Raw genomic sequence first — 44,040 nt, forward strand, 5'->3', positions numbered from 1 at the left:
CGATCAGGCGACAACGTCGGGGCATTATTACGTGGTGTTGACCGGACTCAAATCGAACGTGGTCAGGTACTGGCTAAGCCAGGTTCCATCAAACCACATACCCACTACTCATCAGAAGTATATGTCTTAACCAAAGAAGAAGGCGGACGTCATACGCCATTCTTCGACGGATATAGACCACAGTTCTACTTCAGAACAACTGACGTAACTGGTATCATCAAATTACCAGAAGGCGTAGAAATGGTAATGCCTGGCGATAACGTGCAAATGGAAATCACTCTGATCACGCCAATTGCGATCGAAGAAGGTTTGCGTTTCGCGATTCGTGAAGGCGGACGTACCGTTGGTTCTGGTGTCGTAGCCAAAATGTTAGCTGACTGAAGCTGAGTCCAATTTTTGATAAAAAATTGGTAGTGAGCTGGAGCGTTAGCGGGCGAATGGTAACGAAGCAAAGGCAGATTTTGAAAGAAATGTCCGTATGGATATTGAATTTCTGAAAAATCTGTAATCTTGCTTGAATAAATTTAAGACCGTCTCTCATTGAGAGGCGGTTTTTTCGCATTCTCATTTATAAAATAATAATTAATGGAAAAAAGGCTAACTTTTGTGGTATTATTTATTAAAATAACAATTAGACAAAAGAGTGAAAATAAGATGTTTCAAAAAGACTTCTTAGTGCGAGAAATTGAAAACTTTTCCAGATTTGCAATCGGAATGTTTCGAAAAGAAAAATTGAAGTATAAAATTCCAAGGCGAACAAGTGCAATCGATTGAAGATGATTATTTATTGAAATGCGGTTATTCCAGGGAAGAAATATTTGAGAGTTTAGATCGAACACAAGAAATTTACGAAAAAAAATATAGTGATTCGAATAATGAGAATTGGAGAGAAGTGGGAAATGATTAGACTCTTAGTAGATAGTATGTGTGATTTGCCAAAAGAATATATCAATCATCCCAATTTAGATATGGTTTCTTTAAATGTTATTATTGAAGGTGTGTCGTATCGGGATAAACGGGAAATTGATTTAGATCGCATGAATGAATTTATGAAACAGGGGATTGTCCCGACCACGTCGCAGGTAAACCCTGGGGATTTTATAGAATATTTTGAAGAAAGTGCAAAGAATAATGTAGAATGCCTCTACCTTGCGTTTACATCAAAACTATCTGGCAGTTATGAAACGGCAAGTCTTGTGTTAAAAGAAGTTATCGGAAGGTATCCTGATTTTAAGTGTAAGGTTGTCGACAGTCTTCAAAGTGGTGGGGGAGTTGCCCTAATAGCAGTGGAATTGTTGAAGTTGATCGACCAGGGTAAAGATCTGGATTATTTAGCTCAAGCGGCGATAAAAACGATTCCCCACAGCCATTTTTATTTTAGCATCGAGGATTTGAATTGGCTTTATATGGGTGGTCGGGTGTCTAAGGGAACTGCAGTTGTAGGAGGGTTTTTAAAAATCCATCCGATTGTTTCAGTTGAAGACGGGGAATTAAAAATAATTGGAAAAACTAGGGGAAAAAAGAAGGCTCAGAAGACGATCGTTGAAAAGGTGGCAAGAAATATAACTGGCTATCTTGGTCAGAATGTTGGGATTGCGTTTACGGGATCTTTGGAACCGGTTGAGGAATATGAAAGTGAATTGCGGCTCATGGGTGTAAATAACATTGAAGCGGTACCAATTGGCTGCGTGTTAGCAGCGCATTTAGGACTTCAGGGAACTGGTATATATTTTCTGGACATGCCTCCGGAAGAGATATTTAAAGAAATAATATGAAATCAATATAGAGAATTGCAAGATGCAATTGGAAAGAAGTGAAAATATGATCAGACTCCTAATTGATAGTATGTGTGATTTGCCAAAAGAGTATGTGAATCATCCTAATTTAGATATGGTTTCTTTAAATGTCATCGCTGAAGGTAAAGTCTACCGCGATAAACGAGAGATTGATCTGGATGGTATAAATAAACTTATCGAACAGGGTATTGTTCCAACAACCTCCCAGGTAAATCCTGGTGACTTTATGGATTATTTTGAAAAATGTGCTCAAAATGATATAACGTGTATTTATCTTGCGTTTACATCGAAACTATCAGGAAGTTATGAAACGGCTCGACTTATTCTGAAAGAAGTAACTGAAAAATATCCCGAGTTTAGATGCGAGGTTGTGGATAGTCTTCAAAGTGGGGGTGGTATAGCGCTGATTGCGGTGGAATTATTAAAACTCATTGACCAGGGGAGGGATTTGGATTATTTGGTTCAAGCTGCAGTTAAAATAATTCCCCACACCCATTTTTATTTTAGTATCGAGGATTTGAATTGGCTCTATATGGGTGGACGGGTGTCTAAGGGAGCCGCTGTTGTTGGGGGATTTTTAAAAATCCATCCGATTGTCTCGGTTGAAGAAGGCGAATTGAAAATTATTGGGAAGTCTCGAGGAAATAAAAAAGCTCAAAATACAATTATCGAGAAAGTTACGGCAAATATAACCGGCAACCTTGATCAGAACGTTGGAATCGCTTATAATGGTTCCATGAAAGCGGTTGAAGAATATGAACATGCCTTGCGTTTGATGGGAGTTGCGAAAATGGAGCCGGTGCCAATAGGGTGCGTATTGGCAGCGCATTTAGGACTTCAGGCAACAGGGATCTATTTTTTGGACATGCGTCCAGAAGACATATTGAAATTAATTTGAAAAATATTGTAAAAACTAAAAAAACGCTTGCCAAAGGCGTTTTTTTCTTGTATAATGTGAAAGGTTGACACTCTGCGATGAAGTGAGAGGTTGCTGTCGCCTTAGACAGGTTTTTCCCATGGAGTATGTCACGATCTTTGAATCGGACGACAACCACTTAATATCATGTGAGTTTTGCAAAATGATTCGTCATTTTGTGAAAAAAAATAATGATGAAACACCCGGATGGGTTGACGAGTGGTTGGAGTACCTAAATGACGAGTAAAAATTGATAAGGAGGTAAAATTTAGGTATGGCAAAACAAAAAATCAGAATCAGATTAAAAGCGTTTGATCACAAACTTTTGGATCAATCGGCTGAACGAATTGTTGAAACAGCAAAGAGAACAGGTGCGAGCGTATCTGGTCCGGTGCCACTGCCAACAGACAAAGAAATCATCACGATTCTTCGAGCAGTGCACAAGTATAAGGATTCCAGAGAGCAATTTGAAATGCGCACACACAAACGGTTAATTGACATTTTAAACCCAACACCAAAAACCGTAGACGCATTAATGCGATTGAACTTACCAGCAGGCGTTGATATAGAAATCAAACTATAGACCCCATTGGTATTATGATTGCACAGCAATCCAATGATATTTAGGAGGAAATAATGAAAAAAGCGATTATCGGACGAAAAATTGGAATGACCCAGATTTTCACAGACAACGGAACTGTCATTCCAGTTACCGTGGTTGAAGCAGGACCTTGTGTTGTGCTTCAAAAGAAAACCATCGAAACTGATGGATACGAAGCACTGCAATTGGCTTTTGGTGAAGTTAAAGAACGTCGAATGACTAAACCACTAAAAGGCCATTATGACAAAAACAGTGTTGAGTATAAAAAAGTAATCCGGGAATTCAAACTTGATGATTATGCAAGTTATGAAACCGGTCAATTAATTCAGGCTGATATGTTTGAAGCTGGTGAACGAGTTGATATTTCAGGAACATCAAAAGGTAAGGGATTCCAGGGGGTTATTAAACGACATAACCAATCCAGAGGACCGATGGCTCATGGTTCCAAATACCACCGTAGACCAGGTTCCATGGGAGCGTCTTCTTCGCCTTCAAGAGTATTCAAAGGCAAGAAACTTCCTGGCCAAATGGGGAACAAAAATGTAACTGCAGTTAATTTGGAAGTTGTTAAAGTCGATGCTGAAAACAATGTACTCTTAATCAAGGGTGCGGTACCAGGCATTAGAGGAGCACTTGTTACAATTAAAAGCAGTGTTAAAGCATAAAAAAATCAAGCCTGAAAGGAGGAAATCAAATGCCTAAAATTGACGTTTTAGATGTAAAAGGAAATGTTGTTGGTGATGTCGAATTAAGCGAAGGAATCTTCGGAATCGAACCCAACGAACACGTAGTACATGAAGTAGTGGTAGCACTACTTGCAAATAGACGACAGGGAACACGTTCCGCCTTGACTCGATCAGAAGTCCGTGGCGGTGGTCGTAAACCCTGGAGACAAAAAGGAACAGGCCGGGCTCGTGCCGGTACCATCCGATCTCCATTATGGAAGGGCGGCGGTGTGATCTTTGCACCAAAATCAAGAGACTATAGCAAAAAGGTTAACAAAAAAGTTAAAGCTTTAGCTATGAAATCTGTATTTTCAGCAAAGGCTCAGGATAACGAACTGCGGGTCTTAAATCAATTGGTGATGGATGCTCCAAAAACCAAAGAAATGATTGCTGTGCTGAACAATATCAATGCTCAAAAAGCCTTGATTGTACTGCCAGAAAATAATGAAGCAATTATCCGTTCCGCAAACAATATTCCAAAAGTTGCAACAACTACAGTCAACGAATTAAACGTATATGATATGTTAAAATATGACGTGTTGATCATGACTCAGGAAGCACTACAAAAAATTGAGGAGGTATACGCATAATGAAAAATCCTCGCGATATTATTATCAAGCCAATTATTACCGAACGTAGTATGGCCGATGCCGAAGAAAAAAAATTCACCTTTAAAGTGGATAAAAGAGCGAATAAAATTGAAATCAAGAATGCTGTAGAAGTAATCTTTGGTGTGCAAGTTGAAAAAGTGAGCACCATGAATATGAAGGGCAAACTGAAAAGAACCGGTCGTTTCGTTGGTCGAAGATCAGATTGGAAAAAAGCAATCGTGAAATTAACACCCGGAAGTAAGGGTATCCAATTCTTCGAAGGCGTATAAGCAGACAAACGAGACTACAACCCGAGAAGCATACAAAAAAAGGAGGTAGCGATTAATGGGTATTAGAAAGTATAAACCAACGTCCCCAGGACGTCGAAATATGAGTGTTAATACATTCGAGGAAATCACTAAAAAAGAACCGGAAAAGTCTTTATTAAAGCCACTTAAAAAACATGCTGGTCGTAATAACTATGGCCGTATCACCGTTAGACACCAAGGCGGGGGAGCAAAAAGAAAATACAGAATTATTGACTTTAAAAGAAATAAAGACAACATTCCCGGAAAAATTGCGGGAATCGAATATGATCCAAACCGAAGCTCAAATATAGCACTTGTTCACTATGCAGATGGTGAAAAACGATATATTATTGCACCACTCAAGTTAAAGGTTGGAGATGTTATTTTCTCTGGACCAGAATCAGATATTACCATTGGCAACTGTTTGCCACTACAAAACATTCCCGTTGGTACAACTGTTCACTGTGTTGAACTGAAAAACGGCAAAGGTGCTCAAATGGTTCGTTCCGCTGGAGCCAGCGCTCAGCTGATGGCTAAAGAAGGAAATTACGCAACCCTGCGATTGCCTTCAGGCGAAATGAGACTCGTTCGAATTGAATGTCGAGCAACCATTGGACAGGTCGGAAACTTAGATCATCAAAATGTCCGAATTGGTAAAGCCGGTCGTAAACGTCATATGGGTATTCGCCCAACAGTACGTGGTTCGGTAATGAATCCATGTGATCATCCGCACGGTGGTGGTGAAGGACGTGCTCCAATCGGACGTTCTGGCCCAGTTACACCATGGGGTAAACCGACACTTGGTTATAAAACACGTAAGAAAAACAAACCTTCCGATAAATATATCGTAAGAGCACGAAATAAAAAATAAGCATACAACCATAAGATAACGAACCGAGAGGAGGTTGAATAATGGGTAGATCATTAAAAAAAGGACCTTTTTGTGACGAAAAGTTACTTAAACGCATCGAAGCAATGAACGATAAAGGTGAAAAGAATGTGCTGAAGACCTGGTCGAGAAGCTCTACACTTTTCCCACAAATGGTAGGACACACCATCGCAGTTCATGATGGCAGAAAACATGTTCCAGTTTATGTTACCGAAGATATGGTAGGACACAAACTTGGAGAGTTTGCACCAACCAGAACCTTTAGAGGTCATGCTGGAGAAAAGAAATCTAAATTAAGATAGCCAGAAGGAGGTATACGAATGGAAGCAAGAGCGACAGCTAAATATGTACGTGTTTCATCCAGAAAGGCTAAGTTAGTGGCTGATTTAATTCGAGGCAAAAGTCTTGGAGAAGCATTAAGTATTCTAGCATTAACACCAAATAAAGCAGCGAAAATAATTGATAAAGTTGTAAAATCTGCTTTAGCAAATGCTGAAAATAATTTTAACATGAATCCTGAAACCTTATATATCGATCAGATTTATGCAAATCAGGGTCCAACACTAAAACGATTCAGAGCGGGTGCACAGGGACGTGCAACAATTATTCGAAAAAGATCGTCTCATATTACAGCCGTATTAAAAGAAAAAGAGTAAGGAGGGCATAGATGGGTCAAAAAGTCAATCCTCACGGATTAAGAGTTGGCGTTATTAAGGACTGGAATGCAAAATGGTTTGCTAACAACAAGGATTTTGCAGATTGTTTAATTGAAGATTATGATATTCGTAAATATATAAAAGTAAATCAATACCAGGCGGGCATTTCTAAAATTGTCATCGAACGTTTTGGTAACAAGGTTAAGATTCATATCTATACAGCAAAACCGGGCATGATTATTGGTCGTGGTGGTGCAGGTATCGATGCGTTACGTCTTGAACTTGAAAAAATGACCAAGAAAACCGTTTTTATCAACATCGTTGAAGTTAAAAACGTTGATATGGATGCTCAATTAGTGGCTGAAAACATTGCTGCTCAGCTGGAACGACGAATTTCCTTCCGACGAGCAATGAAACAAACCATGCAGAGAACCATGAGAGCTGGCGCTAAGGGAATCAAAACTGCTGTGGCAGGCCGTTTAAACGGAGCTGAAATGGCACGTAACGAACATTATGCCCAAGGCCAGGTTCCCCTTCAAACCCTCCGAGCTGATATTAGCTATGGCTTTGCCGAAGCTGATACCACCTATGGTAAATTAGGTGTAAAAGTTTGGGTCAATAAAGGCGAGATTTTAACTGGACGTGAAGATGTTTTAGCAGTTACTGCTGAAGATGACGCTAAAGCTAAAAAAAGCGCACCACGCCGAAAAGCTCCTACTAACAGGACAGAAAACTAAGAGAGGAGGCCAACGCATATGTTAATGCCTAAACGTGTAAAACGTAGAAAACAACATAGAGGTCGTATGAAAGGAAAAGCTCTTCGTGGTAACAAAATCACTTACGGAGATTTCGCTATTCAAGCATTGGAGCCAGCATGGATTACTGCTAATCAGATCGAAGCTGCCCGTATTGCTATGACCAGATATATTAAAAGAGGTGGCCAGGTTTGGATTAAAATATTCCCAGATAAACCTGTGACACAAAAACCAGCAGAAACTCGAATGGGTTCCGGTAAAGGTTCTCCAGAGTATTGGGTTGCAGTGGTAAAACCAGGTAGAGTAATGTTTGAGATTGCCGGAATTTCTGAGGAAGTAGCTCGGGAAGCCATGCGTCTTGCTCAACATAAATTACCGATCAAAACTAAATTTATCACTCGTAAAGATCAGGAAGCACAAGAAGTGGGTGATGAAGCATGAAACCAAGTGAATTAAGAGAATTAACAACAATTGAACTTGAAGCAAAACTGGGTGATTTGAAGGAAGAATTATTCAACCTCAGATTTCAACATGCGACAGGTCAGTTGGAAAACCCAATGCGGATTAAAGAAGTTAAGAAGACTTATGCACGGATCAAAACAATTATCCAGGAACGTGCCATGAAGTCTGATGAAGCATAATAAACCAATAGATAAGGAGGTTTAGCTTATGGAAGAAAGAGGTTACAGAAAAACTCGAATCGGTAAAGTGACCAGTGATAAAATGGAAAAAACCATTGTTGTCGCTGTCGAAAGTTTTGTAAAACATCCACTTTACTCAAAACGAGTGAAACACACTGTAAAGTTCAAAGCCCATGACGAACAAAACGAATGTAATATCGGTGATACCGTTAAAATAATGGAAACAAGACCACTCAGCAAAGACAAACGCTGGAGATTAATAGAAATCGTAGAAAAAGCACTATAAGTCAATGTGCGGAAGGAGGTATTTCGGATGATTCAACAAGAAACGAGACTGAAAGTAGCAGATAATACCGGTGCAAAGGAATTACTGTGCATCCGAGTTCTTGGTGGTTCCGGTCGTCGATATGCAAATATCGGAGACATTATCGTGTGTGCTGTTAAAAGTGCTGCACCCGGTGGCGATGTTAAAAAGGGCGACGTTGTTAAAGCCGTTGTCGTTAGAACAAAGAGTGGAATTAGAAGAGACGATGGCAGTTACATCAAATTCGACCAGAATGCAGCGGTTCTTATAAAAGATGATAAAAACCCAAAAGGTACCCGTATTTTTGGACCTGTCGCAAGAGAGTTAAGGGACAAGAAATACATGAAAATCGTATCTTTGGCTCCTGAAGTACTTTAAGGAGGAAATGAAAGATGCATATTAAAAAAGATGATATCGTAATGGTAATTTCCGGTAAGGACAAAGGAAAAAAAGGAAAAGTGATTCAGTCTTATCCTAAAGATCGAAAAGTCCTTGTGGAAAATGTAAACATGGTTACTAAACACCAAAAACCAACACAGCAAGTGCAACAAGGTGGAATAATCCGACAAGAAGGCGCACTAGAAGCGTCTAACGTATTACTCTACTGTGCTAAATGTGATCAGGGTGTAAGAACCGGACATAAAGTTTTAAGTGACGGAAAAAAAGTCAGATTTTGTAAAAAATGTAATGAAACATTTAATAATTAATTTCGGGAAGGAGGACCAATATGCCCAGATTAAAAGATAAATATCTTACTGAAGTAATTCCAGCAATGATGGAAAAGTTTCAATATAAAAATGTTATGGAAGTTCCTAAACTAGAAAAAGTAGTGCTCAACATGGGTTTAGGAGATTGCAAAGACAACTCTAAAGCTTTAGAAGCCGCAGTGATCGACCTTGGAATTATTGCCGGTCAACGACCAGTAATAACAAAGGCGAAAAAGTCTGTTGCTAACTTTAAAGTCCGAGAAGGCATGAACATTGGAGCGAAAGTAACTTTGAGAAATGTTCGTATGTACGAATTTACCGACAAGTTATTCAACGTTGCCCTTCCTCGAGTACGTGACTTCAGAGGTTTGTCCAACAAATCCTTTGACGGACGTGGTAATTATGCTTTTGGTATAAAAGAACAGCTCATTTTCCCTGAAATTGATTATGACAAGGTTGAACAAGTACGAGGCATGGATATCATGTTTGTCACAACGGCAAACACCGATGAAGAAGCTCACGAACTGTTAAGACTGCTTGGCATTCCATTCAGTAGAGCATAAGGAGGACGGTACAGTGGCAAAAAAAGCGATGAAAGAAAAACAACAACGCAAAGCAAAATATTCAACTCAGGCGTATACACGTTGCCGAATTTGTGGACGACCACATTCTGTTTTACAGAAATTTGGCATTTGTCGTATATGTTTCCGAGAATTAGCATATAAAGGCGAAATCCCTGGCGTAAGAAAAGCAAGCTGGTAAAAACAAACTGGCAAAGAAAAGGAGGTACCGAGTATGGTTATGACTGATCCTATTGCGGATATGTTAACACGCATCAGAAATGCAAATGATGCAGGTCATAAAACAGTTGAGATGCCTGCTTCAAAAGAAAAGAAAGCAATTGCTCAAATTCTTTTAGAAGAAGGTTATATTACTAAAGTTGATTACATTGCCGATGAAAAGCAAGGCGTAATTAAAATTACACTCAAATACGGAGAAAACAAAAGTCGTGTCGTGGCAGGCATCAAAAGAATCTCCAAACCAGGTTTACGAGTATATGCCGGTAAAGACGATGTGCCAAAGGTATTAAACGGCCTTGGTATTGCCATCGTTTCTACATCAAAAGGCGTAATGACAGATAAAAAAGCAAGAAAAGCCGGCGTTGGCGGCGAAGTGATATGTTACGTTTGGTAACAAATTAAGACAGGAGGTAAAAAGATGTCAAGAGTAGGAAAAGCACCCGTTGCGATCCTCCCAGGAGTCGACATTAAAAAAGACGGTCAGACTTTGACAGTCAAAGGTCCATTAGGACAACTAGTTAGAACTTTTCATCCTGATGTCATCATCGATGTCCAAGATAGCGAAGTCGTTGTCACCCGACCATCTGAAAGTAAGCTGCATAAATCGCTTCACGGTTTAACCCGAGCTTTAATTCAAAACATGGTTACTGGTGTCAGCACCGGCTTTACAAAAACCCTGGAAATCAGTGGAGTAGGATATAGAGCAGAAAAAAAAGGAACCAAGTTAGTGATGAATTTAGGGTACTCACATCCCGTTGAGATGGAAGATCCTGAAGGCGTGGAAGCGGTTCCAGAAACCAATACTAAAGTCCTAATTAAAGGCATTAGCAAAGAAGCCGTGGGTGCCCATGCAGCCAATATTCGCGCGAAACGCCCACCAGAACCTTACAAGGGTCATGGGGTACGATATTCTGACGAAGTAATTCGACGTAAAGAAGGTAAAACAGGTAAATAACCTGCTAGCCCGTCAAAGATGATGAAGGGAGTAAAACTCGATGATTAAAAAACCCATTAAAAATAAAATCCGTATCGCTCGTCACTATCGGGTCCGAAACAAAGTTTCCGGAACTGAAATGAGACCACGCTTAAACGTATTTAGAAGTAATAAAAATATTTATGCTCAAATTATAGATGATACTAAAGGTATCACATTGGTTTCTGCTTCTTCCAATGACTCTGATCTTAAAGGTCAGCTGTCAAAAGGTGGAGATAAAGCAGCAGCTAAAGCCGTAGGTCAGGCAATTGCCAAACGTGCTCTTGAAAAAGGCATCGAAGCAGTTGTATTTGATCGAGGCGGTTACGTATATCATGGTAGAGTAAAAGAATTGGCTGACGGCGCTCGTGAAGCCGGCCTGAAATTCTAAGTAAAGGAGGTCATTTGATGCAAAACAAAAAAATCGATCCAAGTACATTAGATTTGAAGGAAAAAGTCGTTGCCATCAACCGCGTAACTAAGGTTGTTAAAGGTGGTCGTAACTTCAGATTCAGCTGTCTTGTGATTGTTGGAGACGAAAACGGTCATGTTGGCGTCGGTAAAGGAAAAGCGATGGAAATTCCAGATGCGATTCGTAAAGGTATCGATGCAGCAAAAAAATCATTAATCAAAGTGCCAATGGTTGGAACAACCATTCCTCACTTAGTCAATGGTGAAGCTGGTGCAGGTCATGTATTACTAAAACCTGCCGGAAAAGGTACTGGAGTTATTGCTGGCGGACCTGTCCGTGCGGTATTGGAATTAGCTGGTATCAGAGATATTCGTACTAAATCTTTAGGATCAAACAATGCCCGTAACATGGTTAATGCTACAATGGCAGGCCTTGCAGAACTGACTACTCTTGAAGAAGTAGCAGCAAAACGCGGTAAAAAACCTGAAGAAATTTTAGATTAGGAGGAATCATTATGGCTAAGCAATTAGAAATTACACTAAAGAAAAGTTTAATTGGTCGTAACCCGAAACAACGGGCAACCATTCAAGCTTTAGGCCTGAAGAAAATTGGCCAGACCGTAACTCATAATGATACCCCTCAGATTCGTGGCATGATTCATATAACAGACTTCATGCTCGAAGTAAAAGAAGTATAGGAGGTGTCAATATGAAGTTACATACTTTAAGTCCAGCCCCAGGTTCAAAAAAGGCACCCAAGAGAAAAGGACGCGGTACTGGTTCTGGTCTTGGAAAAACTGCTGGTCGTGGACAGGATGGACAAAAATCACGTTCCGGTGGTGGTGTTCGACCAGGTTTTGAAGGTGGACAAATGCCATTAGCACGTCGTTTACCAAAACGTGGTTTTTCAAACGCCCGATTCAAAAAAACATTTGCAATAGTCAACGTGGGAGAGCTGAATGCATTTGATGCAAACACCGTGATTACCCCGGAACTATTGCTGGAATACGGATTTATCCGCAAATTAAATGATGGCCTGAAGATTCTTGGAAACGGAGAAGTTGAAAAGGCATTCACCATCAAAGCACATAAAATCAGCAAATCAGCTGAGGAGAAAATTCTCGCTGGAGGAGGAAAGGTAGAGGTGATCTAATATGGTCTCTACCTTGAAGGATGCTTGGAAAATTCCAGATCTACGACGAAAGATAATAATTACGTTAGCACTGCTGTTTGTATATCGTTTGGGATCCTTCATACCGGTTCCATTTATTGATACCGCACAGTTAAGTCAACTCGTCAGTAATAGTGGGATTTTTGGTCTGTTTGACATTATATCCGGTGGTAACTTTGGTAATTTCACTATTTTTGCCATGAGTATTACACCGTATATTAATGCATCAATTATCATGAACCTTTTAGCATTTGCAATTCCGGCTCTGGAAGCGCTTCAAAAAGAAGGGGAAGAAGGACGGAAGAAACTGGCTCAGTATACCCGTTACCTGACCATTATTTTGGCGCTGATCCAGGCTCTGGGAATGAGCTTGTCCTTCGGTGATTTACTAACTGATAAAACACCATTTACCGTATTTACTGTTGTTTTATGTATTACCGCAGGGACTGCGTTTTTAATGTATCTGGGTGAACAAATCACCGAAAATGGTATCGGCAACGGTATCTCGCTGATTATCTTCATCAGTATCATTTCCCGGATCCCCTCTGCAATTGGCCAAATGTACCAATATCTGACGATTGGAACACTTAATATTATCACCTTGATCGTATTTCTTGTCTTCGTTGTAGTGGTTATATTTGGTGTGGTGGCAGTTCAGGAAGGGCAGCGACGGATACCGGTTCAATATGCAAAGCGAGTTGTTGGTCGAAAAATGTATGGTGGACAAACCACTCACATTCCGATGCGAGTGAATATGGCAGGCGTTATCCCGGTAATCTTTGCTAGTTCATTAACCTTATTTCCGGCAACAATTGCAAGTTTTTTTCCGACATCAGCTTTTGCAAATTTTATTTCAACTTATTTAGCCTGGGGATCCTGGCTTACTAATATTATTTACGTCATATTAATTATTGCGTTTACCTATTTCTATACAGCTGTAACATTTAATCCGTTTGATATCGCAGAAAATATTAAGAAACAAGGCGGTTATATTCCTGGCATCAGACCAGGGAAACCAACTGTAGAGTACTTGTCGAGAATTATGAACCGATTAACATTATTTGGTGGCGTCTTCTTAGCGATCATTGCTGTTATTCCTATTTTTGTAGGTAATTTTATGGGTGTCAATCTTCAATTCGGCGGAACAAGTTTGCTGATTGTCGTTGGGGTTGCACTTGAAACGGTTAAGCAGATAGAAGCAGAAATGATGATGAGACACCATCAGGGATTTTTAAAATCTTAAAATGAACTGGAGTTAAGTGAAAAATGAGAATTGTATTATTAGGACCTCCGGGAGCTGGCAAAGGGACACAGGCTAAGCGCATTTGCGAAACCTATAATATCCCACATATTTCAACTGGTGACCTCTTTAGAGATAACATGAGTAAGGATACACCATTAGGCAAAAAAGCAAAAGAATATATGTCACAAGGCCTTTTGGTGCCCGATGATTTAGTAATTGATATGGTTGAAGACCGTTTGACCCATGATGATGTGCTGGCAGCCGATTATGGTTATTTGCTAGACGGATTTCCCCGAACAGTGGATCAGGCTGTAGCCCTTTGTCGAATCAACGCCAAGCGCGATTGCGAGTTGGATTTTGCAATTAACCTTGATGTCCCATTCGATATTTTGATAGAACGTGTCTCTGGCCGGCGGATTTGTCCGACTTGTCATGCAACCTATCATATCAAGTACAGTAAACCGAAGGTTGAGGGTGTCTGTGATTTAGACGGAACACCATTATACCAGCGGGAAGACGACAAAGTTGAGACAGTAAAGAAACGAATTCAAGTTTATCAGGATCAGACCGAACCATTAATTGAATTTTATGAAGACAAACAAAAGATCATCAATATTAATGGGCTGCAACATATGAACGACGTTTTTGATAACATTGAAGAAATCCTAAGTGGAGTTAATTAAAGATGATAACCATAAAATCCCAAAAGGAAATTGATCTGATGCGCCATGCTGGTAAGATTGTGGCAGGCGCCCATGCTTTGGCTGGACAAATGATCAAGCCTGGGGTAACAACACAAGAACTTGATCATGCAGTCGAACATTACATTCGTGATGCAGGAGCAATTCCAACATTCAAAGGCTATGGTGGATTCCCAAACTCAATCTGTGCTTCAATAAATGAAGTGGTTGTTCATGGGATTCCCGAGAAGAGGCGATTGCAGGATGGTGACATCATCAGTATTGACATCGGAGCGACATACAACGGTTACGTCGGCGATGCTGCGGTTACCCATGGTGTCGGCAACATTTCAGAAGAAGCAGAAAAACTGATCAGAGTCACCCGGGAGTCCTTTTATAAAGGAATCGCCTATGCAAAAGATGGCTTTCGATTGTCAGATATTTCAAATGCCATCCAGAAGTATGTTGAGGAGAACGGATTTTCTGTTGTCCGAGACTATGTTGGACATGGTGTTGGAAAGCAAATGCACGAAGATCCACCGATTCCTAACTATGGACCCAAGGGACGTGGTCCCCGGTTGCGGCAGGGAATGACCCTGGCCATTGAACCAATGGTCAATGCGGGAACCTTTGACGTTGTTACATTGAAGGATGGATGGACGGTGGTGACTACCGATGGTAAGCTCTCTTCACATTATGAGCACACCATTCTGATTACCGGAACCGGCGATCCGGAACTTTTAACTGTGATTTGAGTTGGTGGTTGGATGAATGAATTTAAAGTTGGACAAGTGGTTTGTTCTACAGCTGGCCGGGATAAAGGTCAGTTTATGGTGGTTATTGAAGTGGTGGACGACCATTTCACCACGATATCGAATGGAAAGCTTCGAAAAGTGAGTAATCCAAAGCGAAAAAAGGTCAAACACTTGGCGAAGACGAATCACATAGCCACAGATATTCGTGATAAAATATTAAATGGACAAAAGATAACTAACGCTGAGATAAGAAAAATACTCGAATCCTATCACATGCCTGATGGTATTGGGGATGAGAATCGTGAGGAGGTTTGATCAATGGCCAAAAAAGATGTTATCGAAGTAGAAGGCTCAGTTATTGAGTCATTACCAAACACTATTTTCTTAGTTGAATTGGAAAATGGACATCAGATAACTGCACATATTTCGGGAAAACTTCGCATGAATTACATAAGAATTTTACCGGGAGATAAGGTAGTTGTTGAGTTATCCCCATATGATTTGACCCGCGGGCGTATCGTATGGCGTGGAAAAGGGAAATCATAAAGGAGGCATACAAATGAAAGTTAGACCATCAGTAAAACCGATTTGTGAAAAATGCAAAATTATTAAGAGAAATGGTCGTGTTATGGTAATTTGTGAAAATCCAAAACACAAACAAAAACAAGGTTAAACCGTCGAGTCCAGAAAAAAAGAGCATGACCGCGGCAATTTTAGTCATGTTCATGATATAAACTACACCCTGGGAATAAAATCAGTTACATCACTAACTGATTGACTCACCAGCATTTAGAAAACAATTTAGGAGGTACACACCCTATGGCAAGAATTGCCGGAGTCGATTTGCCCCGAGATAAGCGGGTCGAAATTGGATTAACTTATATTTATGGTATTGGACATTCATCATCATTAGAAATCTTAAAAGCTTTAAATATCAATCCTGATACCAGAGTTAAAGATCTTACTGAAACTGAAGTGAATGATCTGAGAAATACGATTGATAAATACACCGTTGAAGGTGACCTTCGTAGAGAAGTCAACTTAAACATTAAACGACTGATAGAAATTGGATCTTATAGAGGATTACGTCATCGTCGAGGACTTCCTGTTAGAGGGCAAAAGACTAAAACTAATGCCAGAACACGAAAAGGTCCTAAACGTCTCGTCAGTAAAAAGAAATAAGGAGGGCTAAAGAATGGCAGTTAAAAAAGCACGAAGAAAAGTAAAAAAAGTCAAAAAGAATATCGAACGTGGCCAGGCCCATATTCAATCTTCTTTCAATAATACCATTGTTACCATTACAGATATGTCAGGAAATGCTCTTTCATGGGCAAGTTCTGGTGGATTAGGATTTAAAGGATCGCGAAAAAGTACTCCTTTTGCTTCTCAAATGGCAGCAGAAGAAGCAGCAAAAGCGGCCATGGAGCATGGACTTAAAAGCGTAGAAGTTTTAGTCAAAGGCCCTGGTTCCGGACGTGAGGCAGCAATTCGAGCCTTACAGGCGGCTGGATTAGAAATTACCCTGATCCGCGATGTTACGCCTATTCCACATAACGGTTGTCGACCACCTAAGCGACGACGAGTATAATAGGAGGGCGAAAATTATGTCAAGAAATATAGAAGCATCATGCCGACAATGTAGACGTGAAGGTGCAAAACTGTACCTAAAGGGAGAACGTTGTTATTCAACAAATAAATGTGCGTTCGAAAGACGTCCAACCCCACCAGGCCAACACGGTAAAAGAAGAACAAAATTATCCGAATACGGCCTGCAATTACGAGAAAAACAAAAAGCAAAACGTATTTACGGTGTGCTTGAAAAACAATTCCGTGGTTACTTTGAAATTGCTGAAAAGCAAAAAGGAATTACCGGTCACAACCTGTTAATTCACTTAGAATCACGTTTGGATAATGTTGTTTATCGACTTGGTTTGGCAACTTCCCGTAAAGAAGCCCGTCAGCTGGTCGATCACGAACATTTCCTGATCAACGGCAAAAAACTGAATATCCCTTCTTACATTATGAAAGATGGCGATGTGATTGAAGTCCGACCAAAAAGCAAAAAATCTCAGAAATTCAAAGACATTTTAGAAGTGACTGAAAATAGAACCGTTGCACCTTGGTTGTCTAAAGATGTTGAAACACTATCAGGAAAAGTCATTGGCAGACCGGCAGTAGAAGACTTAGATGTCGAAATTGCTGAACATCTTATTGTTGAATTGTATTCTAAATAGGCTACATGTTCGGGAACCAATTAACCCTCATGTTAATGTATGGATTATAAATAAGTAGGAGGGTCTGATAAATGATCGAATTCGAGAAACCAGTCATCGAAATTGTTGATAAAAAAGACGACGATACCTACGGGCGGTTTGTCATTGAACCTTTAGAACGGGGATATGGAACCACCCTTGGTAACAGTCTGAGAAGAATAATGCTGTCATCCCTACCGGGTGTGGCAGTTACATCGGTAAAAATTGAAGGCGTCTTGCACGAATTCTCAACCATTCCGGGAGTAAAAGAGGATGTTATTGAAATCCTTCTGAATCTCAAAGGTCTGGCGGCAGAAATCTACACGGATGAGCCTAAAGTTATTTACATTGAAGCATCAGAAGAAGGTGAAATCACTGCTGGTGATATCATCGCAGACTCTGACGTCGACATCCTTAATCCGGAAATGCACATTGCTACCTTGTCTAAGGGTTCAACCTTAAACATGGAAATGCGTATTGAAAAGGGTCGAGGCTATGTGGCGGCAGATAAAAATAAATATCCGGGCATGCCGATTGGAACCATTCCGATGGATTCAATTTTCTCGCCGATTATTAAAGTTAATTTTCTAGTGGAAAATACCCGGGTCGGTCAAATTACTGACTTTGATAAATTAACGATTGATATTTGGACAGATGGAACGACTACCCCGGAAGAAGCCCTTTCTTTAGCGGCCAAGGTTTTAAGTGAACATCTCAACCTGTTCATTAATTTAACTGAGCATGCCACTACTGTAGAAATTATGGTAGAAAAAGAAGAAAGTGAAAAAGAACGCATTCGCGAAATGTCAATTGAAGAATTGGAACTTTCCGTAAGATCCAGTAACTGCTTACGACGAGCGAATATTGATACAGTTGAAAAATTAACACAACGAAGCGAAGAGGACATGATTAAAGTTCGTAACCTCGGTCGCAAATCTCTTAATGAAATCAAGCACAAACTAGCAGAAATTGGATTGTCCTTGAGTCAAGAAGAAGAAAAGGCAAAGGAGTAACACTATGGCGGGATATCGAAAACTAGGCCGTCCCTCTGATCAAAGAAGAGCATTATTGCGGAATCTTACGACTGCCCTTTTAGAACACGGTAAAATTGAAACAACCGTAACCAGAGCGAAGGAAGTTAAAAGAATAGCAGATAAAATGGTCACTTTAGGTAAAAGAGGCGACTTACATGCCAGAAGACAGGCAATTTCTTATATCACTCAAGAAGCAGTGGTAAAACAATTGTTTGACGAAATAGCACCTAAATATACTGAACGAAACGGTGGATACACACGAATTTATCGTGTTGGGCCACGTCGTGGCGACGGCGCAGAAATGGCTATAATTGAATTAGTATAATTTATGATGCATACAGGGGATTAAGATGTTATTTACGCTTAATCCCTTTCTTGTATTATAAAGTTAATTAATTAACACCAAAGAAGGTGATAACAAGTGATAATGGAAAGTAAAAATAGAATGATCGATGTGCGGGATGTTTATTTCACATATCCTCATAATAACGAAAATGAGTCAGTCGTAGCGCTGGACGGCGTCAGTTTACATATTGAAAAAGGTGAATTTGTCGGAATCATCGGACATAATGGTTCGGGGAAATCCACCCTTTCCAAATTACTGAATGCGATTATATTTCCTACTCAGGGCGATGTGATTGTTAGTGGTCTTAACACTAAGGATCATGAAAACCTGTGGACGATCCGTCAGACTGCCGGGATGGTTTTCCAAAATCCCGATAATCAGCTGGTCGCTACCATTGTCGAAGAAGATGTCGCCTTTGGTCCGGAAAACCTCGGCGTTCCGCCGCAAGAAATCAGAGAGCGGGTCGATCGTGCCTTGGCGGTTGTCGAGATGCAGGCCTATGCGCATCAAAAACCCCATCAATTGTCCGGGGGACAAAAGCAACGGATTGCCATCGCCGGGATTCTGGCAATGGAACCAGAGTGTATAATATTTGATGAACCGACAGCGATGCTGGACCCATCCGGACGACGGGAAGTTATGGAAACCATCAAACGGCTTAACCGGGATAAAGACATGACCGTTATTCATATCACCCATTTTATGGAAGAAATTGTGGCTGCGGATCGGATTATTGTTTTGGACAAAGGCAAGGTTGTCATGGAAGGGGAACCCCGAACGATCTTCAGACAGGTAAAACGGCTAAAAGAAATCGGTCTGGATGTACCCCAAATGACAGAGCTGGCTTATGAGCTGCGTATCGAAGGACTTAAAATAGCTGATGATGTTTTAAGCATCGAGGAAATGGTGAATGCCTTATGTCAGTAGAAATAAAAAATCTTTCTCATACCTATTCAGAAGGTTCACCCTTTGAATTTAAAGCCCTCAAGGATATCAACATCACCATCGAAGATGGCAGCTTTATTGGCATTATCGGCCACACTGGTTCTGGTAAATCGACGCTGATTCAGCATCTTAACGGATTATTGACCCCCACTTCAGGCACCGTTCTGGTCGATGGAAAAAATATCTTCGAATCAAAAAAAGCCGAACTGATTCAGCTTAGACACCATATTGGTCTGGTATTTCAATATCCGGAACACCAGTTGTTTGAAGAAACCGTCCAAAAGGACGTTGCCTTTGGTCCCAAAAATCAGGGACTCAGTGATGACGAAATCGATCAACGGGTCAGACAATCGATAAAAATGGTTGGTCTGGATTTTGATGAGATCAAAGATAAGTCACCCTTTGAATTATCGGGCGGACAGATGCGACGAGTAGCCATTGCCGGCGTTTTAGCCATGGAGCCGTCAGTACTGATCCTTGATGAACCGACAGCTGGCCTGGATCCCCGGGGGCGGGAAGAAATATTGGCGCAGATCAAATCATTGCACAGCCAGAAACAAATAACCGTTATTCTGGTGTCCCATAGTATGGAAGACATCGGTAAAATGGTCGATAAAATTCTGGTGATGAATGAAGGCGAAGTTATTTTTTTTGATACCCCCAATCACGTTTTTACCGAAATTACTACCCTGGAGAGCATTGGTCTGGCGGTACCGGAAGTAACCTATCTGATGCGGCGGCTTAAAGAAAAATATCCAGAAATTAGAGAAGACATTTTTACGGTGGAAGCAGCCAAAAAAGAAATTCTCAAAGTCATAAGAGGATCATAAAATGTTAAAAGATGTTACGATTGGCCAGTATTATCCAACCGGATCGGTGATTCACAAACTGGACCCGCGAACGAAGATACTGTTTACCACAGCATTTGTTGTGATGTTGTTTTTTTTGAATAATCTATGGGGTTATCTCGCCACATTTGTGATTTTGGTAACGATCACCCTGCTTTCTAAAATCCCCGTGGGATACATTATCCGCGGCATTAAAGGTTTAGTCCTGATTATCATGCTGACGGTGGTGCTAAATCTGTTTATGACCCCAGGAACCACAGTGGCGACGGTGGGGCCACTGACAGTAACGCTGGAAGGTTTGAAAGTGGCAACCTATATGGCACTGCGGCTGATCTTTCTGGTGATCGGTACTTCCATCATGACGTTGACCACCTCACCGATTGATTTAACCGATGGGATGGAGTGGTGTATGCGCTTTGTTCCCTTTGTCCGGCGATATGCTCACGAATTGGCGATGATGATGTCGATTGCGCTGCGTTTTATCCCGACATTGATGGAAGAAACCGAGCGAATTATGAAGGCCCAAAAAGCCCGAGGGGCAAATTTTGAAACCGGGAACATCATTTCGCGAGCCAAAAATCTAATTCCGATTCTGATTCCGCTGTTTATTTCGGCCTTTCGCAGGGCTGACGAATTGGCCACTGCGATGGAAGCTCGCTGCTATCGCGGCGGCGAAAACAGAACCCGGATGAAACAATTAACCTTTGAATTTAGGGATGGCACCAGCCTAGTGCTAATGGTTATGATGATTGTCGGTCTTTACCTGACCACCATGATTCAAATTCCCTTAATATTCCCGGTCTAAAGGGACCAACTTAGAATGAAAAATATACAGATCATTATCAGTTACCGGGGTAGCAATTATTGTGGTTGGCAGGTTCAGCCCAATGGTGTGACCATTCAGGAAGTCATCATCAGGGCGATCAAGGATCTCAGCGGTGAAGTAGTTAATCTTACCGGTTCTGGCCGCACCGATGCGGGAGTGCATGCGTTGGGGCAAAGTGCCAATTTTTTTACCGCTTCAACGATCCCGCCGGAGGTATGGTACCGGGCTCTGAATACCCGGCTGCCAGCAGACATTCGGGTGATTCAAAGCAGAGAGTGCCACCCGGACTTTCACAGCCGCTATCATGCCAAAGGTAAAAGCTATCTCTATAAATTTTTAGTCAGCCCTGTGACCAGCCCATTCCTGGCAGATTTGGCGTTTCATGTAACCCGGACGCTGGACTGGGCGGCCATGGAAGAAGCGGCCGCCAGTTTTTTGGGAGAGCATGACTTTACGGCGTTTATGGCCAGTGGCAGTTCGATAAAAACGACGGTTCGCACCATTGCCGACATTTCATTTTGCAACAATGACGAGCTCTGGGAAATGACCTTCAGCGGAAATGGATTTTTGTATAACATGGTCAGGATTATGGCTGGCACCCTCTACGAAGTCGGTTATGGCCGCTTAAAACCCCAGGATATCAAAGCAATCATTGCCGGAAAAGATCGCAGCAAGGCCGGAATTACCGCTCCGGCTCATGGTCTTTACTTAAAAGAAGTTTATTATTAACAATAACATTAAGTATTATAAAAAATATTACAATTCACGGTATAAATAACTTGACACACCCGGGGAGATGCTATAAAATTAACAATGGACGTTAATGTATCACTAGCCCCGATACAATAAAAAAACGATTTCTGATAACTCCCACTTATCGGAAAGCCAATAGATAAAAAATAAAAGAAATTATTAACTGAGGAGGATTTTTGAGATGAATGCGAATGCCACAATAATGGCCAAATCTCATGAAATAGACCGTAAATGGTATGTGATTGATGCGGAAGGTAAGGTATTAGGACGACTGGCGACAGAAGTTGCAAATATTTTACGAGGAAAAAACAAACCAATCTTTTCACCACATATGGATTGTGGAGATTTTGTTATTATCATTAATGCCGATAAGATTGTGTTAACCGGAAACAAACTGGATCAAAAATTATATAAAACATATTCTGGATATTGCGGTGGATTAAAAGAAATGACCTACCGAAAATTCTTAGCTGAAAAACCAGAACTTTTGGTTTTCAAAGCAGTGAAGGGTATGATCCCACATAATAAATTAGGGGATAAAATTGCGACTAAACTTAAAGTTTATGCTGGCAACGAACATCCACACGCTGCACAATTGCCTGAAGTTTACGAATTTTAATGCTGAGAAGGAGGAAATAAGAGAATGGCTAAAGTACAATATTTAGGAACTGGACGAAGAAAAACCTCGGTTGCCCGAGTTCGATTATTACCAGGGAGTGGAAAGTTCACCATTAACGGACGTGATATTGATGAATTTTTCGGAATGGAAACCTTAAAGGTTATCGCAAGACAACCCTTAACATTAACTGATACACTAAATACATTTGACGTGATTGTCAATGTCCACGGTGGCGGTTTCACCGGGCAGGCTGGAGCAATCCGACATGGGATTTCCCGTGCCCTGCTGGAAGCAGACATCAACCTGAGACCAGCACTGAAACGTGCCGGATACTTAACTCGAGATTCACGTATGGTTGAAAGAAAAAAATACGGTCTCAAAAAAGCCCGTCGTGCACCGCAGTTTTCAAAACGTTAATATCAGACTTTTTACAAGGTCCTGCGACATTCAATGTTGCAGGACTTTTCAGTGTTACGCAATACAAAATTAAGAAAGCAGGAATTTATGAATAACAAGCAACCCATTATCAACATTGCAGTCATCGCCCATGTCGATGCCGGAAAATCTACTCTGGTAGATGCCCTTTTAGGACAAAGCAATGTTTTTAGAGAAAATCAGGAGGTCGTGGACTGCGTAATGGACAGCAATGACCTTGAACGAGAACGCGGAATCACCATATACTCAAAAAACTGTTCCATTATGTACAAGGACATTAAAATTAATATTGTCGATACCCCTGGCCATGCCGACTTTTCTTCAGAGGTTGAACGAATCCTGAAGACAGTTGATACGGTTGTATTATTGGTAGATTCCAGTGAAGGTCCGATGCCGCAAACCCGTTTCGTCCTGAATAAGTCGCTGGAAAAAGGTTTGAACCCAATTCTTTTCATTAATAAAATCGATAAAAAAGATCAGCGCGCTGAAGAAGTTGTTGATATGGTATTCGATTTATTTGTGGAACTGAAAGCCAACGACAAACAGTTAGATTTCCCGGTTCTTTATGGCGTGGCCAAAGAAGGCATCGCGATCCGTGATATGGCAGACGAAGGGGTGGATCTGGCGCCACTTTTCGAAACCATTGTCGATCATGTCGGCCTTCAGGATGACCTGAGCCTTGAACCCCTGCAAATGCAGGTTTCTTCACTGGCTTATGACGATTATATTGGCCGTCTGGGGATTGGTAAGGTCTATTCCGGAACCATCCATGCTGGCGAACAAATCGAAATCTGCAAGACCGATGGTAGCTTTAAAAAGGAAAAAATTAATCAGGTCTTCGTTTACCGAGGTTTAGCCCGGGTCGAAGTCAAAGAAGCAAAGGCCGGTGACATCGTCGTTATCTCGGGAATCCCTGATATCTCTATCGGTGAAACCATTGGTGAGATCAATCAGGTTCAACCGATGGAACTGATTGAGATTGAACAGCCAACCCTGTCGATGAACTTCCTGGTCAATAAATCACCTTTTGCCGGCGACTCCGGAAAATTTGTCACCACCCGCCATATTCGGGCGCGGTTGGAAAAAGAGCTGGAAGTCAACGTTGGTCTTTTAGTCGAAGAACTGGAAGATACCACCGATGGCTTTAAGGTTTCCGGACGTGGCGAGCTTCATTTATCGATTCTGCTGGAAAACATGCGTCGGGAAGGTTATGAAGTAGCTGTTTCTAAACCGGAAGTGATCATGCACCGGGATGAAAATAATAAACTACTGGAACCGGTGGAGCTGGTGATTGTATCGGTACCGGAAAAATATTCCGGCGCAGTTATTTCTAAACTGAACATCCGAAAAGGTCGCATGGAAAGCATGTACACCGACGAATCCTGGACAAGAATGGAATTTTTTGTGCCGACTCGGGGGTTACTGGGCTATCAAAGTGAATTTATCAATGATACCCACGGTGAAGGCACCATGGTTCGTCGTTTCTCTGCTTTTGAAGAGCATAAAGGCGATATTCCGCAACGTCTCAATGGCGTGCTTATTTCCCAGTTTGCTGGTGAGACAATGGCGTATTCATTGTTTAATTTAAGTGATCGTGGCGAAATGCTGGTTAAAGCCGGAACGAAAGTCTATGAAGGTATGATTATTGGAATCAATAATCGTAGTGATGACATGACGGTTAATCCGACTAAGAATAAAAAAATGACCAATGTTCGTTCTTCCGGAACCGATGAGGCATTAAAATTGGTCGAACCAAGAATTATGACTTTAGAGCAAGCGATCGAATTTATTACTGATGATGAATTGGTGGAATTGACACCCACCGATATCCGGATTCGCAAGAAAGTTCTGGGCGAACTGGAACGAAAACGTAGCTCCCGCTAAAAATCATGGAACGCTTTAATAGCGTTCCTTTTTTGTGCGAAGGCAACGAGCCAATCGCAAGCTCGCTTGCAGTTGGCGACTGCCCGCGAACCAAAGATGAAGCGGAGCGGAATCGTGGTTGCGTATGCGAATGACAAAAGGATGAGATATCAATGACGATACTCAAAATAACAATTGACCGCTAAACTTTTAGTGTGATATTATGTAGTCGATACAAGAATGTGCTGAACTGATACTAAAACACCCGACAGTTCGCAACTATCGGTCTGATCTTTAAACAGGAGGTTAAACGAAATGCTTAATATTGACAAGCAAGAAGCTGAAGAAGGCAAAGTTATGGCTATTTTTGCCTATATTATTTTTCTGATTCCTTTCTTTGCAGCAGGTGATAACCAATTTGTCCGATATCATACCAATCAGGGTTTGGTGTTATTCCTGGCGTGGCTGGTCTTGACCGTTGCGGGAATAATTATCGGAGTGATACCCTTTATTGGTTGGATCCTGTCGACGATTCTTTTTAGTGCCGTACCTTTGGCATTTGTCGGTTTTGCCATTTATGGGATCATCAATGTGATCCAGCTTGAAGCCAAACCGATTCCTTTTATCGGTGGAATCACCCTGATTAAGTCCTATTAAATCGTTCTTCATACATCATCATAGATACGTAAAAAGCATTGCTTAATCAGGCAATGCTTTTTACTTGGTGAACAATATAATTTAAGCGGAATCCGATATCCTCGTGCTATAATAGAAAAATTATGAAAAGGCGGTGAACCTGTGGAAAACAACAATGACTGGAAAAACAAGGAAATGAGTGACAAAACCTTCAGAAATTATTTTTTTCTGATTACCTTTGGAATCTGTTTACTGGTGGCGCTTCTGAATTTAAAATATCTGATCGGATATCTGGGCCTGTTTGTGAATATTATTACGCCAGTGCTGATTGGTCTGGGCGTTGCCTTTATCTTAAATATCCCGATGTCGTTTATTGAGACGCACTTTTTGGGTTTTATGAATCGCATCAAAAACAAAGAAAGACGGTTCAAAAGTAAAAAAAATCGTGATATCAACAAAGGTAAACGGATGATTGCAATTGCCCTGACATTCATCTTTGTGATTGGCATTCTGGCTGGATTAATTACCTTTGTTATTCCTCAGGTCAGCGAAAGTGTCGACACCCTGATGGTGAAATTACCAGGTTATGTTGATTCCTTTAACACATTAGTGGATGATACTCTGGCGTTCTTCAATCTACCGGAAACATTATGGAGCGATATTGAGGTTGAATGGGATGCACTGATGGAACAGTTTGGCAGCCTGTTGCTGAGTTCCGTTCCGGAAATATTCAACGCCACAAAAAACATCACTGTGGGTTTCTTTAATGTGATCATGGGGATTGTTATTTCTATTTATTTGCTGGCGGACAAAGAGAATTTATTAGCCCTGAAGGATAAACTGATCTATGCCTATGTCAGAAAAGATCGCGCCGATTTTATTCAGGATGTCAGCACCACTGCCAACCAGGTATTTCACGGCTTTATTGCTGGACAAATAACCGAAGCTTTTATTCTGGGAACCTTATGCACCGTTGGACTCGCCATCTTGCAGATCCCCTATGCCTTGCTGATTGGGGTTCTGGTTGGCATGACCAGCGTGATTCCGGTCTTCGGCGCCTTTCTGGGAGCTGTCCCGAGCGGCTTTATTTTGCTGGTGGTGAACCCGATTTACTGTCTGATCTTTGTGGTTTATATTATTGCCCTGCAGCAGGTCGAAAGTAATGTGATCTATCCGCGGGTGGTGGGAGGATCGATTGGCTTATCCGGTTTATGGGTGCTGGTCGGGATGATTATCGGTGGTAGCCTATTTGGCTTCATGGGAATTATTTTGGGGATTCCATCCTTTGCAGTAGTCTACGCCGTTTTTAGAAAAATCACCAATGAACGAATCGAAAGAATGACAGCGGAACAGCAAGAACCGGCCTGAACAAAAGGTCGAGTCTTAAAAAAGCGTCCTTTAGAGGATTGACCAATTGGTTCAATCGATTTAAAGGACGCTTTTTGAGGTTTATTTTTTAGTTGTTTTGTTCTTTTCCAGCTGCTGCGTGGCTTTAGAGGCCATCTGCGTTAAACTCACTGTAAAGTTCTGAAAGCCAGCATAAAAGGGATGCCGCATATCCAATTTGCGGATCTCACCGCTGGCATCAAGTAGGCGGTTGGGCGGATGGTTATGATGAGGAAGTTTAGATTCACCGCCGACCACGACCCGTTTTCCGGCAATACTGTTTAACAGGATGTTGACGACATCCCAGGCGGATTCGTAGGCGATTATTTTTCCCTGATTGGCGCTGATTACTTTGGCATATTTGCGAATGAACTCGGCTGAAAACCCCTGGCTGTTAAAGGTGACACAGCGGTTGATCTTAGAACCATCGACAACGGTAATATATTGGCTATTGTTACCGCCTTTGGAATGTCCGGTCAAGGTATACTGCTTAAAATTATAAACAGCATCAACGGTATGGAAAAATTCCAGGGCTTTTAATTGCTGCGGCGTATCCGTTAAAAAGCCGCCTTTGATATTGTCGACCCAGCCGATCCCGGTGGTTCCCCGAAAAGCGATGATTCCGGCGTCTGGAGTCAGATCGGAAAAACAATACGCCACCAGACCGTTTTCCGGCTGGTTTGTGTAGGCCAGAACCTTCAGGGAGGTAAGATTAGGATTATCCATCATCAAATGCAAAGATTTATCCCACTCAGAGGCGGACATGGCGCAATCGCCCTGGAGATCTTTGACATTTTGCAGCAGCGTTGCCACCATTTCACCCACTGTATACTCTGGTAGCAGGGAAGGTTCAACGGGAAGATCCAGAGCAGCAAGCTGACTGATCAGATTAAGTTCACTGTGATACAACATCGCTCTTACCTCCTTGGCAAGAAATTTATTTGAAACAAGGGAAAAATGCTGATTATGATCAGGCAAGACTATTTGTCATTGATATTGGTTTCGGCCGACTTGTTTTTTTCCATATAGGCTTTATAAATTTCCAGCGAGCTCTGGTAATACGCATGCGCCATCTTGGGAAAAGCATTCATAATCCGGCGATGGGAATAACGGTTGATGAACTTGGTTTCGTTGATTCGAGTGGTTAACGCAATAATTAAGTGGTTAGCTGAATCCTTGGCTTCAGAAAGCTTGCCGTCCTTCAGATCCCGGACTCTGGCAGTGACTTCGTGGGCGGTAGTAATGCCCTTTTCTTTTAAATTGTCTTTAAGTTCAGTGGTTGCTTCATACACACTGCTGAGTTTTTTGTTGAAAGAAACCGTTTCGCGGGTAGACTCCACCAGATCGCTGAGAAAGAAGAGCGCTGCAACAGTCGCAATAACCTGGATCCAGAAAGAAGAAAAGCTGTTAACCAGATCATAGACAATCGGATGAACCGCATACATCAGCACCAAACATAACATACCAAAGAGAAAAGAATTCAACAAACAGATCCGGCCATTGATGTTAAACTTGTGGTCCGAGTAGTCCCACCATTTAGCATGAAAAAGCTTCTCCATCCCCCAACTGGTGATATACTCCAGGGTGCTGGTGAGAATAATGCCGATGAAAAAAACCAGGATCGGATCACTGATATAGGGCATTAAGAACAGGATAATGATCAGCGCACCGACCCCATAAATCGGGCAATAGGGACCGTTTAAAAAGCCCCGGTTAATAAATTTTTTCTCAGGGATTGAACAGTACAGCACTTCACACATCCAACCGATAATCGCATAAAGAAAAAAATAAATAAATAGCAGACTAAGATTATAATACATAAATGATTCCTTTCAAATTTATAACTACTTTGAATCATTTTAACATATCAAGTTGTGGTCTCATAGTTAAATCGCTTATTAAAACAATTTCGCAAAATAATCGCTAAAGAATTTTAAAATTGCAAATATTTATCCATCATCGATGGATATGTTTTTGTTTTTTCAAATCGGATGGTTTATAATGAATGATAACCCAAATTATGACCAGGCAACGAACTAACCAACAAAATAAGGGAGCGTAAATGAAAGCCAACAAGATTGAGATAACAAGCAGCGAACAACTTATTGATATTACCAAAAGTGTCCGGGAGTACGTCGACCAGTCCCGGTTAAAAGATGGCTTCGTCCAGATTCAAATTCCTGAGCGAACGGCATCAGTGATTATTTCAATCAATGATGACTGGCGGCTGCAACGAGAGTTTTTCGATAAGCTGAACCATTTGATGCCCAAGTATGACGGCATGAAGTTTACCGGTTGGACCACCTCCTGTGTCAAGGCAACGATTTTTGGATCGTCCCTCCAGGTGATGGTTCACAATGGGACGCTGATACTGGACAAAAATCAGAGCATTTATTTTGTTGAATTTCAGGGACCCGGCGAGCGTCAGTATTTTATCAGCAGCTCAGGCACAATCCTGGCTGAAAACGAAGAGGCATCGATGCCGGAAGAGCTGGCTTTGATTTTTGAAAAACGGCAAGCCTATGAAGAGGAACAAGAACAGATAAAAGAAGAAATGCGAAATGAATGGCGTCTGCGGGAAGAAAATCGTTTGAAGCTGGAGGCCGAGAACAAAGACAAAACAGCCATCGAAAATGAAACAGAGGGCGAAGAATAGAAAACGAATGCATAAAAATGAGCGAAAAAGAGAAAGGCAATAGCAATGAGCTGGGAATTATTAGGATCAGATCAAATTATCAAAACAACAGAATTTTCTGACTTTGTTAACACGGAGATGATTATTCCTAAAGAACTGATCAGTTTTTTTGGCAGCGCCGGTGAGCGGCTGGCAATTATTTATCAGAATCGGGAATATCCTTCTTATCTGGAAACAGAAGGCGGTAATGCCAAACTGAAATGGAGCAAGGTGCTGATTCGCAAACTGGGTGAAGCCTTTCCAGAATATGAATCGTGGTTTCGGGGCGATCAGGCGGTCGCCAAAACCCCACGGCTGGAAATGACAAAAGCCAACGATGTTTTCAGTCTGCGCTTAATAATGGAAAACGAAGAGGATAATATTGAAGACACGAAAAAAAGCGACCCGCTTATGACGGCCCCCCCCCCAACGACGGGACTCCAGGAATTATTGCTTAAATGGATTGTCGGTTATCCCAACTATTATCCCCGAGACTTTCGTTTTTCCTTTAAAGATGTGATCAGCGAAGAAATTCCCAAGGTGATTGAAAGCTTTAATGGCATCCAATCCGGCCATTATCAGGTGCTGGGTTTTGCCGGAGACAACCAATGGGCGGAGATCCCCTGGGTTAAAGTGCTGGATAAACAAATCGACAGTATTTATAGTGAAGACCTTTATCTGGCTTATATTCTGGCTATGGATAGCTGTAAGCTTTATCTGGCCATCGTTTATGGGGAAGAAGGCGTCGGGGTCAGAAGTCTTTCGGAAAAAGCCTCAGAGTACCGAAAAAAAATCGTGACGGGAAAATATCAAACTAATCATCAAGAGATTTTGCTGGCCAATGCCAGCCTGGTATCAGGGATTGTCTGCTATCGGGAATATACCGAAACGGAGATGCCTGAAGATGCGGTGCTGGCAGCTGAATTTGAAGATTTCCGGAAAATGTATGAATGTTGTCTAGCTCCGGATCAGGGGACTGATAATGCAGCGGTCAGCGGCGAACCAATCGCCGCAATCATCAAAGAACTGGATGACAGGGTCGAAAATAAAGCACTTGAAGAAATTCCGGAACCACCAGAAATATTCATTCAGGAGCGGACTGCGGAACAGCAAGAACCAGCGTCCGAACCGATCCCAGCAGAAATCGTAACGGTCATCTTTGATAACACGATTGAAGAAAAACCGGGCGAAGAAAAGTTACGGGAAGAAAGTTTAATTGCCGAAAACCCGATCGAAACCGAAGCTGTACCGGAAGAACCGAAAGCCCGGCATCAAGAACACCTCGGGGCAGAGATTCAGAAGCACGAAGATCTGAAAATAACCGCAGAAATTCAGACCGAAATGGCAGCAGCTGCTGCTGAAGCGGACATCGTTCAAGCCGATGCACAAGCACAAGAAGTTTCGGGGCAATCATTTATCCGCTATCCAGCAAAAAATGAATATCTCCCCCCCTACCTGCAGTTGGTTCAGGCAAAAATGGGAAACAAAGGTTACTACTATCCAGCGGAATTAATTAAAGCCTATTACCTGTCGATCAAATCAAAACCATTTGTGATGATTAAAGGCCGGGTGGGTAGTGGTAAAACGAGCTTTCCCCGTCTCTTTGCCGAGGCAATCGGTGCCAGCTCCGAAAATGGTCGCTTCAAACGGCTGCTGGTGGGAAAAAACTGGGCCGATGATAGCCATCTGATGGGTCATCTGGACAGTCGCGGGCACTTTATCCCCGGACCCATCATGCTGATGTTAAAAGCTGCCAAAGAATATCCGGATAAACCCCATTTTTTTCTGTTGGATGAAATGGATCAGTCTCCGGCAGCAGATTATCTGCGGCTTTTATTAGAAGGGATCAATGGTAGCAAGGAGCCCTTTTTAAATCGTGAAGATTTTGGCGCCGATATCACGGCTTTCCGCGAATACGGCAGCTTAAATTTCCCGGATAACCTTTATATCATTGCAACCATCAATGAAGGACCGGATCGTTTCCCTGTCGATTCCCGGGTGATTGACAGCGGCAATGTAATTCCGATGCCGGTGGTTGAAATTGGGGTCTTTCCGGATTATGGCAGTCCTGTTGGTGACAGTGACTGGGAAAACAATGCCTTTAAAATCCACAGCCAGGCCAAGGGCTTGCCAGAAATTCTCGAGCGCCTGATGCGTTTGCTCAATGAGGTACAACAGCTGTTAATTGCGTATGACTGTCCGATGGGATATCGGGGCAAAAATGAAATCCTGGCCTTTGGGATTAACAGCGGTGCCGAGGGGTTGTTCAATGAACAGGAGGTCATTGATCTGGCTATTTTGCAACGGATTCTTCCGGCGCTGGAGTGTGATGAAAAAATCGGCGCCAAAGTCTATCAGGATCTGGCGTGTTTGGGGCTTGATGAAGGTCTGCGCGAAAAATACCTAAATCAGCCAGTAATGCGGTTTATCAGCCGCTATGAAGCCTTACTGAAAGCCGCAGCGATTCCCTGCCCCCGCAGCGGAACGGCACTGTTAAAACAATTAAAAAGTCAATATCAAAAATATCAGTAACTAAAAAAAGCCAATTAATCAAGTCTTCTGCCAGCATTTTCCGGTCAGCATGGTCTGACCGGGAGATGGCGGGAAATAAGACCAATTATTTGGCTTTAATCATTGACTAATGGAGACTCAGCCAGCTTCCTGCTCAGCGACCTTAGCAGATAAAAAATTGATCAGTTCTTTAATCAGTTCCTGGCGGCGAAGAATGCCGATAAAAATACCCTGGTCATCAACAAGGGGAATGAAGTTCTGCTTGACGGCCAGCTCCACCAGATGCTCGTAACTTTCATTAATACGCGCCACTTCCAGATTGATCTTAAAATCGATATCCTTGATTTCAAAAGACGTTAAATCAATTTCCGGATGGGTGAGGCTCAGTGATAAAACCCGGAGAAGATCCCCCTCGCAGATGGTTCCAACGTACTGTCCTTTTTTGTTAATTACCGGCAGGGCAGTATAATTAGTAATGACAAACATATTGTAAGCTTGATTAAATGAATCGGTGTTGGTTAAAAAGACGGTTTCGCTTTTGGGTAATAAATAAAACAGATGGTTTTTCATGCAAATGATCTCCTTATTCTTTTGAGAAGATGGGAAGGTTTCAATTTAAAATTTATTTTAGCATGAATTTCACAAGTCTCCCTTAAAAAATTTCTTAATGACGACTGTAATATTATGAAAAAAACGAATTTCCATTTCACGAAACGGCTTTATTAGTGTATAATTAATAGTAACGAATGAATGAGGGAATTAATATGGAAGAGTTTTTGTTATATATTCAATCAAGAATTACCGTAGCCAGTGTCATTGAGGTTGTCATCATCTCTTTTATAGTTTATCGGCTATTGATGTGGATTCGGGGAACCCAGGCCGAGCAGGTTTTTAAAGGCTTGATTGTGTTGCTTTTTTTGTCACCCGTTAGTGCGTGGCTGGGTTTTACGACCTTGAATCTGATTATCACCAGCGCCTTTACCTGGGCGTTTATTTTCATTGTGGTGGTATTTCAGCCGGAATTCCGTTCAGCTTTGGAACAATTGGGGAACAATCGCATTTTCAAAGAAATGATGAAAAAGCCCTCGATGGATTTTCTGGAAGATGATATCGACAAAATCATTAAGGCCGTGGGAAAATTGGCCTGCGAACGGACTGGGGCACTGATTGTTCTGGAAAAAGATACCGGGCTTAATAATATTGTCAAAACTGGCACCGAACTGGATTCAGATATTAGTAGTGAATTGCTGGAAAATATTTTCACCCCCAATCGACCCCTCCATGACGGCGCCGTGATTATTAAGTTATGGTCCCGACAAATTCGTGCGGCGGGATGTTTGTTGCCGCTTTCTGATAACCGGGATTTAAGTAGTGAATTGGGAACCCGGCATCGGGCGGGATTGGGCATGACCGAAAAATCCGATGCGCTGGTGATTATTGTTTCCGAAGAAACGGGTCAAATATCCTATGCGTCTAAAGGTACCTTATTTCAGGACATCATCATCGAGGTTCTCAAACAGATTATTCTGGAAAATTATATCGTCAGCGAGGACGGCAATATTGACAGCGGGTGGATTAACAAACTCTGGGGGAGAATAGATGGCAGCAAATAAAAAAAAGATTTCTTTGCATGAACGATTAATTCGAATCCTGGCGTCGGTCGGCATTGCGGTCACCCTCTGGTTTATGGTCAACGGAAATGCCGATATGCTGATTACCCAGGACTTTAACAGTATCCCGATCACCTTAACGAATGTCGAAGCGCTGACCGAAAAAAATTTGGTCCTGGCAGATGATAAAAACTACTATCTTAATTTACAAGTTAAGGGTACTGATAAAAACCTGAGAAATGTTAATATGAAAGAAGTAACCGCCGAAGTTGATCTCAGTGATATTGAAGAGAAGGGAAGCTATGACCTGGATGTGGAAGTCAAGGGTCTGGCTAACTCGGTTATTATCAGCAGTATGAATCCCACCACTCTCCCGATTGAAGTGGACAATATTATTAAAGAAAACCTCGATGTGGTCATCCTACTGGAGGGAAAACCGGCCAATGACCTAGTTGTGATCTCGGCCGAATCTTTGGAGCAGGTCGAAGTGGAAGGACCGGAAGCGTCCATCGCCCGGATTGATAAAATTACCACAACAGCGGATGTCAGCGGTCTGGAATCCGACACGACCCGACATCTGGAGGTTGCAGCATATGATGCAACGGGTAACCCGATCACCGATTTGGAGATATTGCCAAACGTTGTTAAAACTGAGATCATCCTTGGGAAAACAAAATCCGTGGGAGTTATTCCCTCAACAAGCGGAAATCCGGCCAACGGTTATATTGTCACTGGTATGCAGGTTGAACCATCCAAGGTGCTGATCGGCGCCAAAGAAGCATTGTTGAATTCGATTGAGAACATTACGATGGATCCTATCGATGTATCGGGACAGTCAAAAACATTTACCCGAGACATCAATCTGACCCCGCCGCAGGGATGTTATTTCCTTGATGGCAGTGGAAAAGTCAAAGTGACGGTTTCCATCGAAAGTCCAATCGAAAAAAGCTTTACCATTGATAAGGTAAGTACCAGGAATCTGGGCACCGGTTTGGTGGCTGCCAAAGTCAAAGACTCCCGGGTAGTGGTTAAACTGGAAGGTGCCAGCAGCGTTTTAAACAATTTAAATGCGTCTCAGATTGAGGCCTTTGTCGATTGCGCCAATTTAGGGCCGGGGGAATATGAATTGCCGATTCAGACCAATTTATCCCAGTCTTTGATCAAATCAATCACGCCATCAAAAACAACAGTAATAATTGAGTGAGAAAGTTAACCGAACAAGAAAATATCCATAAAATTCAATACAAAATCTTGCATTTGACAATAATTTAACATATAATAGCAAGAAGTAATTTTTTCAGAGAATTACATTCACACCAAAAACACTATTTTAAGGAGGAAATTAAAAGTGAAAAGAGTTTATAATTTTTCAGCTGGACCATCTTGTTTACCGCTAGAAGTCCTGAAAAAAGCTGGGTCCGAAATGGTATCCTATGGAGATGCCGGCATGTCCGTAATGGAGATGAGTCATCGATCATCCTATTTTGATGATATTCTCCAAGCGGCAAAAAGTCTTTACCGAGAACTGATGAATGTTCCAGAAAATTATGAGATTCTGTTTTTACAAGGTGGAGCATCAACTCAGTTTGCCATGATTCCATTGAATCTTTTTTCAAAAACCAATAAAGCCGATTTTATGATTACCGGCAGTTGGGCAAAAAAGGCTTATCAAGAGTCAGCTCGTTATGGAGAAGCAAAGGTTATTGCATCATCCCAGGATAAAACCTTTTCCTACATCCCTAAGGTGGATCCTAAGGATTTTACACCCGATGCTGATTTCTTTCATATTTGCGTTAACAACACCATTTACGGAACGCGATTCAAACCTGAAAATATTCCCGATACCGGAAATGTGCCATTAATTGGGGACATGTCTTCTAATATCTTATCGGAAGTCTATGATGTTAAAAAATTTGGCCTGATTTATGCTGGTGCTCAGAAAAACATGGGACCTGCTGGTGTAACAGCGGTGATCATTCGCAACGACTTACTGGGTCATGCCAAAGACTTTACGCCAACCATGCTGGATTATAAAACGCATGTTGACAATGATTCTTGCTACAATACCCCACCATGCTACAGCATCTATATTTGCAAGCTTGTTTATGAATGGGTGAAAGCAAATGGTGGTGTCGCCGGGATGGAAAAAGCCAACAAAGAAAAGGCTCAAAAGCTGTACGATTTCATTGATAACAGCAAGCTTTATAAAGGGACAGTAGTGCCCGAAGACCGTTCATTGATGAATGTGCCTTTTATCACTGGATCAGACGAATTAGATGCGCTATTCGTTAAAGAAAGCAAGAAAGCCGGAATGGAAAATCTTAAGGGTCACCGTAGCGTTGGCGGCATGCGAGCTAGCATTTACAATGCCATGCCAATGGCGGGAATTGATACCCTGATTGATTTCATGCAGAAATTTGAAAAAGAAAACGCCTAGGCGTTTTCACTAAGAAAGGAATTACGCCATTGAATTATAAAGTTCAGACCCTTAATAATATATCTAAAAAAGGGCTAAAATTATTAGGTGAAAATTATACGGTTTTAGATCAACCGGAAAATCCGGATGCGATTTTATTAAGAAGCTATAAAATGCATGATATGGATATCCCGACATCGGTTAAATTTGTTGGCCGGGCTGGCGCCGGAGTCAACAATATTCCCCTGGATAAATGTTCAGAACAGGGAATTGTTGTCTGCAACTCACCGGGAGCCAATGCCAATGCGGTAAAAGAACTGGTAATCGCTGGAATGCTTCTCTCGTCACGTAAGGTGGTCGATGGGATTGCGTGGTCAAGCACGCTGACTGATAAGGGTGACGAAGTACCCGCACTGGTTGAAAAGGGTAAAGGCGCTTTTGGTGGCCCGGAACTATATGGCAAAAAAATGGGCGTTATCGGCTTAGGTGCGATTGGCGTACTGGTTGCCAATATGGCGGTTGATTTTGGCATGAAGGTTTATGGTTTTGATCCCTTTATTTCGATTGACAATGCCTGGGGATTAAGTCGAAAAGTTAGACGTGCCGTCAGCAAAGAAGAAATCTTTAAAAACTGCGACTACATTTCACTGCATATTCCTTATATGGATGAAACAAAAGATTACGTCAATGCCGATCTTTTAAAAGATACCAAAGAAGGGCTGCGATTACTTAACTTTGCCCGCGGCGGACTGGTTAACTACGATGCCTTGGAAAATGCCATCGAAGAGGGTATCGTGGCTACCTATATCACCGATTTCCCAAATGAACGTTTGCTGAAAATGAAAAATGTTATTAACATTCCTCATCTCGGTGCATCAACCCCAGAAAGCGAAGAAAACTGTGCTGAAATGGCCATTCATTCGTTAAAAGAATATCTCGAAAACGGAAATATTATTAATTCCGTCAATTATCCCGATTGCAATATGGGTGTTTGCGAAGCCGAAAACCGCATTACCGTGAACCATGCCAATGTGCCAAACATGTTGGGACAGATCACCAAAATTCTGGCTGACCACAATCTCAATATCGCAGTTATGACCAATAAAAACAGAGGCGCCTGGGCTTACACCATGATCGACGTTGACAGTAATGTTGGCGAAGACGTGAAAACAGCGTTAAAAGGCATTAAAGGCGTCACCCGGGTACGGATTCTAAAATAACTGCAACACACTAAAAAGAAGTGGTCTTCGTTAATCCGAAGCCACTTCTTTATTAAAACAGGAGGAAAAAAATGGCAACTATCAAACCCTTTAAAGCGGTTCGTCCCTTTCCTGAAAAAGCTCAAGATGTGGCGGCTCTGCCCTATGATGTTTATAACCGGGAAGAAGCAGCAATAGCTGCCCGGGGTAAACTGGATTCTTTTTTACGGGTCGACCGACCGGAAACGACGCTGGATCCGCGCATGAAAATCAATGATCCCTTTGTTTATGAAACGGCCAGAAAAAATCTCGAAAAACTGTTTCATCGCAATGCTTTGACTCAGGATACTAAAGACTGCTTATATATTTATGAACTGATCATGGATGGCCGCAGTCAGATCGGGCTGGTTGTCTGTACGGCGATTGACGAGTATCTTGATAATACAATCAAAAAACATGAACTGACCCGGGCTGATAAAGAAGAAGACCGAATTAAACATGTCGATGCTTGCAATGCCAATACTGGACCGATTTTTCTGACCTACCGGGCTCAGGATGCTATCAATGCGATGGTCGACAGTTGGCGCAAAGAGCATCAACCGGTTTATGATTTTGTCGCCGAAGATGGGATTACTCATCGTGCCTGGGTTGTTGACGATGAGACCGTGATCAATGGTTTAGTTGAAAAATTTGGCCATGTTGAAAGTCTGTACATTGCTGATGGACATCACCGTTCGGCTTCGGCTGTCAAGGTTGGTCTGATGCGTCGGGAAGCAAACCCTAATTATACTGGCGAAGAGGAGTTCAATTACTTCCTATCAGTATTATTTCCCGATGAACAGCTGTATATCATGGACTATAACCGGGTCGTCAAGGATCTCAATGGACTCAGTGTTGAGGAGTTCTTAACGGCGCTGTCAGAAAAATTTGAGGTGACGCCTAAGGATGCCGAGCCGGTGACACCACCACAAAAAGGTAGCTTTGGTATATTTGTGGATAAAAAATGGTATCTATTGACCGTCAAAGAAGGGGTTTATGATCCCGCGGATCCGGTTAATTCACTGGACGTGGCGATTCTGCAAAACAATATCCTGGTACCGATTCTGGGAATCGGCGATATCCGGACTGATAAACGGATCGACTTTGTCGGTGGCATCCGGGGCTTAAAAGAACTGGAACGCCGGGTCAGCGAAGATATGGTTCTGGCGATCTCGATGTATCCGACATCGATCGAAGAGCTGATGAACATTGCTGATGCAGATCTGCTGATGCCTCCAAAATCCACCTGGTTTGAACCAAAATTAAGAAGCGGATTGTTCATTCATAATCTGTAATAAACTAAAATTAAATGGTGTGGACACTAAAAAGTCTATAGCTAAAAAAAGCTCCAGCAATTGAATTCATTGCTGGAGCTTTTTTATGTTTTTTTAACCAACCCAACAATGCGAATCGGTTTCAGCAAGTTCCCTTATTTACAGCAATGTATTCTTAAGAATACGCAATTGTTATAACAAGTAGTTATAGTACAAATATAAATATTCCGTTAAGTTATATTCATGCTCATCCGTCGATATTATACTAAGCATGTGTTAAAATTTAAACATATGAAAGAGAAGGAGACTTGTTATGGAAAAATTCAGTTCGAAAATTGTAGTATTTGCGGCAATTGGTGTGGCGATCAATATTGTTTTTGGAATGGTAGTGCAGCTGTTAAATATACCATTGCTATTTCTTGATACATTAGGAACAATCATGGTTGCTGTTTTATTTGGCCCAGTGTGGGGGGCCTTAGTTGGTCTGGTGACAAACCTTTTATTAGGGATGTTGGTAGATCCTACCAACATTCCATTTGCATTGGTTAATATTGCCATCGGTATCATTGTTGGATTAATATTTAAAAAGTTTGAGTTTAATTTGGTAACCGCCATCGTAACAGGGTTAATCATTTCTGTTGTTGCACCTCTAATCGGAACACCAATCGCCGTATTTTTATTTGGAGGAATTGCTGGAGGCTTTTCAGATGTGTTATTCGCATGGTTATTAGCAAGTGGACAGGAAATTTTCGCAGCGGCTTTTATTCCTCGGATCTTAAGCAATGTTGTGGATAAAACACTAAGTTGTGTACTGATATACTTTGTAATAAAGAAAATACCGGCAGCTTTTCTGCAACATTTTAAATTAGGAATCAATTCAAAATGTCTAGAAATAAAAGAATCGTAATATTATCGCATTGCATATTAAATCAAAACTCAGTCGTAAGAGAGTGGGAGAGAGCCGAAGCAGGATTTAATGAAATTATAAAGATAGTATTAGACAAGAATATTGCGATATTCCAATTACCCTGTCCTGAATTTGCTTTTTTAGGAGAGGATCGACGACCGATGAGCAAAGAAGAGTATGACACAACTGATTACCGAAAATATAATAAGGAACTATGTTTAAACATAGTCAATCAGATTGCAGAGTATAAAAAACATGATTATCAATTATTGGGGATTGTAGGAATATCAGAGAGCCCATCCTGTGACACAATATTGCAAAAAGGTGTTTTTATGGAAGAACTTTTTACTCAACTGAAAGAAAAGAAAATCGATCTTGATACCTTTGATATTCAGGCAGATTACACACAGGATAATTGCAAAAATACAGAAGATGGATTTAAAAAATGGTTATCATCTAAAATTAATTATACTAATTTACCTGAAGACAATAGTTTACTGAAAGAGGAGAATTTAATTTGAAAACAAAAATATATAGACTTTTATGCGTGTCCCTTGCCTTAATAGCGATGCTATCGGTGGTGGGATGCACCCAAAGCGCTAGTGCCACCCAAGCAGATAAGGTGATTAAACTTGGGACAATGTCAACCATTGAGCCTTATACAACGGCGTTAAAAGACGAGTTGGTAAAAAAGGGTTATCAAGTGGAAGTGGTGATGTTTGATGCCAATAATATGCCAGCTACTGCGACTTCCGATGGCTCCATTGACGGTTTTATCCACAATCATATCCATTGGATCAATACCTTTAACAAAGAAAATAATACTGATCTGGTTATGGTCGAACCCTATATTTTTTATTACCCAATGGCGATGTATTCGGCCAAGTACAAAAGTGTTGCGGAACTTCCGGAGGGGGCAACCATTGTCATTCCCAATGATCCCAGTAATATGGAATGTAGCTTGATTATGTTGAAGGAATCTGGTCTGATCACCTTAAATCCCAAAACCGGTGAATTTTATACGACCCTGGACATAGCTGAAAATCCTAAAAATATTCAACTATTGCCGGCAGAAATCACAACAACTGCCAGAAGTATTAATGATGCCGATGCCGTAGTAACTTCAGCAACACGAATCAGGGCTGTCGGAATTGACCCCAAATCATATATCGCCGAGGACAAAACCTCCAAGGATTGTCCGGTCGGCTTAACCATCGATTCTAAATCGGTGGACGAGGCCTGGGTAAAAGATGCGATGACGATTATTACTTCCGATGAAATGAGAGCTAAATTTGAAGAAATATATGCGGGCTCTTTGACACAATACCCAAAAACGAATTAATCAGCAAAACCTGATCTCAATATGCGAAAGGAAGCCGTTCTTAGCTGCCTTTCGCATATTTTCGTCAGAAGTGAAAGGTAAGACCATGATAAAAGCGACGAATTTAAAAAAAAGTTTTGATACCCTTAAGGTGCTCAATGATATAAATCTTACCATCCAGCCAGGTCAGGTATATGGGCTGATTGGACGCAGTGGTGCTGGAAAATCGACCCTGTTACGGTGCATCAATGGGCTGGAAAGTTATGATAGCGGCTCATTAACCGTCGATGGAATTGAGGTTAATACCTTATCAGATAAAGAAGCGCGGGAGTTCAAACGGGGAATCGGGATGATCTTTCAACAATTTTCTTTATTAAACCGACTATCAGTTTATGAAAATATTGCGTTACCGATGAAATGCTGGAACTATAAAAAAAATCACATTGATAAAAAAATAAAAGAGCTGGTAGAAATGGTGGGAATCCCCGACAAACTAGACGCCAGACCACATGAGCTTTCAGGGGGACAAAAACAACGGGTTGCCATTGCGCGAGCACTATCAATGGATCCTAAGATCTTGCTTTGTGATGAAGCCACCTCGGCGCTTGATCCGAATACTGCTAAATCGATTATCACCCTGCTCAATGAAATCAATGACCAACTTGGTTTAACCATCGTGGTAGTAACCCATCAAATGTCAGTGCTTAGAAGTGCTTGCGAAGAGATATCGATCATGGAGCAAGGTATGATTGTTGAAAGTGGACCGGTGGAAAGTATTTTTCTTAACCAGCCCAAGGCATTAAGCAATATAATCGGAAACAAAAATCTGATCTTTCCCCCAGACGGGATTAATATAAAAGTTTTGTTGTCGCAAGAAACGGCAGAAAAACCGATCGTGACACAGATGTCCAGAGAGCTGGATACGGACTTTATGATTCTGGGAGGCGAAACAGAGCGCTATCGAAATAGTGTCTTGGGGTCGCTGAACATTAATGTCACGGTCGATTCTTTTACTAAGATCACAGATTACCTGGATCATCATCATGTCGTTTGGAAAATGATTGAAGACGAAAATAATTCATTAGATGAGTTAGCGGAGGACGAACGTGAATAATGAACAATTTTGGGCAGAATGGTTTAAATATTTCAACGGCATTATCGGCCCGTCAATATTTTCCACGTTGCGGATGCTTACGGCAACGATGGTTTTGGCATTTGTATTTGGTTTTGCTTTATCGATCGCATTGATTATTATCAGACCCGATGGTCTGGATCCCCACATACGTCTTTATAAGGTAGTGGATTTTTTTGTGAACATGATCCGTTCCTTTCCAATTATTATATTGATTGTGGCGATATCCCCACTTACACGCACGATTGTTGGTACAACCATTGGCGAAAAAGCGGCAATATTGCCGCTAACTATTGCAGCAACCCCCTTTATTGCTCGTATTTTCGAAAATGCTTTTGCTCAGGTTGATCAACAGCTAATCGAAGCGGCCCGTTCCTTTGGTGCTTCAAATATGCAAATCGTGTTTAGGGTCATGGTTAAGGAAGCGGTGCCTTCGCTTGTGGCGGGTATGACACTGACAACAATTTCCTATCTTGCCGCCACCACCATCGCCGGAGCAGTTGGTGCCGGTGGATTAGGTGCAGTGGCTCTAAACTATGGTTATCAGAGCTTTAATAACACGATCCTATACACAGCGGTAATTATCCTTTGTATTATGGCACAAATTATTCAGGGAACCGGAAATTTTATCTATAAAAAAGTAAAATAAGGGAGGCAACGATATGAATACAGAAAATCTTAAACAGTCGGTAATAAAGATGAACTGCGCATTGGCAATGGATAAGAAGATTGTCGGAATTAAATTTCTCTTTACAGAATCAGACTATGAAGCGGCGGATGTGCAACCGGTAAAAAAAAGAATACACTATTGTGTCATGGTTAAAGCAGCGATGGCGGGAACCGGTTTTAAAGCAACGGGCGATGATTTGACGTGTCTGGGAGGTGCCCGTGCGACAGGTTTAAAAGCGGCTGATGATTATAATAAAAGTGGACAACATTCAAAAAAATTGGGACTATATCGAGATATGACCACGGCAAAAAGTGTCCGTGATGGTATCGGCATCTGTGATCATCATGCTTACGGCATCATGGTTAAACCGTTGGAAGAATATAATCAGGAACCCGATGTGGTGATGATGGTGTCGAATCCCTATAATATCATGCGGATCCTTCAGGGGTATTCTTATTATTATGGGTTGCAATCGAATTTTAAAATGACTGGAAATCAGGCAATCTGTTCAGAGGCAACAGCTACCCCCTACTTGAGCAACGATATCAATGTATCGATGATGTGTATCGGCACCCGCCATGAAGCTGGCTGGAAGGATGATGAACTGGCGGTAGCATTTCCGTATAATCGTTTTGAAACCATTACCAAAGGTGTGATGGAGACCATCAATATTATGGATAATAATGAAAAAAAGAAAGCGATCGAAGAAAAACTAGTTTTGAATAATATAAAAGAATTAGGAATAAGATACAATCATAATTATTATGACGATATTCCAATATGATGATAATTCTTAAAATATGAATTGCAACCGATGAACTCAACCGGAAAATTTCGGAATTAGCACGAACAGTTTTTGAAAATATTATAAAAAATAGCGCCCATAAAATATGATCCTAAAAAACAGATAAGCAAAAGTTCAATCAGGGAGTTCAATTGGGGCGAAAATTTCCCATAAATAATCATTGAAGAATCCCAAAGTTTGTGATATCCTTTTCAACAACAGTGAACTGAAAGATGATGAAGCCTCTGATTCTGACAGCAAACTGGACAACGTAACAAACAGTGATAATCATTTATCAAAATAGAAACAAAGCTATCGTACTGATGCCATCCGGGTTCGTCCCTAATGGAAAGGCGAGAGAATCATGTGTCATTCATTCATATCATTTTTCATAAATGGTTTGACTATTTGCGTGTTTTTCCCTGTGCCGCCTCGGTACAGGGATTTTTTGCGTGAAGGCAACGAGCCAATCGCAAGCTCGCTTGCAGTTGGCGACTGCCCACGAACCAAAGATGGAGCGGAGCGGAATCGTGGTTGCGTGAAGGCAACGAGCCAATCGCAAGCTCGCTTGCAGTTGGCGACTGCCCACGAACCAAAGATGGAGCGGAGCGGCATCGTGGTTGCGTGACGGCAACGAGC

General features: G+C 41.6%; 60 protein-coding genes and 1 pseudogene. 57 read left to right on the top strand and 4 right to left on the bottom strand.

What is annotated here, in order from left to right; genetic code table 11:
* The 44 genes and pseudogenes from tuf to Q7J41_RS12850 form a co-directional block, all read left to right on the top strand.
* Nucleotides 1-381 (top strand): annotated as a pseudogene (gene tuf / locus Q7J41_RS12635) (elongation factor Tu); the annotation flags it as partial.
* A 482-nt stretch (nt 382-863) separates the two neighbouring features.
* On the top strand, nt 864-1,775 hold the full coding sequence (locus tag Q7J41_RS12640; protein WP_304888646.1) for a DegV family protein: 912 nt from the start codon (nt 864-866) through the stop codon (nt 1,773-1,775).
* A 22-nt stretch (nt 1,776-1,797) separates the two neighbouring features.
* Nucleotides 1,798-2,694 (top strand): DegV family protein, encoded by an 897-nt coding sequence (locus Q7J41_RS12645; protein ID WP_304888647.1) that lies wholly within the window; start codon nt 1,798-1,800, stop codon nt 2,692-2,694.
* Nucleotides 2,695-2,986: 292 nt separating this feature from the next.
* Entirely contained in the window at nt 2,987-3,295 is a 309-nt protein-coding gene (rpsJ, locus tag Q7J41_RS12650; RefSeq protein WP_014357213.1) for a 30S ribosomal protein S10, read from the top strand.
* Between the two features lie 53 nt (nt 3,296-3,348).
* Nucleotides 3,349-3,978: a 50S ribosomal protein L3 gene (gene rplC / locus Q7J41_RS12655; protein ID WP_304888650.1), complete on the top strand. Its 630-nt coding sequence runs from the start codon at nt 3,349-3,351 to the stop codon at nt 3,976-3,978.
* Between the two features lie 29 nt (nt 3,979-4,007).
* Nucleotides 4,008-4,628, top strand: coding sequence for a 50S ribosomal protein L4 (rplD, locus tag Q7J41_RS12660; protein ID WP_026393636.1), 621 nt, complete (start codon nt 4,008-4,010; stop codon nt 4,626-4,628).
* A complete protein-coding gene (gene rplW, locus Q7J41_RS12665; protein ID WP_026393635.1) occupies nt 4,628-4,918 on the top strand; it encodes a 50S ribosomal protein L23 in 291 nt (96 codons plus the stop codon). The genes rplD and rplW overlap by 1 nt, the downstream gene beginning before the upstream one ends.
* 55 nt (nt 4,919-4,973) lie before the next feature.
* Nucleotides 4,974-5,807 carry a 50S ribosomal protein L2 gene (gene rplB, locus Q7J41_RS12670; RefSeq protein ID WP_304888654.1) on the top strand — a complete coding sequence of 278 codons (834 nt, stop codon included), beginning with the start codon at nt 4,974-4,976 and terminating at the stop codon, nt 5,805-5,807.
* 41 nt (nt 5,808-5,848) lie between these two features.
* The gene (gene rpsS / locus Q7J41_RS12675) at nt 5,849-6,127 is read left to right on the top strand and encodes a 30S ribosomal protein S19 (protein ID WP_111887952.1); all 279 of its coding nucleotides are present in this window, start codon (nt 5,849-5,851) and stop codon (nt 6,125-6,127) included.
* An 18-nt stretch (nt 6,128-6,145) separates the two neighbouring features.
* A complete protein-coding gene (gene rplV / locus Q7J41_RS12680; RefSeq protein WP_304888658.1) occupies nt 6,146-6,481 on the top strand; it encodes a 50S ribosomal protein L22 in 336 nt (111 codons plus the stop codon).
* 11 nt (nt 6,482-6,492) lie between these two features.
* Complete coding sequence (gene rpsC / locus Q7J41_RS12685) at nt 6,493-7,218, top strand: 30S ribosomal protein S3 (protein ID WP_304888660.1); 726 nt, start codon at nt 6,493-6,495, stop codon at nt 7,216-7,218.
* An 18-nt stretch (nt 7,219-7,236) separates the two neighbouring features.
* Nucleotides 7,237-7,677, top strand: a complete 441-nt coding sequence (rplP, locus tag Q7J41_RS12690; protein WP_026393630.1) for a 50S ribosomal protein L16 — start codon at nt 7,237-7,239, stop codon at nt 7,675-7,677.
* On the top strand, nt 7,674-7,877 hold the full coding sequence (gene rpmC / locus Q7J41_RS12695; protein WP_026393629.1) for a 50S ribosomal protein L29: 204 nt from the start codon (nt 7,674-7,676) through the stop codon (nt 7,875-7,877). Before rplP ends, rpmC begins: the two co-directional genes overlap by 4 nt.
* Before the next feature lie 28 nt (nt 7,878-7,905).
* The gene (gene rpsQ / locus Q7J41_RS12700; protein WP_304888664.1) at nt 7,906-8,163 is read left to right on the top strand and encodes a 30S ribosomal protein S17; all 258 of its coding nucleotides are present in this window, start codon (nt 7,906-7,908) and stop codon (nt 8,161-8,163) included.
* 27 nt (nt 8,164-8,190) lie between these two features.
* Nucleotides 8,191-8,559, top strand: a complete 369-nt coding sequence (gene rplN, locus Q7J41_RS12705; protein WP_026393627.1) for a 50S ribosomal protein L14 — start codon at nt 8,191-8,193, stop codon at nt 8,557-8,559.
* 14 nt (nt 8,560-8,573) lie between these two features.
* Nucleotides 8,574-8,888, top strand: coding sequence for a 50S ribosomal protein L24 (gene rplX / locus Q7J41_RS12710; RefSeq protein WP_304888667.1), 315 nt, complete (start codon nt 8,574-8,576; stop codon nt 8,886-8,888).
* A 20-nt stretch (nt 8,889-8,908) separates the two neighbouring features.
* Nucleotides 8,909-9,451, top strand: a complete 543-nt coding sequence (gene rplE / locus Q7J41_RS12715; protein WP_304888669.1) for a 50S ribosomal protein L5 — start codon at nt 8,909-8,911, stop codon at nt 9,449-9,451.
* A gap of 13 nt (nt 9,452-9,464) precedes the next feature.
* Nucleotides 9,465-9,650: a type Z 30S ribosomal protein S14 gene (locus tag Q7J41_RS12720; protein ID WP_084504860.1), complete on the top strand. Its 186-nt coding sequence runs from the start codon at nt 9,465-9,467 to the stop codon at nt 9,648-9,650.
* Nucleotides 9,651-9,683: 33 nt separating this feature from the next.
* Nucleotides 9,684-10,082 (top strand): 30S ribosomal protein S8, encoded by a 399-nt coding sequence (rpsH, locus tag Q7J41_RS12725; protein ID WP_026393624.1) that lies wholly within the window; start codon nt 9,684-9,686, stop codon nt 10,080-10,082.
* Nucleotides 10,083-10,106: 24 nt separating this feature from the next.
* Entirely contained in the window at nt 10,107-10,643 is a 537-nt protein-coding gene (gene rplF, locus Q7J41_RS12730) for a 50S ribosomal protein L6 (RefSeq protein WP_304888671.1), read from the top strand.
* Nucleotides 10,644-10,683: 40 nt separating this feature from the next.
* Entirely contained in the window at nt 10,684-11,052 is a 369-nt protein-coding gene (gene rplR / locus Q7J41_RS12735) for a 50S ribosomal protein L18 (RefSeq protein ID WP_111887945.1), read from the top strand.
* 17 nt (nt 11,053-11,069) lie between these two features.
* Complete coding sequence (gene rpsE / locus Q7J41_RS12740; RefSeq protein WP_186894490.1) at nt 11,070-11,576, top strand: 30S ribosomal protein S5; 507 nt, start codon at nt 11,070-11,072, stop codon at nt 11,574-11,576.
* Between the two features lie 11 nt (nt 11,577-11,587).
* The gene (gene rpmD / locus Q7J41_RS12745; protein WP_026393620.1) at nt 11,588-11,770 is read left to right on the top strand and encodes a 50S ribosomal protein L30; all 183 of its coding nucleotides are present in this window, start codon (nt 11,588-11,590) and stop codon (nt 11,768-11,770) included.
* Between the two features lie 11 nt (nt 11,771-11,781).
* On the top strand, nt 11,782-12,225 hold the full coding sequence (gene rplO / locus Q7J41_RS12750; protein WP_286945105.1) for a 50S ribosomal protein L15: 444 nt from the start codon (nt 11,782-11,784) through the stop codon (nt 12,223-12,225).
* Nucleotide 12,226: 1 nt separating this feature from the next.
* Entirely contained in the window at nt 12,227-13,486 is a 1,260-nt protein-coding gene (gene secY, locus Q7J41_RS12755) for a preprotein translocase subunit SecY (RefSeq protein WP_304888677.1), read from the top strand.
* A 23-nt stretch (nt 13,487-13,509) separates the two neighbouring features.
* A complete protein-coding gene (locus Q7J41_RS12760; RefSeq protein WP_304888679.1) occupies nt 13,510-14,169 on the top strand; it encodes an adenylate kinase in 660 nt (219 codons plus the stop codon).
* Between the two features lie 2 nt (nt 14,170-14,171).
* Nucleotides 14,172-14,921: a type I methionyl aminopeptidase gene (gene map, locus Q7J41_RS12765; RefSeq protein ID WP_304888681.1), complete on the top strand. Its 750-nt coding sequence runs from the start codon at nt 14,172-14,174 to the stop codon at nt 14,919-14,921.
* A 12-nt stretch (nt 14,922-14,933) separates the two neighbouring features.
* Nucleotides 14,934-15,236: a KOW domain-containing RNA-binding protein gene (locus tag Q7J41_RS12770; protein ID WP_304888684.1), complete on the top strand. Its 303-nt coding sequence runs from the start codon at nt 14,934-14,936 to the stop codon at nt 15,234-15,236.
* 3 nt (nt 15,237-15,239) lie between these two features.
* Nucleotides 15,240-15,467, top strand: coding sequence for a translation initiation factor IF-1 (infA, locus tag Q7J41_RS12775; protein WP_070369950.1), 228 nt, complete (start codon nt 15,240-15,242; stop codon nt 15,465-15,467).
* Nucleotides 15,468-15,480: 13 nt separating this feature from the next.
* Nucleotides 15,481-15,594: a 50S ribosomal protein L36 gene (rpmJ, locus tag Q7J41_RS12780; protein ID WP_013382261.1), complete on the top strand. Its 114-nt coding sequence runs from the start codon at nt 15,481-15,483 to the stop codon at nt 15,592-15,594.
* Between the two features lie 146 nt (nt 15,595-15,740).
* On the top strand, nt 15,741-16,103 hold the full coding sequence (gene rpsM, locus Q7J41_RS12785; RefSeq protein WP_304888698.1) for a 30S ribosomal protein S13: 363 nt from the start codon (nt 15,741-15,743) through the stop codon (nt 16,101-16,103).
* 13 nt (nt 16,104-16,116) lie between these two features.
* Nucleotides 16,117-16,509: a 30S ribosomal protein S11 gene (gene rpsK / locus Q7J41_RS12790; RefSeq protein WP_026393612.1), complete on the top strand. Its 393-nt coding sequence runs from the start codon at nt 16,117-16,119 to the stop codon at nt 16,507-16,509.
* 16 nt (nt 16,510-16,525) lie between these two features.
* Nucleotides 16,526-17,155: a 30S ribosomal protein S4 gene (rpsD, locus tag Q7J41_RS12795; protein ID WP_304888700.1), complete on the top strand. Its 630-nt coding sequence runs from the start codon at nt 16,526-16,528 to the stop codon at nt 17,153-17,155.
* Between the two features lie 71 nt (nt 17,156-17,226).
* Entirely contained in the window at nt 17,227-18,186 is a 960-nt protein-coding gene (locus Q7J41_RS12800; RefSeq protein ID WP_070369954.1) for a DNA-directed RNA polymerase subunit alpha, read from the top strand.
* 4 nt (nt 18,187-18,190) lie between these two features.
* Complete coding sequence (gene rplQ, locus Q7J41_RS12805) at nt 18,191-18,532, top strand: 50S ribosomal protein L17 (RefSeq protein ID WP_026393609.1); 342 nt, start codon at nt 18,191-18,193, stop codon at nt 18,530-18,532.
* A 102-nt stretch (nt 18,533-18,634) separates the two neighbouring features.
* Nucleotides 18,635-19,480 (top strand): energy-coupling factor transporter ATPase, encoded by an 846-nt coding sequence (locus Q7J41_RS12810; protein ID WP_304888705.1) that lies wholly within the window; start codon nt 18,635-18,637, stop codon nt 19,478-19,480.
* Nucleotides 19,471-20,328, top strand: coding sequence for an energy-coupling factor transporter ATPase (locus tag Q7J41_RS12815; protein WP_304888706.1), 858 nt, complete (start codon nt 19,471-19,473; stop codon nt 20,326-20,328). Before Q7J41_RS12810 ends, Q7J41_RS12815 begins: the two co-directional genes overlap by 10 nt.
* Before the next feature lies 1 nt (nt 20,329).
* Nucleotides 20,330-21,151 carry an energy-coupling factor transporter transmembrane protein EcfT gene (locus Q7J41_RS12820; RefSeq protein ID WP_304888708.1) on the top strand — a complete coding sequence of 274 codons (822 nt, stop codon included), beginning with the start codon at nt 20,330-20,332 and terminating at the stop codon, nt 21,149-21,151.
* Nucleotides 21,152-21,166: 15 nt separating this feature from the next.
* Nucleotides 21,167-21,901: a tRNA pseudouridine(38-40) synthase TruA gene (gene truA, locus Q7J41_RS12825; RefSeq protein ID WP_304888709.1), complete on the top strand. Its 735-nt coding sequence runs from the start codon at nt 21,167-21,169 to the stop codon at nt 21,899-21,901.
* Between the two features lie 205 nt (nt 21,902-22,106).
* A complete protein-coding gene (gene rplM, locus Q7J41_RS12830; protein WP_035355020.1) occupies nt 22,107-22,544 on the top strand; it encodes a 50S ribosomal protein L13 in 438 nt (145 codons plus the stop codon).
* Nucleotides 22,545-22,568: 24 nt separating this feature from the next.
* A complete protein-coding gene (rpsI, locus tag Q7J41_RS12835) occupies nt 22,569-22,961 on the top strand; it encodes a 30S ribosomal protein S9 (protein WP_304888713.1) in 393 nt (130 codons plus the stop codon).
* A gap of 87 nt (nt 22,962-23,048) precedes the next feature.
* Nucleotides 23,049-24,863 carry a translational GTPase TypA gene (gene typA / locus Q7J41_RS12840; RefSeq protein WP_304888715.1) on the top strand — a complete coding sequence of 605 codons (1,815 nt, stop codon included), beginning with the start codon at nt 23,049-23,051 and terminating at the stop codon, nt 24,861-24,863.
* Between the two features lie 294 nt (nt 24,864-25,157).
* Entirely contained in the window at nt 25,158-25,499 is a 342-nt protein-coding gene (locus tag Q7J41_RS12845; protein WP_304888718.1) for a hypothetical protein, read from the top strand.
* Between the two features lie 141 nt (nt 25,500-25,640).
* On the top strand, nt 25,641-26,846 hold the full coding sequence (locus tag Q7J41_RS12850; protein ID WP_304888720.1) for an AI-2E family transporter: 1,206 nt from the start codon (nt 25,641-25,643) through the stop codon (nt 26,844-26,846).
* Between the two features lie 81 nt (nt 26,847-26,927).
* Here Q7J41_RS12850 and Q7J41_RS12855 read toward each other — a convergent pair whose 3' ends face one another.
* Both Q7J41_RS12855 and Q7J41_RS12860 read right to left on the bottom strand, forming a co-directional pair.
* A complete protein-coding gene (locus tag Q7J41_RS12855; RefSeq protein ID WP_304888722.1) occupies nt 26,928-27,776 on the bottom strand; it encodes an Mbeg1-like protein in 849 nt (282 codons plus the stop codon).
* 68 nt (nt 27,777-27,844) lie between these two features.
* On the bottom strand, nt 27,845-28,684 hold the full coding sequence (locus Q7J41_RS12860; protein WP_304888724.1) for a putative ABC transporter permease: 840 nt from the start codon (nt 28,682-28,684) through the stop codon (nt 27,845-27,847).
* A 242-nt stretch (nt 28,685-28,926) separates the two neighbouring features.
* On the opposite strand from Q7J41_RS12860, the gene Q7J41_RS12865 reads away from it, so the two are divergent.
* Nucleotides 28,927-29,520: a secondary thiamine-phosphate synthase enzyme YjbQ gene (locus Q7J41_RS12865; RefSeq protein WP_304888726.1), complete on the top strand. Its 594-nt coding sequence runs from the start codon at nt 28,927-28,929 to the stop codon at nt 29,518-29,520.
* A gap of 45 nt (nt 29,521-29,565) precedes the next feature.
* On the top strand, nt 29,566-32,070 hold the full coding sequence (locus Q7J41_RS12870; RefSeq protein ID WP_304888729.1) for an MrcB family domain-containing protein: 2,505 nt from the start codon (nt 29,566-29,568) through the stop codon (nt 32,068-32,070).
* A 117-nt stretch (nt 32,071-32,187) separates the two neighbouring features.
* Here Q7J41_RS12870 and Q7J41_RS12875 read toward each other — a convergent pair whose 3' ends face one another.
* A complete protein-coding gene (locus Q7J41_RS12875) occupies nt 32,188-32,619 on the bottom strand; it encodes a CBS domain-containing protein (protein ID WP_304888731.1) in 432 nt (143 codons plus the stop codon).
* 194 nt (nt 32,620-32,813) lie between these two features.
* On the opposite strand from Q7J41_RS12875, the gene cdaA reads away from it, so the two are divergent.
* The 11 genes from cdaA (at nt 32,814) to Q7J41_RS12930 (ending at nt 43,401) form a co-directional block, all read left to right on the top strand.
* Complete coding sequence (gene cdaA / locus Q7J41_RS12880) at nt 32,814-33,662, top strand: diadenylate cyclase CdaA (protein WP_304888733.1); 849 nt, start codon at nt 32,814-32,816, stop codon at nt 33,660-33,662.
* Nucleotides 33,649-34,863, top strand: coding sequence for a YbbR-like domain-containing protein (locus Q7J41_RS12885; protein WP_304888734.1), 1,215 nt, complete (start codon nt 33,649-33,651; stop codon nt 34,861-34,863). Before cdaA ends, Q7J41_RS12885 begins: the two co-directional genes overlap by 14 nt.
* 144 nt (nt 34,864-35,007) lie before the next feature.
* Nucleotides 35,008-36,096 carry a 3-phosphoserine/phosphohydroxythreonine transaminase gene (gene serC, locus Q7J41_RS12890; protein ID WP_304888735.1) on the top strand — a complete coding sequence of 363 codons (1,089 nt, stop codon included), beginning with the start codon at nt 35,008-35,010 and terminating at the stop codon, nt 36,094-36,096.
* A 29-nt stretch (nt 36,097-36,125) separates the two neighbouring features.
* Nucleotides 36,126-37,295, top strand: a complete 1,170-nt coding sequence (locus Q7J41_RS12895) for a phosphoglycerate dehydrogenase (RefSeq protein ID WP_304888736.1) — start codon at nt 36,126-36,128, stop codon at nt 37,293-37,295.
* A 71-nt stretch (nt 37,296-37,366) separates the two neighbouring features.
* A complete protein-coding gene (locus Q7J41_RS12900; RefSeq protein WP_304888738.1) occupies nt 37,367-38,608 on the top strand; it encodes a DUF1015 domain-containing protein in 1,242 nt (413 codons plus the stop codon).
* Between the two features lie 292 nt (nt 38,609-38,900).
* Entirely contained in the window at nt 38,901-39,494 is a 594-nt protein-coding gene (locus Q7J41_RS12905) for a CD3073 family putative ECF transporter S component (RefSeq protein WP_304888739.1), read from the top strand.
* Nucleotides 39,470-40,015 carry a CD3072 family TudS-related putative desulfidase gene (locus Q7J41_RS12910; protein WP_304888740.1) on the top strand — a complete coding sequence of 182 codons (546 nt, stop codon included), beginning with the start codon at nt 39,470-39,472 and terminating at the stop codon, nt 40,013-40,015. Before Q7J41_RS12905 ends, Q7J41_RS12910 begins: the two co-directional genes overlap by 25 nt.
* Nucleotides 40,012-40,836, top strand: coding sequence for a MetQ/NlpA family ABC transporter substrate-binding protein (locus Q7J41_RS12915; protein ID WP_304888742.1), 825 nt, complete (start codon nt 40,012-40,014; stop codon nt 40,834-40,836). The genes Q7J41_RS12910 and Q7J41_RS12915 overlap by 4 nt, the downstream gene beginning before the upstream one ends.
* An 85-nt stretch (nt 40,837-40,921) precedes the next feature.
* Complete coding sequence (locus Q7J41_RS12920) at nt 40,922-41,929, top strand: methionine ABC transporter ATP-binding protein (RefSeq protein ID WP_304888743.1); 1,008 nt, start codon at nt 40,922-40,924, stop codon at nt 41,927-41,929.
* Between the two features lie 73 nt (nt 41,930-42,002).
* Nucleotides 42,003-42,596, top strand: coding sequence for a methionine ABC transporter permease (locus Q7J41_RS12925; protein WP_304888748.1), 594 nt, complete (start codon nt 42,003-42,005; stop codon nt 42,594-42,596).
* Nucleotides 42,597-42,609: 13 nt separating this feature from the next.
* Nucleotides 42,610-43,401 (top strand): DUF169 domain-containing protein, encoded by a 792-nt coding sequence (locus Q7J41_RS12930; protein ID WP_304888745.1) that lies wholly within the window; start codon nt 42,610-42,612, stop codon nt 43,399-43,401.
* 369 nt (nt 43,402-43,770) lie between these two features.
* Here the strand turns inward: Q7J41_RS12930 and Q7J41_RS12935 are convergent.
* Nucleotides 43,771-44,040: hypothetical protein (locus tag Q7J41_RS12935; protein WP_304888747.1), on the bottom strand; the 270-nt coding region annotated here is incomplete at its 5' end.

This window comes from Acetobacterium sp. (genome assembly GCF_030652775.1).
Classification (GTDB): Bacteria; Bacillota; Clostridia; order Eubacteriales; family Eubacteriaceae; genus Acetobacterium.

Bases quoted from the DNA above. Each gene is read 5' to 3' on its own strand.
- Q7J41_RS12645 (WP_304888647.1), top strand. From the start codon at position 1,798: ATGCAATTGGAAAGAAGTGAAAATATGATCAGACTCCTAATTGATAGT.
- rpsJ (WP_014357213.1), top strand. From the start codon at position 2,987: ATGGCAAAACAAAAAATCAGAATCAGATTAAAAGCGTTTGATCACAAA.
- rplC (WP_304888650.1), top strand. From the start codon at position 3,349: ATGAAAAAAGCGATTATCGGACGAAAAATTGGAATGACCCAGATTTTC.
- rplD (WP_026393636.1), top strand. From the start codon at position 4,008: ATGCCTAAAATTGACGTTTTAGATGTAAAAGGAAATGTTGTTGGTGAT.
- rplW (WP_026393635.1), top strand. From the start codon at position 4,628: ATGAAAAATCCTCGCGATATTATTATCAAGCCAATTATTACCGAACGT.
- rplB (WP_304888654.1), top strand. From the start codon at position 4,974: ATGGGTATTAGAAAGTATAAACCAACGTCCCCAGGACGTCGAAATATG.
- rpsS (WP_111887952.1), top strand. From the start codon at position 5,849: ATGGGTAGATCATTAAAAAAAGGACCTTTTTGTGACGAAAAGTTACTT.
- rplV (WP_304888658.1), top strand. From the start codon at position 6,146: ATGGAAGCAAGAGCGACAGCTAAATATGTACGTGTTTCATCCAGAAAG.
- rpsC (WP_304888660.1), top strand. From the start codon at position 6,493: ATGGGTCAAAAAGTCAATCCTCACGGATTAAGAGTTGGCGTTATTAAG.
- rplP (WP_026393630.1), top strand. From the start codon at position 7,237: ATGTTAATGCCTAAACGTGTAAAACGTAGAAAACAACATAGAGGTCGT.
- rpmC (WP_026393629.1), top strand. From the start codon at position 7,674: ATGAAACCAAGTGAATTAAGAGAATTAACAACAATTGAACTTGAAGCA.
- rpsQ (WP_304888664.1), top strand. From the start codon at position 7,906: ATGGAAGAAAGAGGTTACAGAAAAACTCGAATCGGTAAAGTGACCAGT.
- rplN (WP_026393627.1), top strand. From the start codon at position 8,191: ATGATTCAACAAGAAACGAGACTGAAAGTAGCAGATAATACCGGTGCA.
- rplX (WP_304888667.1), top strand. From the start codon at position 8,574: ATGCATATTAAAAAAGATGATATCGTAATGGTAATTTCCGGTAAGGAC.
- rplE (WP_304888669.1), top strand. From the start codon at position 8,909: ATGCCCAGATTAAAAGATAAATATCTTACTGAAGTAATTCCAGCAATG.
- rpsH (WP_026393624.1), top strand. From the start codon at position 9,684: ATGGTTATGACTGATCCTATTGCGGATATGTTAACACGCATCAGAAAT.
- rplF (WP_304888671.1), top strand. From the start codon at position 10,107: ATGTCAAGAGTAGGAAAAGCACCCGTTGCGATCCTCCCAGGAGTCGAC.
- rplR (WP_111887945.1), top strand. From the start codon at position 10,684: ATGATTAAAAAACCCATTAAAAATAAAATCCGTATCGCTCGTCACTAT.
- rpsE (WP_186894490.1), top strand. From the start codon at position 11,070: ATGCAAAACAAAAAAATCGATCCAAGTACATTAGATTTGAAGGAAAAA.
- rpmD (WP_026393620.1), top strand. From the start codon at position 11,588: ATGGCTAAGCAATTAGAAATTACACTAAAGAAAAGTTTAATTGGTCGT.
- rplO (WP_286945105.1), top strand. From the start codon at position 11,782: ATGAAGTTACATACTTTAAGTCCAGCCCCAGGTTCAAAAAAGGCACCC.
- secY (WP_304888677.1), top strand. From the start codon at position 12,227: ATGGTCTCTACCTTGAAGGATGCTTGGAAAATTCCAGATCTACGACGA.
- Q7J41_RS12760 (WP_304888679.1), top strand. From the start codon at position 13,510: ATGAGAATTGTATTATTAGGACCTCCGGGAGCTGGCAAAGGGACACAG.
- map (WP_304888681.1), top strand. From the start codon at position 14,172: ATGATAACCATAAAATCCCAAAAGGAAATTGATCTGATGCGCCATGCT.
- Q7J41_RS12770 (WP_304888684.1), top strand. From the start codon at position 14,934: ATGAATGAATTTAAAGTTGGACAAGTGGTTTGTTCTACAGCTGGCCGG.
- infA (WP_070369950.1), top strand. From the start codon at position 15,240: ATGGCCAAAAAAGATGTTATCGAAGTAGAAGGCTCAGTTATTGAGTCA.
- rpmJ (WP_013382261.1), top strand. From the start codon at position 15,481: ATGAAAGTTAGACCATCAGTAAAACCGATTTGTGAAAAATGCAAAATT.
- rpsM (WP_304888698.1), top strand. From the start codon at position 15,741: ATGGCAAGAATTGCCGGAGTCGATTTGCCCCGAGATAAGCGGGTCGAA.
- rpsK (WP_026393612.1), top strand. From the start codon at position 16,117: ATGGCAGTTAAAAAAGCACGAAGAAAAGTAAAAAAAGTCAAAAAGAAT.
- rpsD (WP_304888700.1), top strand. From the start codon at position 16,526: ATGTCAAGAAATATAGAAGCATCATGCCGACAATGTAGACGTGAAGGT.
- Q7J41_RS12800 (WP_070369954.1), top strand. From the start codon at position 17,227: ATGATCGAATTCGAGAAACCAGTCATCGAAATTGTTGATAAAAAAGAC.
- rplQ (WP_026393609.1), top strand. From the start codon at position 18,191: ATGGCGGGATATCGAAAACTAGGCCGTCCCTCTGATCAAAGAAGAGCA.
- Q7J41_RS12810 (WP_304888705.1), top strand. From the start codon at position 18,635: ATGGAAAGTAAAAATAGAATGATCGATGTGCGGGATGTTTATTTCACA.
- Q7J41_RS12815 (WP_304888706.1), top strand. From the start codon at position 19,471: ATGTCAGTAGAAATAAAAAATCTTTCTCATACCTATTCAGAAGGTTCA.
- Q7J41_RS12820 (WP_304888708.1), top strand. From the start codon at position 20,330: ATGTTAAAAGATGTTACGATTGGCCAGTATTATCCAACCGGATCGGTG.
- truA (WP_304888709.1), top strand. From the start codon at position 21,167: ATGAAAAATATACAGATCATTATCAGTTACCGGGGTAGCAATTATTGT.
- rplM (WP_035355020.1), top strand. From the start codon at position 22,107: ATGAATGCGAATGCCACAATAATGGCCAAATCTCATGAAATAGACCGT.
- rpsI (WP_304888713.1), top strand. From the start codon at position 22,569: ATGGCTAAAGTACAATATTTAGGAACTGGACGAAGAAAAACCTCGGTT.
- typA (WP_304888715.1), top strand. From the start codon at position 23,049: ATGAATAACAAGCAACCCATTATCAACATTGCAGTCATCGCCCATGTC.
- Q7J41_RS12845 (WP_304888718.1), top strand. From the start codon at position 25,158: ATGCTTAATATTGACAAGCAAGAAGCTGAAGAAGGCAAAGTTATGGCT.
- Q7J41_RS12855 (WP_304888722.1), bottom strand. From the start codon at position 27,776: ATGTTGTATCACAGTGAACTTAATCTGATCAGTCAGCTTGCTGCTCTG.
- Q7J41_RS12860 (WP_304888724.1), bottom strand. From the start codon at position 28,684: ATGTATTATAATCTTAGTCTGCTATTTATTTATTTTTTTCTTTATGCG.
- Q7J41_RS12865 (WP_304888726.1), top strand. From the start codon at position 28,927: ATGAAAGCCAACAAGATTGAGATAACAAGCAGCGAACAACTTATTGAT.
- Q7J41_RS12870 (WP_304888729.1), top strand. From the start codon at position 29,566: ATGAGCTGGGAATTATTAGGATCAGATCAAATTATCAAAACAACAGAA.
- Q7J41_RS12875 (WP_304888731.1), bottom strand. From the start codon at position 32,619: ATGAAAAACCATCTGTTTTATTTATTACCCAAAAGCGAAACCGTCTTT.
- cdaA (WP_304888733.1), top strand. From the start codon at position 32,814: ATGGAAGAGTTTTTGTTATATATTCAATCAAGAATTACCGTAGCCAGT.
- Q7J41_RS12885 (WP_304888734.1), top strand. From the start codon at position 33,649: ATGGCAGCAAATAAAAAAAAGATTTCTTTGCATGAACGATTAATTCGA.
- Q7J41_RS12900 (WP_304888738.1), top strand. From the start codon at position 37,367: ATGGCAACTATCAAACCCTTTAAAGCGGTTCGTCCCTTTCCTGAAAAA.
- Q7J41_RS12905 (WP_304888739.1), top strand. From the start codon at position 38,901: ATGGAAAAATTCAGTTCGAAAATTGTAGTATTTGCGGCAATTGGTGTG.
- Q7J41_RS12910 (WP_304888740.1), top strand. From the start codon at position 39,470: ATGTCTAGAAATAAAAGAATCGTAATATTATCGCATTGCATATTAAAT.
- Q7J41_RS12920 (WP_304888743.1), top strand. From the start codon at position 40,922: ATGATAAAAGCGACGAATTTAAAAAAAAGTTTTGATACCCTTAAGGTG.
- Q7J41_RS12925 (WP_304888748.1), top strand. From the start codon at position 42,003: ATGCTTACGGCAACGATGGTTTTGGCATTTGTATTTGGTTTTGCTTTA.
- Q7J41_RS12930 (WP_304888745.1), top strand. From the start codon at position 42,610: ATGAATACAGAAAATCTTAAACAGTCGGTAATAAAGATGAACTGCGCA.